The 44,156-nt window shown below is 67.1% G+C and carries 40 protein-coding genes; 20 read left to right on the top strand and 20 right to left on the bottom strand.

Annotation, left to right across the window (positions count from 1 at the left end):
• Positions 1–69: 69 nt before the first annotated feature.
• Genes V3B41_RS08875 through ccmA form a run of 9 tightly spaced genes read right to left on the bottom strand, consistent with a single transcriptional unit; the run spans position 70 to position 6,831 of the window.
• A complete protein-coding gene (locus V3B41_RS08875; RefSeq protein ID WP_197632413.1) occupies positions 70–1,059 on the bottom strand; it encodes a cytochrome C biogenesis protein in 990 nt (329 codons plus the stop codon).
• Positions 1,053–1,502, bottom strand: a complete 450-nt coding sequence (locus V3B41_RS08870) for a cytochrome c-type biogenesis protein (RefSeq protein ID WP_295548660.1) — start codon at positions 1,500–1,502, stop codon at positions 1,053–1,055. The genes V3B41_RS08875 and V3B41_RS08870 overlap by 7 nt, the downstream gene beginning before the upstream one ends.
• A 4-nt stretch (positions 1,503–1,506) precedes the next feature.
• A complete protein-coding gene (locus V3B41_RS08865; protein WP_329860723.1) occupies positions 1,507–2,124 on the bottom strand; it encodes a DsbE family thiol:disulfide interchange protein in 618 nt (205 codons plus the stop codon).
• 8 nt (positions 2,125–2,132) lie between these two features.
• A complete protein-coding gene (locus tag V3B41_RS08860; protein ID WP_329860721.1) occupies positions 2,133–4,052 on the bottom strand; it encodes a heme lyase CcmF/NrfE family subunit in 1,920 nt (639 codons plus the stop codon).
• Entirely contained in the window at positions 4,053–4,514 is a 462-nt protein-coding gene (gene ccmE, locus V3B41_RS08855; protein ID WP_049430568.1) for a cytochrome c maturation protein CcmE, read from the bottom strand.
• Complete coding sequence (gene ccmD / locus V3B41_RS08850; protein ID WP_197620328.1) at positions 4,511–4,699, bottom strand: heme exporter protein CcmD; 189 nt, start codon at positions 4,697–4,699, stop codon at positions 4,511–4,513. The genes ccmE and ccmD overlap by 4 nt, the downstream gene beginning before the upstream one ends.
• Positions 4,696–5,466, bottom strand: coding sequence for a heme ABC transporter permease CcmC (gene ccmC / locus V3B41_RS08845; RefSeq protein WP_329860718.1), 771 nt, complete (start codon positions 5,464–5,466; stop codon positions 4,696–4,698). Before ccmC ends, ccmD begins: the two co-directional genes overlap by 4 nt.
• A 43-nt stretch (positions 5,467–5,509) precedes the next feature.
• On the bottom strand, positions 5,510–6,205 hold the full coding sequence (gene ccmB, locus V3B41_RS08840; protein WP_049430573.1) for a heme exporter protein CcmB: 696 nt from the start codon (positions 6,203–6,205) through the stop codon (positions 5,510–5,512).
• On the bottom strand, positions 6,202–6,831 hold the full coding sequence (ccmA, locus tag V3B41_RS08835) for a heme ABC exporter ATP-binding protein CcmA (protein WP_005413987.1): 630 nt from the start codon (positions 6,829–6,831) through the stop codon (positions 6,202–6,204). Before ccmA ends, ccmB begins: the two co-directional genes overlap by 4 nt.
• A gap of 244 nt (positions 6,832–7,075) precedes the next feature.
• Between ccmA and V3B41_RS08830 the strand changes: the two genes are divergently transcribed.
• The 3 genes from V3B41_RS08830 (at position 7,076) to V3B41_RS08820 (ending at position 9,571) form a co-directional block, all read left to right on the top strand.
• Entirely contained in the window at positions 7,076–8,224 is a 1,149-nt protein-coding gene (locus V3B41_RS08830) for a methionine aminotransferase (protein WP_197620224.1), read from the top strand.
• A 14-nt stretch (positions 8,225–8,238) separates the two neighbouring features.
• Positions 8,239–9,045 carry an amidohydrolase gene (locus V3B41_RS08825; RefSeq protein ID WP_197632417.1) on the top strand — a complete coding sequence of 269 codons (807 nt, stop codon included), beginning with the start codon at positions 8,239–8,241 and terminating at the stop codon, positions 9,043–9,045.
• Positions 9,046–9,136: 91 nt separating this feature from the next.
• Positions 9,137–9,571, top strand: a complete 435-nt coding sequence (locus V3B41_RS08820) for a hypothetical protein (RefSeq protein ID WP_295548648.1) — start codon at positions 9,137–9,139, stop codon at positions 9,569–9,571.
• On the opposite strand, the gene V3B41_RS08815 is transcribed toward V3B41_RS08820, so the two are convergent.
• Positions 9,558–10,688 (bottom strand): MFS transporter, encoded by a 1,131-nt coding sequence (locus V3B41_RS08815; RefSeq protein WP_329860713.1) that lies wholly within the window; start codon positions 10,686–10,688, stop codon positions 9,558–9,560. The two genes, V3B41_RS08820 and V3B41_RS08815, sit on opposite strands and share 14 nt — an antisense overlap.
• 90 nt (positions 10,689–10,778) lie before the next feature.
• On the opposite strand from V3B41_RS08815, the gene V3B41_RS08810 reads away from it, so the two are divergent.
• Positions 10,779–11,552: a helix-turn-helix transcriptional regulator gene (locus V3B41_RS08810; protein WP_329860711.1), complete on the top strand. Its 774-nt coding sequence runs from the start codon at positions 10,779–10,781 to the stop codon at positions 11,550–11,552.
• Between the two features lie 50 nt (positions 11,553–11,602).
• On the opposite strand, the gene V3B41_RS08805 is transcribed toward V3B41_RS08810, so the two are convergent.
• Genes V3B41_RS08805 through V3B41_RS08795 form a run of 3 tightly spaced genes read right to left on the bottom strand, consistent with a single transcriptional unit; the run spans position 11,603 to position 15,027 of the window.
• Positions 11,603–13,240 carry a pseudouridine synthase gene (locus tag V3B41_RS08805; RefSeq protein ID WP_197620228.1) on the bottom strand — a complete coding sequence of 546 codons (1,638 nt, stop codon included), beginning with the start codon at positions 13,238–13,240 and terminating at the stop codon, positions 11,603–11,605.
• The gene (scpB, locus tag V3B41_RS08800; RefSeq protein ID WP_197620229.1) at positions 13,233–14,108 is read right to left on the bottom strand and encodes an SMC-Scp complex subunit ScpB; all 876 of its coding nucleotides are present in this window, start codon (positions 14,106–14,108) and stop codon (positions 13,233–13,235) included. The genes V3B41_RS08805 and scpB overlap by 8 nt, the downstream gene beginning before the upstream one ends.
• Before the next feature lie 13 nt (positions 14,109–14,121).
• Entirely contained in the window at positions 14,122–15,027 is a 906-nt protein-coding gene (locus V3B41_RS08795; RefSeq protein ID WP_049430585.1) for a ScpA family protein, read from the bottom strand.
• Positions 15,028–15,401: 374 nt separating this feature from the next.
• On the opposite strand from V3B41_RS08795, the gene V3B41_RS08790 reads away from it, so the two are divergent.
• From V3B41_RS08790 to V3B41_RS08745, 10 genes are all read left to right on the top strand, one after another.
• A complete protein-coding gene (locus V3B41_RS08790; RefSeq protein ID WP_049430587.1) occupies positions 15,402–15,701 on the top strand; it encodes a YciI family protein in 300 nt (99 codons plus the stop codon).
• 20 nt (positions 15,702–15,721) lie between these two features.
• Entirely contained in the window at positions 15,722–15,973 is a 252-nt protein-coding gene (locus V3B41_RS08785; protein ID WP_197632419.1) for a BolA family protein, read from the top strand.
• 149 nt (positions 15,974–16,122) lie between these two features.
• Positions 16,123–17,160, top strand: coding sequence for a LacI family DNA-binding transcriptional regulator (locus V3B41_RS08780; RefSeq protein WP_012480808.1), 1,038 nt, complete (start codon positions 16,123–16,125; stop codon positions 17,158–17,160).
• A gap of 76 nt (positions 17,161–17,236) precedes the next feature.
• A complete protein-coding gene (locus V3B41_RS08775) occupies positions 17,237–20,293 on the top strand; it encodes a TonB-dependent receptor (RefSeq protein WP_049430593.1) in 3,057 nt (1,018 codons plus the stop codon).
• A 249-nt stretch (positions 20,294–20,542) separates the two neighbouring features.
• Positions 20,543–22,147 carry a glucoamylase family protein gene (locus V3B41_RS08770; protein WP_049430595.1) on the top strand — a complete coding sequence of 535 codons (1,605 nt, stop codon included), beginning with the start codon at positions 20,543–20,545 and terminating at the stop codon, positions 22,145–22,147.
• 4 nt (positions 22,148–22,151) lie between these two features.
• Positions 22,152–23,492, top strand: a complete 1,341-nt coding sequence (locus tag V3B41_RS08765) for a sugar ABC transporter substrate-binding protein (protein WP_049430597.1) — start codon at positions 22,152–22,154, stop codon at positions 23,490–23,492.
• Complete coding sequence (locus V3B41_RS08760) at positions 23,489–24,370, top strand: sugar ABC transporter permease (protein ID WP_005410323.1); 882 nt, start codon at positions 23,489–23,491, stop codon at positions 24,368–24,370. Before V3B41_RS08765 ends, V3B41_RS08760 begins: the two co-directional genes overlap by 4 nt.
• Entirely contained in the window at positions 24,367–25,203 is an 837-nt protein-coding gene (locus tag V3B41_RS08755) for a carbohydrate ABC transporter permease (protein ID WP_049430599.1), read from the top strand. Before V3B41_RS08760 ends, V3B41_RS08755 begins: the two co-directional genes overlap by 4 nt.
• On the top strand, positions 25,200–28,367 hold the full coding sequence (locus tag V3B41_RS08750; RefSeq protein ID WP_329860704.1) for a discoidin domain-containing protein: 3,168 nt from the start codon (positions 25,200–25,202) through the stop codon (positions 28,365–28,367). Before V3B41_RS08755 ends, V3B41_RS08750 begins: the two co-directional genes overlap by 4 nt.
• Positions 28,368–28,369: 2 nt before the next feature.
• Positions 28,370–29,254: an endonuclease/exonuclease/phosphatase family protein gene (locus V3B41_RS08745; RefSeq protein ID WP_049430603.1), complete on the top strand. Its 885-nt coding sequence runs from the start codon at positions 28,370–28,372 to the stop codon at positions 29,252–29,254.
• A gap of 163 nt (positions 29,255–29,417) precedes the next feature.
• Here the strand turns inward: V3B41_RS08745 and V3B41_RS08740 are convergent, their stop codons facing one another.
• Positions 29,418–32,660, bottom strand: a complete 3,243-nt coding sequence (locus V3B41_RS08740) for an Rne/Rng family ribonuclease (RefSeq protein ID WP_197650435.1) — start codon at positions 32,658–32,660, stop codon at positions 29,418–29,420.
• Between the two features lie 407 nt (positions 32,661–33,067).
• Between V3B41_RS08740 and V3B41_RS08735 the strand changes: the two genes are divergently transcribed.
• Positions 33,068–34,042 (top strand): RluA family pseudouridine synthase, encoded by a 975-nt coding sequence (locus V3B41_RS08735; RefSeq protein ID WP_049433696.1) that lies wholly within the window; start codon positions 33,068–33,070, stop codon positions 34,040–34,042.
• 547 nt (positions 34,043–34,589) lie between these two features.
• On the opposite strand, the gene zupT is transcribed toward V3B41_RS08735, so the two are convergent.
• From zupT to V3B41_RS08720, 3 genes are all read right to left on the bottom strand, one after another.
• On the bottom strand, positions 34,590–35,399 hold the full coding sequence (gene zupT, locus V3B41_RS08730; RefSeq protein ID WP_014037815.1) for a zinc transporter ZupT: 810 nt from the start codon (positions 35,397–35,399) through the stop codon (positions 34,590–34,592).
• Positions 35,400–35,497: 98 nt separating this feature from the next.
• Complete coding sequence (locus V3B41_RS08725; RefSeq protein WP_049429105.1) at positions 35,498–35,914, bottom strand: energy transducer TonB; 417 nt, start codon at positions 35,912–35,914, stop codon at positions 35,498–35,500.
• Positions 35,911–36,261 carry a 4a-hydroxytetrahydrobiopterin dehydratase gene (locus V3B41_RS08720; RefSeq protein WP_049429106.1) on the bottom strand — a complete coding sequence of 117 codons (351 nt, stop codon included), beginning with the start codon at positions 36,259–36,261 and terminating at the stop codon, positions 35,911–35,913. The genes V3B41_RS08725 and V3B41_RS08720 overlap by 4 nt, the downstream gene beginning before the upstream one ends.
• A gap of 90 nt (positions 36,262–36,351) precedes the next feature.
• Between V3B41_RS08720 and V3B41_RS08715 the strand changes: the two genes are divergently transcribed.
• Complete coding sequence (locus tag V3B41_RS08715; RefSeq protein ID WP_329860700.1) at positions 36,352–36,951, top strand: NfuA family Fe-S biogenesis protein; 600 nt, start codon at positions 36,352–36,354, stop codon at positions 36,949–36,951.
• Between the two features lie 10 nt (positions 36,952–36,961).
• A complete protein-coding gene (locus tag V3B41_RS08710) occupies positions 36,962–38,725 on the top strand; it encodes a hypothetical protein (protein WP_049429108.1) in 1,764 nt (587 codons plus the stop codon).
• A gap of 184 nt (positions 38,726–38,909) precedes the next feature.
• Here the strand turns inward: V3B41_RS08710 and V3B41_RS08705 are convergent, their stop codons facing one another.
• Entirely contained in the window at positions 38,910–39,323 is a 414-nt protein-coding gene (locus V3B41_RS08705; RefSeq protein ID WP_049429109.1) for a barstar family protein, read from the bottom strand.
• Positions 39,323–39,775 carry a ribonuclease domain-containing protein gene (locus tag V3B41_RS08700; RefSeq protein ID WP_049429119.1) on the bottom strand — a complete coding sequence of 151 codons (453 nt, stop codon included), beginning with the start codon at positions 39,773–39,775 and terminating at the stop codon, positions 39,323–39,325. Before V3B41_RS08700 ends, V3B41_RS08705 begins: the two co-directional genes overlap by 1 nt.
• 220 nt (positions 39,776–39,995) lie before the next feature.
• On the opposite strand from V3B41_RS08700, the gene V3B41_RS08695 reads away from it, so the two are divergent.
• Positions 39,996–40,607 (top strand): superoxide dismutase, encoded by a 612-nt coding sequence (locus V3B41_RS08695; RefSeq protein WP_005410310.1) that lies wholly within the window; start codon positions 39,996–39,998, stop codon positions 40,605–40,607.
• A 272-nt stretch (positions 40,608–40,879) separates the two neighbouring features.
• Here the strand turns inward: V3B41_RS08695 and V3B41_RS08690 are convergent, their stop codons facing one another.
• A complete protein-coding gene (locus V3B41_RS08690) occupies positions 40,880–41,728 on the bottom strand; it encodes an endonuclease/exonuclease/phosphatase family protein (RefSeq protein WP_049429110.1) in 849 nt (282 codons plus the stop codon).
• A 162-nt stretch (positions 41,729–41,890) separates the two neighbouring features.
• Here V3B41_RS08690 and V3B41_RS08685 point away from each other — a divergent pair, with 162 nt between their 5' ends.
• Positions 41,891–43,456, top strand: a complete 1,566-nt coding sequence (locus V3B41_RS08685; protein ID WP_049429111.1) for an oligopeptide:H+ symporter — start codon at positions 41,891–41,893, stop codon at positions 43,454–43,456.
• 7 nt (positions 43,457–43,463) lie between these two features.
• Positions 43,464–44,090: a rhomboid family intramembrane serine protease gene (locus V3B41_RS08680; protein ID WP_010486760.1), complete on the top strand. Its 627-nt coding sequence runs from the start codon at positions 43,464–43,466 to the stop codon at positions 44,088–44,090.
• Positions 44,091–44,156 lie beyond the last annotated feature (66 nt).

The following is a 44,156-nucleotide window of genomic DNA, read 5'->3' as shown; positions in this document are numbered from 1 at the left end:
GGGCGGGCGTCTCTCTCCGGCCCGCGCGCCCCCCGTGGGCGGCGCCGCGTCGGGCCCCCCCGCTACAGGTCAGGGAAACCGCAGCTCAACCACGCCGTCATGCGGCAGGCTCACCTTCACCGGCACGCTCTGCAGGTCGCCCTCGCTGCGGTTGGCGCTACCGGTACGCGAGATGCGTGCCAGCACTTCCACTTCGCGATGTGCCGACAGCGGTGCGGTCGGCATTGGACTGTCACCGTCGCCCAGCCCGACCGTGGCCGGGAAGCCGGCGAGCGGCAGCTTGCGCGCGGCCACCGGCATCGGCGGGCCGCCGACGGCACGGGCCAGCACGAACACCTGGGTGCTGGCTGGCCACTCGTTCGCCTTCATTGCAGGCAGCTGCACGCGCACCTGCAGCAGCGCCTGCGGCGTAGCAGCGGCAGCATCAGGTGCCTGGCCGGCAGCTTCGCGGGCGATTGCGATCTGTGCCTGCAGTGCCTGTGCGGCGCCCGGTTCCAGTCGCGGCAGCAGGCTGCTCCAGACGTCGGCGGCTTCGGCATTCCGGCCCCGCTGGCGCAGGGCGATGCCGAGCAGCCAGCTTGCGCGCTCGGCATCGGGTGCCAGTGTGCGCGCCTGCTGCAACCAGGCCATTGCGGTGTCATCGAATTGTTTGCCGGCGTCGGCCTGCGCACGTGCCTGCGCGGCTTCCACCAGTACGCCCGGATCATCCGGTGCCAATGCTGCGGCCCGCGCGAACGCGCCCGCCGCAGCTGAGGCATTGCCCAGTTCGGCCTGCGAACGACCCAGCAGGGTCCAGCCATCGGCCCGCTGTGGGTCACGCTCCAACGCATCCTGCAGGGCCTGCACGCCATCGCGCAGCGTCGCCACCGAGGGCGCCGGCTGCACCTGTGCGGCGCGCGGATCGCCCACCAGCAGGTAAAGGCAGGCACCGGCCACGCCAAGTGCAATCACGCCCACCGCGAAACCGCGGCGACCGTGGTGGCGCAGCGGCCACAGCACCAGCGCTGCCACCAGCGCAGCGACCAGGCCGGCCAGCATCGGCAGCCAGTGGCTCACCATCCATCTCCTTCATCGGCCTTGCCGGCCGGCGCGGCGCCGACCGTGCGTCCACGACGGCGGACGATCCCCAGCATCACCAGTGCGCCCGCACCCAGTACCAGAAGCGGCCCCCCCCACAACAGCCAGGTGCCTGGTTGCAGCGGTGGCTGGTAGAGAACGAACTCACCATAGCGCGCGACCAGGAACTGCTTGATCTGCGCATCGTCGTGGCCCTGCTGCATCAGCTGCAGCACCTCGCGGCGCAGGTCCTGGGCGATCTGTGCGTTGGAATCGGCCAGCGACTGGTTCTGGCATTGCACGCAGCGCAGCTGCGCGGCCAGGTCATGGAAGCGGCGTTCCTCGGCGCCATCGCGGAACTGCAGCGGCTGCGGATCGTGCAGCGGCTGCTGGGCCGGCACGGCCAGTGGCAGCATCAGGAGCAGCAGCGCCAGCAGCCAGCGCATGGGCTCAAGGCGCCGTGTGCAGGGTGTTGCCGGCATTGCCCTGGGCCTTCTCGATCTTCTCCAGCGCCGGGATCAGCTTCTCGTCGACCACGCGCTGGGTCATCGCGCCGCTGTATTTCCAGCGCACGACGCCACTACCGTCTACCAGGAAGGTTTCCGGTGCAGCGGTCACGCCCCAGTCGATCGCGGTGCGGCCTTCGACATCGCTGAGCACCACCATGAACGGGTTGCCCAGCTGTTCCAGCCAGTGCAGCGCGTCGGTGGGGTCATCCTTCCAGTTGTAGCCGATCACGCGCACGCGCTTGCTCTCGGCGAAGCGGGTCAGCACCGGGTGTTCCTCGCGGCAGGCCGCGCACCAGCTGCCCCATACGTTCAGCAGGTAGGGCGCACCGCGCAGGTCGTCGCTGTGCACGATCATTTCCGGGTCGTGCAGCACCGGCAGCGCGAACGCCGGTGCCGGCTTGTCGATCAGCGCCGAGGGCAGCACGTCGCGCTGCGGATCGCCCGATTTCATCACCCCGTAGATCATCAGCCCGAGCAGGCCGAAGAAGAACAGCACGCCGATCACGATGGCTACCGGCGGCAGCGGGCGGGAGGGGCGCGGGGCGGGGGACTCGGACATGGGAACTCCTACGGACGACGGAAACGGCGGTCGGCGGCGGTGATGAATCCGCCCAGGGCCATCAGCAGCGCACCCAGCCAGATCCAGCGCACGAACGGCTTGATGTGCACCCGTACCGCCCATGCATTGTTGCCCAGCGGCTCGCCCAATGCCACGTAGACATCACCGTCGAAGCGTGCATCGATGCCGGCCTCGGTCATCACCTGGCCGCCACTGGCGTACTGGCGCTTCTCCGGATGCAGCAGGGCCTGCTCGCGGCCGTTGCGGAACACCCGCAGATGGCCGCGATCAGCGATGAAATTAGGGCCTTCGCGGTGGTCCACACCCTCGAAGCGGACTTCGTAGCGACCGACCACCAGCTGCTGGCCCGGCGCCAGCGCCACTTCGCGCTGCACGTTCAAGGCTTCCACCAGCAGTGCGCCGGCCAGGAACACGGCGATGCCGGCGTGGGCGACGATCATACCGAGCATCTCGGCGGTGAAGCGGCCATTGCCGCGCAGGCGCTGCCAGACGAAGCGTGCGGTGCCGAGCGCGACCCAGGCCGCAGCGGCCACGCCGATACCGGCCTTCCAGCCGTTCTGCGGTGCCTGCCACCAAGCCAGAGCGCCCAGCAGCACGGCCAGCCCCAGCCATGGCGCCAGCAGCGCGAATGCACGCGAAGGTTGGTCGCGCTGCCACTTCACCAGCGGGCCGAACGGCAGCAGCAGGATCATCGGGGCCATCAGCAGCAGGAACAGGCTGCCGAAGTAGGGCGGCCCGACCGAAATCTTGCCCAGCGACAGTGCATCGGCCAGCAGTGGATACAGCGTGCCGAGCAGGACCATGGCGCAGGCGCTGGCCAGCAGCAGGTTGTTGGCCAGCAGCAGGGTCTCGCGCGAGGTGGCGGTGAAGCCGCGGCGCGGATCATCCGCGTCCACGCTCAGCTGGCTGGCGCGCAGCGCGTACAGCAGCAGGCTGCCGCCGACCAGCACCGACAGGAACACCAGGATGAACAGGCCGCGCGACGGATCGGCGGCGAACGAATGCACGCTGGTCAGCACGCCGGAGCGCACCAGGAAGGTGCCCAGCAGCGACAGCGCGAAGGCGGCGATCGCCAGCAACAACGTCCAGCTGCCGAAGGTGCCGCGCTTTTCGGTGACGGCCTGCGAATGGATCAGCGCCGCACCGACCAGCCATGGCATGAAGCTGGCGTTCTCCACCGGGTCCCAGAACCACCAGCCACCCCAGCCCAGCTCGTAGTAGGCCCACCAGCTGCCCAACGCAATACCGAGGGTCAGGAAGCCCCAGGCAACGTTGGTCCACGGCCGCGTCCAGCGCAGCCAGCGCGCGTCGACGCGGCCTTCCAGCAGCGCGGCCACCGCGAACGCGAACGGCACCGCAAAGCCCACGTAACCGATGTACAGCATCGGCGGATGGATGATCAGGCCCGGGTCCTGCAGCAGCGGGTTGAGGTCGCGGCCTTCCAGCGGCGCCGGGTTCAGGCGCAGGAACGGGTTGGAGGTGAAGATCAGGAAGGCGAGGAAGCCGACGCTGACGATGCCCATCACCGCCAGTACGCGCGCCTGCACCGGTGCAGGCAGGTGCCGGGAGAACAGCGCCACCGCGCCGGTCCACAGCGCCAGCACCAGTGCCCACATCAGCAGCGAGCCCTCATGCGCGCCCCATACCGCCGAATAGCGGTAGATCATCGGCAGCAGCGAATTGGAATTCTCGGCCACGTAGCGCACCGAAAAGTCCTGCTGCACGAACGCGGCGGTGAGCGCCGCGAACGCACCGGCGAGCAGCAGCAGCTGCGCGAAGGCGGCCGGCCGTGCCACCGCCATCCACGCCGTGTTGTTGCGATGCGCGCCCACCAGCGGCAGGCCGGCCTGCAGCAGCGAGGCCAGCAACGCACACAACAGCAGGATCTGACCCAGTTCGGGCAGCACTCAGCGCACCTCGGGCGCCGTCACCGGCACGTCGTGCTTGCGATGGGCATCGCCCATCTTGTCCGCCACTTCCTTCGGCACGTACTTTTCATCGTGCTTGGCCAGCACTTCGTCGGCGACGAAGACACCGTCCTGCAGGCGGCCACTGGCGACCACGGCGGTGCCTTCGGCAAACATGTCCGGCAGGATCCGCGATGTGGTCACCGCCAGCTGTGCATCGCCGTCGGTCACTTCAAAGCGCGCCTCCAGCGAGCCGACCGGCCGGTTGAAGGAGCCCTTCACCACCATGCCGCCCAAGCGGAAGCGCGACTGTGCATCGACATCGCCGCGCAGTACTTCGGCGGGCGTGTACAGGTAGGCAATGTTGCGTTCCAGCGCCATCGCCACCAGTGCGGTGGCCAGGCCGGAAGCGAGCAGGGCCAGCAGCACCCAGGCCAGGCGGCGACGCTGCACCGGCGTCATCGTTCCAGCTCCGTCGGCAGCGACGCCACTGCGTCCTGCCTGCCGGCGCGGGTCTGCTGCCGTTGTTGGCGGGCCAGTGCCAGCCGGCGTGCCACGCGCAGGCGCAGCCACGAACCGATGGCATCGGCGCCGAGTACCAGCACGAACACGGCGTAGGCGCCGATCACATAGGGCAGGTGGGTCATGGCTGGGCCTCCCCGGCCGCGCGTGCGGCATCGACCCGGCCACCGACCCAGGCCTTGCCGGCCTCGCGGTCGAGGTTGTCGGCGCGTGCCTTGGCCAGCACCGAACCGGCGAACCAGAACTTGGTGCCGATCACCATCCACCACAGCGGCGCGATCATCGCGCTGCTGATCGCCGATTCACCGAATACGTTGATCGACTGGCGCTGATGCAGGCCACCCCACCAGTCCACCGAATAGCGGATCACCGGCAGCAGGCTGACGCCGACGATGGCCAGCAGGCCGGCCGCGCGCGCGGCGCTGCGGCGGTCCTCGATGGCGTGGTACAGGCCGATCACGCCCAGGTACAGGAACAGCAGCACCAGCTCACTGGTCATGCGCGGGTCCCAGTCCCACCAGGTGCCCCAGGTGCCCTTGCCCCAGATGCTGCCGGTCAGCAGGGTGATCAGGGTGAAGCCGGCGCCCATCGGCGCACAGGCCATGGCCAGGATCTCGCAGACCTTGATCCGCCAGATCAGCGCGATGGCCGCATACAACGCCATCAGCGCGAACACGAACAGGCTCATCCAGGCACTGGGCACGTGGATGTAGAGGATGCGGAAGCTGTCCAGCTGCTTGGCCTCCGGCGGCACCACCAGCAGCGCCTGCCACATGCCGACCAGCAGCACCGGCACCGCGGCGAGGTAGAACACCCGCGACCAGCGGTCAGCGAAACGGTCGAACGTGGGCGGTGAACCGAGTTGGTGGAACCAGCGGACAATCGGATTCATGCGTGGCGGCTATCCAGCAGGGGTGGATTGGCTCTCAGCTCGGTCAACTCAGAGAAATACGTATTGCAGCAGCAGTGGCCAGTGGTGCCAGCACCAGTGCGACCAGCAGGCCGGCGCCCAGCATCAGCAGCGCACCGACCGGATCCTGTCCGCGTCCGGCTGCCGCCAGGCTGCCTGCGCCGAACACCAGCACCGGCACGTACAGCGGCAACGACAGCAACGCCACGAGAATACCAGAGCGCCGGATGCCTACGGTCAGTGCTGCGACCACGCCACCGATCAGGCTCAGCAACGGTGTTCCCAGCAGCAACGATGCCAGCAACATCGGCAGCTGGTCATGCGGCAGATGCAGCATTTCCGCCAGCAACGGGCTGACGATGATCAGCGGCAGGGCGGTGGTCGCCCAGTGCAGCAGCACGCGCACCAGCACCAGCCAGGCCAGCGGTACCGGCGCCAGCAGCCATTGCTCCAGCGAGCCATCCTCGGCATCGGAACGGAACAGCGAATCCAGCGACAGCTGCCCGGCCAGCAGCACCGCCAGCCACAGCACCGCGCCAGCGGTGGCGCTCAGCAGTTTCGGTTCGCGGCCCTGGGCCAATGCGAACAGCACCACCACCAGCACCGCGAACAGCAGCGGCTGCAGCGCATCGCCGCGACGGCGCCAGAGCAGGCGCAGGTCGCGCTTGAGCAGCGCACCCGCAGTCTGCCACAGGCCCGGTTCGGTGCCCGGCGCGATCATGCGGCACCGCCGAGGTCGAGCTGGCGGGTACGCACGGGCGGTGCGGCATAGGCGCCGTGGGTGGTGACCAGTGCCGCGCCACCGGCGCGCAGGTGCGCCGAGATCATCCGGTTGACCAGGGTGATGCCCTCCAGGTCGAGGTTGGCATAGGGTTCGTCGAGCAGCCACAGCGGCGCCGGCGACAGCCAGATGCGCGCCAGCGCCAGGCGCCGCTTCTGCCCGGCGGACAGGTGACGCACGAGGGTGTCTTCGTAGCCGGCAAGGCCGACGATGGCCAGCGCGTTGCCCGGCATCTGCCGCGCACGACGGCCGTGCAGGCCACACAGGAAATGCAGGTTCTCCAGCGTATCCAGGTCCGGCTTCAAGGCCGGCAGGTGGCTGAGGTAGGCCACGTAGCGTGCACGCTCGGCATTGCTGGCCGGCTTGCCGTCGATCCGCACCTGACCGGCGCCGGGCCGGGCCAGGCCGGCCAGCACGCGCAGCAGGGTGGTCTTGCCGGCACCATTGCCGCCCTGCACCAGCAGGGCTTCGCCGGCGTCCACATGGAAGTCCAGCGGGCCGAACACCGGCTCGTCATTGCGGGAGAAGCTCAGGCCGCTGGCGGCCAGCAATGCAGGGGTGTTCAAGGGGCAGGGGTCTTCATGCCGGAGTGCGGCGGCAATTGTAGCGGTGAATGCTGTCCCGGTAGCGGGGGGGGGGGGGGCGCGGGGGCGGGGGGGGGGGCGCGGCCCCCCCGCGCCGGGCCCGCCCCGGCGCCCGCAAGACAATTCAAACCCCCCGCCGGGCATGACCCGGCGCTACCGGCTGAACCCACAGTCGCAGCGTGGATTTCGTACACTTCTGGGCCTCGTTCCCCCAGACTCCAGGCCGATGCAACCCAACACCAAGCTGCCCAAGGTCGGTACCACGATCTTCACCGTGATGTCCCAGCTCGCTGCCGAACACGGCGCGGTCAACCTCGGCCAGGGTTTCCCGGACTTTTCCGCGCCGCAGCGCCTGATCGATGAGACCGCCAAGGCGATGGCCGCCGGGTTCAACCAGTACCCGCCGATGACCGGCGTGGCGCCGCTGCGCCAGGCCATCGCGCAGAAGGCACTGGACTGCTACGGCGCGCAGGTCGATGCGGACAGCGAGATCACCGTCACCAGTGGCGGTACCGAGGCCATCTTCAACGCCATCCACGCCGTGGTGCGTGCCGGCGAAGAAGTGATCGTGCTCGACCCGGCCTATGACTGCTATGAACCGGCGATCGACCTTGCCGGTGCCAGGGCCGTGCACGTTTCGCTGGACCCGCAGACATTCGCGGTTGATTGGGACCGCGTGCGTGCAGCGATCACCCCGCGTACCCGCATGCTGATCGTCAACACCCCGCACAACCCGTCCGGTGCGATGCTGTCGGCCCAGGACATGCAGGCGCTGGCCGAACTGCTGCGCGGCACGCAGATCTACCTGATTTCCGATGAAGTGTATGAGCACATCATCTATGACGGCCGTCGCCATGAATCGGCGCTGCGCTACCCGGAACTGCGCGAGCGCGCGTTCGTCATTTCCAGCTTCGGCAAGACCTACCACTGCACCGGCTGGAAGATCGGCTATGCAATCGCGCCGCCGGCGCTGACCGCCGAGTTCCGCAAGGTGCACCAGTACAACACCTTCACCAGCTTCGGCCCGGCGCAGTACGGTTTCGCCGCGATGATCCGCGACGAGCCGGAACACCATCTGGAGCTGGGCGCGTTCTACCAGGCCAAGCGCGACCGTTTCCGCGAGCAGCTGGCCGGCACCCGCCTGAAGCCGCTGCCGGTGCCGGGCGGCTACTTCCAGCTGGTCGACTACTCGGCCATCAGTGACCTGCCGGACCACGAGTTCGTGAAGTGGCTGACCATCGAGAAGGGCGTGACCGCCATCCCGCTGTCGCCGTTCTACGAGAACCCGCCGGCCGGCCAGCGCCTGGTGCGCCTGTGCTTTGCCAAGAACGAAGCGACCATGGACGCGGCGATCGAACGCCTGCGGCTGCTGTGAGCGGAGCAGTGACCATGCAGGACCTGCGCATTTCCCTCGTCCAGGGCGATACCCGTTGGCATGACCCGGCGGGCAACCGCGCCTACTACGGCGCGCTGCTGGCACCGCTGGCGGGCACCACCGATCTGGTGATCCTGCCTGAGACCTTCACCAGTGGCTTCTCCAACGACGCCATCGCCCAGGCCGAAGGCATGGACGGCCCGACCGTGGCCTGGGTGCGCGAACAGGCGAAGGCGCTGGACGCGGCGGTGATCGGCAGCGTGCAGTTGCGTGATGGTGAAGGCGTCTACAACCGCCTGCTGTTTGCCACGCCTGATGGCGGGCTGCAGTACTACGACAAGCGCCACCTGTTCCGCTATGGCGGCGAGCACGAGCGTTATGCCGCTGGCCGTGAGCGCCTGAGCGTGGAATGGAAAGGCTGGCGGATCAATCCGCAGGTCTGCTACGACCTGCGTTTCCCGGTATTCTGCCGCAACCGCTACAACGTCGAGCGTCCCGGGCAATTGGACTTCGACCTGCAGATCTTCGTCGCCAACTGGCCGTCGGCGCGTGCCTACGCGTGGAAGACCCTGTTGCGTGCACGGGCGATCGAGAACCTGTGCTTCGTGGCGGCGGTGAACCGCGTCGGTGTCGACGGCAACCAGCTGCATTACGCCGGCGACAGCGCGGTTCTGGATTTCCTCGGCCAGCCGCAGGTGGAAATCCGTGAGCGTGAACAGGTGGTCACCACCACCATTTCGGCCGAGGCGCTGGCCGCACATCGCGCGCGCTTCCCGGCCATGCTTGACGCCGATGCTTTCCACCTCGACGAGCAGGCCTGAACGCTGCCGCACCAGCGCGCGCGCCTGCATCCAACCTGCACGCGCGCGCTGCTAGATTCGCCACCAGTCCGACCGAACTGGAAGTCCTGCCATGAACAAGTCCTTCGCACTGCTGCTGGCCCTGTCCGCCGCATCGTTGGCGCCGGCCGCACACGCTGCCGGCAACCTCGATTGCGAGCTGCGTTACAACCTGTCCGGTTGGTCGCTGATCTACAAGACCGCATCCGGCAATGGCACGGTCACCTGCAGCAATGGCGCCAGCATGCCGGTGCGCATCGAGATGAAGGGCGGCGGCCTGACGGTCGGCAAGTCGAAGATCACCAATGGCCGCGGCAGCTTCACCGGCGCCGTGAGCGTCAACGAGCTGCTGGGCACTTACGCGTCGGTCGGCGCGCATGCTGGTGCGGTGAAGTCCAGCAATGCGCAGGTGATGACCAAGGGCGATATTTCGCTGGCCCTGTCCGGCACCGGCAAGGGCTGGGATCTGGGCGTGGACGGCGCCGCCTTCACCATCAGCCGGCGCTGAGCCGTGCCGGCCGCTGCAGCCACAGGGCCAGCAGGCCGCACAGGATGAGGGTCGGTGCCGGCAGTTGCAGTGCACCGACCACGGCCATCGCTGCGCCGATCAGCAGGTAGTAGAGCAGGCCGAACAGGGCGCCTGCGCTGCCCAGGCAGTGCGGGTATCCGCGCAGGGCCTGGCCCAGCACATTGGGAATGGCCAGGCCGAAACCGGCCACCACCGGTACCATCGCCGCGACCAGTGCCGGTTGATTGCGCAGCAATGCAGCCAACAGCCCGCCGGCCAGCACCAGTCCCGCGGCGAGCCGGATGCGCGTGGCCGAGGCAATGCCTGCGCGCAGCAGGCGAGCATTGCCCCATGCACCCAGCGCCGAGCCCAGTGCCAGCACCGCGCCGCTGGCACCGAACCAGGCCAGCGGCCAGTGCAGGCGTTCGAACACGAAGGGGCCCAGCGCGTACCAGCTGTACATGGCCACGTTGAACGCCATCACCAGCAGCGCCTGCGACCAGATCCAGCGATCACGCAGCAGTTGCCACAACAGTGGCAGCAGGGGCGTGTGCACGACTTCGGCAGGGCGGCTCTCCTGCAGGCCGGATGTGCATCCGAGCATCAGCAGGATGACCATCAGCAGCAGGCCGGCCTGCACGCCGGCATAGCCATGGCCGTTCACAAGCAGCACACCCAGTGCCAGCCCGATCGCCGGGCTCAAGGCCAGCGCCATGCCGATCCACGAGAACGCCTGCGCCAACGCGGGTCCCTGCAGGTGGTCGCGCAGTACGGTCTGGGTGACGACCGAGGCCGCCGCCGCACCCAGTGCGGCCAGTGCCTGTGCCAGCAGGACCTGGCCGAAAGTGCTGGCCAGCAGGCCGCCGCAGGCCGCCAGGGCGAACACGGCCAGGCCGCAGAGCAGGGCAGGGCGACGGCCGATATGGTCGGCCAGCCGCCCCCATAGCAGGACACCGGCGGCGAAACCGAACAGGTACAGGCTCATGGCCTGGCTGGCGGCGGCAGGGGGCAGTGCGAAGCGCCCGGCGAGGTCGGCCAGGGCAGGGCTGTACAGGGTCTGCGCAAGCTGGGGGAACATCAGCAGCGCGATGGTAAGCAACAACAGGCGACGCGACATGCGGGCGCTCCGCAAACAGGGCCGCGCATTGTGGTGGCGCGTGCAATGGCGCACTCTCTCTATCCTGTCATTAAATGTATGAAATCGGACATGGCCTGGTTGCAACCGGACGCGTATTTCGACGCCGATGCCTGGAGCGCTCCAGTGCTGGGGATCGCGGCCTCATTGGCAGATCACGACTCGGGTTGGCACCAGCATGCACGTGCGCAATTGCTGTACACCCGGCAGGGCTGTACGCGCCTCACCTACGGTGATCGCATCAGCCTGCTACCACCCGCCCGCGCGGCGTGGATTCCGGGCGGGCTGCGCCATCGCGCGCAGATGCGCCAGGCGGTCGACTACCGTTCGTTGTACTTCAACGCCACCCTGTCGGCCCAGCTGCCCCGGCAGCCGGCGATCATCGGCGTGGGGCCGCTGCTGCAGGCCTTGCTGGAACCGATCGCGCAGGCACCGTTCGACCATGACTGGCGGGCACCGCACGCGCACCATCAACTGGCGCTGTGCGTGCTGGAGATCGCTGCTGCACCGGTGGCGCCGATGGACCTGCCTCTGCCGCGTGATCCACGGATCGCACGTTGCCTGCCGCTGGCCGAGCAGTTGCCGCCCGAACTGGGCGAGCTCGCCGCGCGTGCGGGCCTGAGCGTGCGCACGGTCGGCCGGTTGATGCAACGCGATGCCGGCATGGGCTATCAGGCCTGGCGCCAGCAATGGCGACTGATGCGGGCCATGGAGTTGCTGCTGCTCGGCCATCGCGTCGCGCATGTGGCGCAGGACACTGGCTTCTCCGCCGAGAGTCCGTTCATCGCCTTCTTCCGCAGCATGACCGGCACCACACCTGCCGCCTTCCAGCGCCACGCTCTTTAAAGAAAAACCCCGGCCTGCGCCGGGGTTTTTCATTTCATGCGTGCCAGCGATCAGCCGCCGCGCGGGCCGCTGCGGCGCGGGCCGCCCGGACCGCGGTTGCCGCCGGGGCCACCCGGGCCACGGTTGCCACCCGGACCGCCGGGGCCGCGATTGCCGCCCGGGCCACGGTTGTTGCCACCGCCCGGACCGCGACCGCCCGGACGGGCGCCGTGTGCCGGCTTGGGGCTGCCATACGGGTTGAAGCCCGGGGTGGCGTGGTCGGACGGGAAGCTCGGGGCGTTGCCCGGATGGCCGTACGGGTGCTTGTTGCCCTGGCCCTGCGAGCGGTTGCCGCTACCGGCCGGACGGCCCTGGCCGCCTGCGCCGCCACGGCCTTCACCGCCAAAACCGCCACGGCCCTGGCCGCCACCGGCGCCAGCGCCCGGACCCTTCGGCTTGCCGTACGGACGGCCCTGGCCACCCGCGCCCGGACCACGGGCACCCGGGCCACGTGCGCCCGGACCGGCGTTGCGATGGCCGCTCGGGCCGGTGCTCACGCCGTCCGGCACGTACCAGGTGCGGAACGCGGCCGGGTTGCCTTCCGGCAGCGAGCGGTCGTTCTTCGGTGCGCGCTGCTTGAACGGTTTCTGCGACTGCTTGGCCGCCGCTTCACCGCTGACGGTCAGGCCGCCCTTGAAGCCGCCGCCCTTGCCGCCGCGACCACGGCCGCGGTCTTCGCGGACGTTGTCGAAACGACGCAGCTCGCGGCCTTCATCGGCCGTGTTGTGGCCATTGACGTAGGCATTGCCACGGCCACCTTCGCGCACGCGCACGGTGGTCTTGGCGGCGCGGCGCTGGCCGATCACCGGCTGCAGGGTCAGCGCCGACGGCGCGCCTTCTTCCAGCTTCAGCTGCGCACGCAGGGCTTCCACCTGGGTGGTGCCCAGTTCCACCGAATGGCCACGGGCCAGTTCGCGCGGCAGGCTCACCTTGCCGTAGCGGGTGCGCTTCAGGCGGCTGACCTGGCAGCCCTGCGATTCCCACAGGCGGCGCACTTCGCGGTTGCGGCCTTCCTTCACCACGACGCGGAACCAGTCGTGTGAATCGGTACCGCCGATGCGTTCGATCTCGTCGAACTTGGCCGGGCCGTCTTCCAGCGCCACGCCGCGGGCGAGGCGGTCGACGATGGCGTCGGAGACCTTCTCCTCGCCTTCCGGGGCACGCACGCGCACCACGTACTCGCGCTCGACCTCGAACGACGGGTGCATCATGGCGTTGGCCAGTTCACCGTCGGTGGTGGCCAGCAGCAGGCCGGTGGTGTTGATGTCCAGGCGGCCGATCGCGATCCAGCGCGCGCCCTTCAGCGGCGGCAGCGACTCGAACACGGTCGGGCGGCCTTCGGGGTCTTCGCGGGTGGTCACTTCGCCTTCCGGCTTGTTGTAGACCAGCACGCGCGACGGTTCGGCCAGGGCGGTGGCGACGAAGCCGCGGCCATCCAGCTCGATCTTGTCGCCGCTCTTGACCGACATGCCGGTCTGCGCGACTTCACCGTTGACCTTGACCAGGCCTTCGGCGATGCGCTGTTCCAGCGCGCGGCGCGAACCCAGGCCAGCCTGGGCCAGCACCTTGTGCAGGCGCTCTTCCAGCTTGAACTGTTCGGAGGTGGCTTCACGCTTGAGCGAGAGCTTGTTACGGGGGGTGTCACTCATCAGTTTTGCTCCGGCCGACGGTTTCGAGGTCGGCCTCTGGTTCGGAATCGGCTTGGTCAACAGCCACGGTCGTCATCGCGACGGCGTTGTCTTCGCGTTCGTTCAGGGTCACCGCGCGCTCGCCCGGCGCGGAATCGGGGTGCCCATCATCGAGGGGCGAAGGTGCTTGCTCATCGGAAGCCGACGCAGACGCTGCATCGGCGGAATCGGGGGTGTCGCTGCCGGCCAGGCCGGTGTCATCGTTCGCGGCAGCGCCATCGGCGCGAGCCGAAATGTCTGGACCGTCGGCACTGGCGGCGGCCGGTGCATCACGGTCCAGGGCCAGCTGCGGTTCCAGCTCGCCCAGGTCCTTCAGTTCCGACAGCGGCGGCAGCTCGTCCAGGCGCTTCAGGCCGAAGTAGTCCAGGAAGCCCTTGGTGGTGCCGAACAGCGCCGGCTTGCCGGGCACATCGCGGTGACCGACCACGCGGATCCACTCGCGTTCTTCCAGCGCCTGGATGATGTTGCTGCTGACCGCCACGCCGCGCACCTGCTCGATCTCGCCACGGGTGATCGGCTGCCGGTAGGCAATCAGCGCCAGGGTTTCCAGGGTGGCACGGGTGTAGCGGGTCTTGCGTTCGGTCCACAGCCGGCTGATCCAGCCATGCACTTCGCCGGTCACCTGGTAGCGGAAGCCGGAGGCGACCTCGACCAGTTCCACGCCACGGCCTTCGCAGGCTTCGCGCAGGCGCTCAAGCGCACGTTCGATGCTGCCCGGCGGTGCCGGCTCTTCTTCCGGGAACAGGTCTTTCAGCTGGGCCAGGGTGAGCGGCTGGCTGGAGGCCAGCAGGGCGCCCTCGACAATGCGGTTGATCAGCGTTTGGTCCATCGGCAGTCAGCGCTCACTCGTTCTCGTTGGCGGCGTCGTTGTCGTCGAACTCGCTGCTGAACTGCAGCGGGGCATTGGTGTTGCCGGCGGCCAGGGACTTCACGTAGATCGGCGCCAGCGGTTCTTCCTGGACGATGTCCAGTAGCTGTTCCTTGGCCAGTTCCAGCACCGCCAGGAACGTGACCAGCACGCCCAGCTTGCCTTCTTCAGCAGTGAACAGCCCTTCAAAACGATAGAACTTGCCGTCTTCCAGACGACCCAGTACGTCGCCCATGCGCTGGCGCACACTCAGCGCCTCGCGCTTGATGGCGTGGCCGCTGAACAGCTCGGCGCGCTTGAGCACGTCGTGCAGGGCCAGCAGCATTTCCTTCAGGTCGACCGGTGGCGGCAGCTTCACCGCAGCGCGGTCGGGCATGAAGGCATGGGCCACGCTGGTGTCGCGGTCCTGGCGGGGCAGGGCGTCGATGTCCTCGGCAGCCTGCTTGAAGCGTTCGTACTCCTGCAGCCGGCGCACCAGCTCGGCGCGCGGATCGGCCTCATCGCCGTCTTCGCTGACCGGGCGCGGCAGCAGCATGCGTGACTTCACTTCGGCCAGGATCGCGGCCATCACCAGGTACTCGGCGGCCAGCTCGAAGCGCAGCTCGCGCATCACGGTGATGTATTCCACGTACTGCCGGGTGATCTCGGCCACGGGAATGTCCAGTACGTCCAGGTTCTGGCGGCGGATCAGGTACAGCAGCAGGTCCAGCGGGCCTTCGAAGGCATCCAGGATGACTTCCAGCGCATCCGGGGGAATGTACAGGTCCTGCGGAATCTGCAGGACCGGTTGCCCATGCACCACGGCCAGCGGCATTTCCTGCTGCTGGGGGGCGGGCGGCCGGGTTGGCGGGTTCGCGTCGAGCGCGAGTTCGGAAGTCATCTAATGGACATCAGGATTGCAACGGACCAGTCGCGGCACCGGGTTCGCCGGGCCAGGGCCACGGAGCCCCAGGGCACCAGACACGCCGGGATCGGCGCGATTCCACACATATCAAACAGCAGGACGCGCCGCAGGAAACGGCAGCGACGGAACTACGGGGAGGTCGTCTACGTGGCCCGGCCAGGTGGGCCGGTTTGAAGCAGCGGGACGGTCGTCGGGGGCTGCGTTGGCCGCAAAAACCGACGGGCTGCTGCATCCAGCCACGTGCAATGGAGCCTAGGGTAAGCCTTTGTCGCGCCAGTGTCCAGCCGGGCCGGGGCGGGGGCCGCATTGGCTAGAATCTGCGCACCCGACAACGCAAGCGAGGAAATGCCGTGTGGTATGTGATTGAAGGCTATGACGGCCAGGATGTGCTGGCGCAGCGGCTGCAGGCGCGGCCGGAACACCTGGCGCGCCTGCACGCGCTGCGCGACGAAGGCCGCCTGCTGCTGGCCGGGCCGTGCCCGGCAGTGGACAGCGAGGACCCGGGCCCGGCCGGTTTCAGTGGTTCTGTGGTGATCGCGCAGTTCGAGTCGGTCGTGCAGGCCCAGGCCTGGGCCGATGCCGACCCTTACGTCGCCGCGGGCGTCTACACCCATGTACAGGTGCGTCCGTTCCGCAAGGTCCTGCCGTGAACGCGGAGCGGATCGAGCGGATGCGTGACGCACTGCAACAGGCGCTGGCCCCCAGCGTGCTGGAAATCGAAGACGACAGCCATCGGCATGCCGGCCACGCGGGTGCGAGGGATGGCCGCGGTCACTTCAACCTGCATATCGTCAGCGAACGCTTCGCGGGACTGGGTCCGCTGGCCCGGCATCGCGCTGTCTATGCCGCGCTGGGGGTGATGATGGAGACCGACATCCACGCGCTGTCCATTCGCGCATTGACCCCGTCAGAACAGGGCTGAGCCCTTGTCCCACGCTGTCCTGGCGGGTCCCTCTGCGGGCCTGCCACAGACAGATTTCCATGTCCATTTCAGGACATTCGCCTAACGGACTGTTTACAAGCCCAGATGGAAACGCTTACATTCCGCGCCAATGCTGGTAGGTCCAAGCCGTGGAGGGCGGCTTCGTGAACAAGGCAGCTATCACAATCAAAGACGTCGCACGCGAAGCCCGGGTCTCCGTGGCCACGGTTTCCCGCGCGCTCAACGGGCATGAAAATGTCGCCGAACCGGTCCGCCAGCTTGTGCTGGAGGTGGCCGCACGGCTGCGTTACACCCCGCACGCCGCCGCCCGCAGCCTGAGCAGCCGCCGCACCAATACGGTGGGCGTGGTGCTGCCTGACCTGTACGGCGAATTCTTCTCCGAGCTGATGCGCGGCATCGACAACGTCGCCCGCAACCGCCGCCAGCACCTGCTGGTGTCCAGCTACCACGGTGACCAGGAACAGCAGGGCGCGGCCCTGCGTGCCATGCGCGGCCGCGTCGACGGCCTGCTGGTGCTTTCGCCCTATGCCGAGAGCCCCGGCTTCCTGACCGACAACCTGCCGCAGTCGTTGCCGACGGTGCTGATCAACACCTATCTGCCCGGGCAGGACCACCCGGTGCTGAGCATCGATGACCATGCCGGTGCGATGGCGATGACCCGCCATCTGCTCGATGCCGGTCACCGCCGCATCGCTTTCATTTCTGGCCCGGACCTCAACTTCGACGCGCGCGAGCGCCTGCGCGGCTTCCGTGACGCGCTGGCGGCTTTCGGCAGTGACGCCGAAGGCATCGAGCTGCCCGGTGATTTCGACGAAGCTTCCGGCCATCGCGCCGGTCAGGAGTTGCTGGCAGCCGGAGCGCTGCCCGATGCCGTGTTTGCCGCCAACGACATGATGGCCCTGGGGTGCCTGTATGCCTTCACGCAGGCAGGGGTCCATGTGCCGTCCGATGTCGCCCTGGCGGGTTTCGATGACATTCCACTGGCGCGTTTCGTCCACCCGTCGCTGACCACCATGCAGGTCAGCATCGCCGAGCTCGGCGATCGGGCCATGACGCGCCTGATGCAGTTGATGGACGGCACCTCCACGGATGGGACAGGGGACAAGCAGACCCTGGTTCCCCGCTTGATAGTTCGCGATTCCACCACTCCGCCATCGGGCCGTTGAAGCCAGAGGCGTTCCTTCTTTTTTGATTGATCGCAGGGACCGCGCGAGCGGTCACCGCCACCCGGAGATTGAGTTGATGATGCATACCACCTTCCGCACGCCGGCGCGCCGGCTGCTGAGCACCGCACTGGTCAGCTGCCTGATGCTGGCCGCTGCTCCGAACGTCATGGCGCAGTCGGCCAACGCCAGCCTGCGCGGCCAGGTTGCCGGCGCCCAGGCTGGCTCTGAAGTCACCGCCACCAACGTGGCCACTGGTACCGTCCGTCGCGGCACCGTCCGTGCCGATGGCAGCTACTCGCTGATGGGCCTGGACCCGGGCACCTACGACGTGGTCGCCAACGGCCAGTCGCAGAAGGTCACCGTCACCGTGGCTTCGACCGCCACCCTGAACTTTGCCGGTGCCGCCAGCAGCACGCCGGGTTCGACCGCGGCGACCAACCTGGACACTGTCAACGTCGTCGCGCCGACCCTGCTGCAGGAAGTGCGCACGTCCGAAGTCGGCAAGACCGTCAGCCTGCAGCAGATCCAGACCACCCCGCAGGTCTCGCGCAACTTCCTGGAGTTCGCTGACGCGGTGCCGGGCATGATCTTCACCCGCGACGCCAAGGGCAACACCTCGCTGCGCGGCGGTGCCACCAACTCCGACGGCACCAACGTCTACATCGACGGTGTGGGCCAGAAGAGCTACGTCAAGGGCGGCGGCGTGGCCGGCCAGTCCGGCAGTGCCGGTAACCCGTTCCCGCAGCTGGCCATCGGCGAGTACAAGGTCATCACCGGCAACTACAAGGCCGAGTACGGCCAGGTGTCCAGTGCAGCGGTCACGGCCGCGACCAAGTCGGGTACCAACGAGTTCAAGGGTGAAACCTTCTACCGTTATACCAACGACAGCATGCGCGCGATGACCCCGGCCGAGCGTCAGCCGGGCAAGGGCAAGGAGGATTCTGCCGAGAAGGAATACGGCTTCGCCCTGGGCGGCCCGATCGTCAAGGACAAGGCCCACTTCTTCGTGACCTATGAAGCCAAGCGCTTCGATCTGCCGGTGACCATCGCACCGCATGGTGCGGTGACCAACAAGGCCAACCGCGTCCCGGCTGATGCCCAGGCCGGCCTGGGCCCGGCCAGCCAGCCGTTCCAGCAGGACCTGATCTTCGCCAAGGTCGACTTCGAGCCGACCGACAACGATCGCCTGGAACTGACCTTCCAGGACCGCGATGAAACCCAGCAGCAGTTCTCGGACCAGACCGCGCCGATGCACGGCAAGGAAACCAAGAACACCGACCGTCGTTACGCGCTGCGCTGGAACCACAGCGGTGAGCGTTACTACAACGAGCTGATGGTGACCCACGAGGATTCGTTCAACAATCCCAAGCCGCTGAGCATGGGCAACGGTTTCAACTACACCGCGCCGGACGGCAAGAGCGAGGAGCGCGCCATCGTCTCGATCGGTGGTTCCTCGGCGATGTCGTCGCAGGTAAAGGGCCAGAAGGGCTGGTCGATCGAAGACAACCTGACCCTGGACGGTATCGAGTGGGCTGGCGACCACACCATCAAGATGGGCGCCAAGTACAAGCAGATCGACCTGTACGCCTCCGATGCGGCGCAGATCAATCCGCAGTTCTATTACACCATCGACAACCCGGCCTTCCCTGACAGCATCCCGTACAAGGCGCAGTTCGTGAAGCCGGTCACCGGCGTGTCCGGCGTGTCGGGTGAAGTGCGTTCGAAGGTCAAGCAGATCGGCCTGTTCATCCAGGACGATTGGCAGGTCAACGACCACCTGCAGCTGAACCTCGGCCTGCGTTGGGACTACGAGAAGAACCCGTCCTATCTGGACTTCGTGACCCCGCCGGAAGTGGTCAATGCGCTGTTCGCGCAGGATCCGCGTGCCGCCGCTGGCCAGAGCTACGCCGACACGCTGGCGCTGAGCGGCCTGAACATCAACGATTACATCAGCAACGGCCACAACCGCAAGGCATTCAAGAATGCCTGGCAGCCGCGCCTGGGTTTCTCGTATGACATCAATGCCGACGAGCAGCACGTGATCCACGGTGGTGCCGGCCGTTCCTACGACCGTGACCTGTTCGACTACCTGCAGCTGGAAACCACCAAGCTGGCCCTGCCGCAGCCGACCATCTACTTCCGCAACCCAGCCACCGGCCAGTGCTTCCAGGGCAACGCCGCCTGCTATGACTGGAATCCGAACCTGCTCAACGGTATCGGCAACCTGCAGAGTCTGGTCGGTTCGACCAGCAACGCCGGCCTGGAAGTCGACCTGCTGAACAACAATCTCAAGGTGCCCTACGCTGACCAGTTCAGCCTGGGCATGAGCAACCAGATCGGTGACTGGCTGACCGACGCCACCATCGCGCGCACGCTGACCTACGATGGCTTTGCCTTCACCCTGGGTAACCGCTACCCGACCGGCAACTTCTTCGATGACCCGCGCCTGTGCGGTGGCACCGAGGCCGGCCTGAGCCAGGCGTGGAGCTGCAACGTGCCGGGCTTCGGCAGCCTGATCATCGGCCAGCAGGGCATCAAGACCCGTGCGACCCAGATCCTGTTGTCGGCGCAGAAGCCGTTCACCCAGGAAAGCGGCTGGGGCACCTCCATCGCCTATACCTGGACCACCGCCCGCCACAACCGTGACATCAACGAGCACTACGCGTTCGACCGTGGCGTGATCGGTGACTACCCGACCATCCGCTCCAACGGCGCGCCGCGTCACCGCCTGGTGGTGACCGGTTCGTATGCGGGCTTCTGGGGCATCACCTTCGGTGGCAAGATCACCCTGGCCACCCCGACCGCGATCAACGACTGGTACGGCGTGCCGCAGGCCAATGGCTTCGACCTGCCGACCCCGATGGCGGCGGTTCCGGGTGGCAACGGCAAGTTCCTGCTGGGTGGCAAGATCTTCGGTTATCGCTCGGTCGACCTGCAGGCGACGAAGACGTTCAAGATGCCGGGCGATACCGAGCTGTATGCGCGTATCGACATCATCAACGTGTTCAACTTCGACAATTTCTCGAACTACAACTACTACAAGAATGGCAAGTTGACCGCGAGCTACAACGAGACCGGCGACATCGTCGGTACGCCGCGCCAGGTCAAGGCCGAAGTGGGCTTCCGCTTCTAAGCCCGGATGTAGATGCACGACCCAGATGCCGCCGGTTCGCCGGCGGCATCGATCGCGTGAAAACGGCAATGGCCGGCTCCGTGCCGGTCCATTGCCCACGCCGCTGCCGGCCAGGGGGCAGCGGCGTGGGCAATGATCGCGGTGTCAGGCCACGATGTTCGTGGTTTTTTAAGAACGCACCTTGTAAACGATTTCAGATCATTGGACGTTATGCTTTCCCATCGATCAGACCACCGGAGGAACCGCGCCATGCAGGCACGCCATCTGTTGTCCGCCGCAGCGTTGAGCCTGGCCGTGGCCGCCTGCCAGCCGGCCCAGCAGGAGCCTGCCAAGCCGCGCCCACCGGTGATCCTGATCGAGGCCGACGCACCACCGCGGCCGATGAAACCTGAGCTGCCGCCGCTGTTCGATGACATCGAGCGCCGCACCTTCCAGTTCTTCTGGGACACCACCAACGAGATCAACGGGCTGACCCCGGACCGCTATCCGTCGCGGCCGTTCGCCAGCATCGCCTCGGTTGGGTTCGCACTGACTGCCTATCCGATCGGCATCGAGAACGGCTGGGTCAGCCGCAACCAGGCGATCGACCGCACCCTGACCACGCTGAAGTTCTTCCGCGACGTGCCGATGGGCCCGCAGCGTACCGGCAAGGCCGGCTACAAGGGTTTCTACTACCACTTCCTGGACATGCAGGAAGGTCGTCGCTACGACAGCTGGGTCGAACTGTCCTCGGTGGATACGGCGCTGCTGATGATGGGCGTGCTGTTCGCGCAGTCGTACTACGACGGAGACGATCCGCGCGAGAAGGAGATCCGCCAGATCGCAGACACCCTGTACAAGAAGGTCGACTGGCCCTGGCTGCAGCAGCGTGCGCCGCTGATCTCGATGGGCTGGTTCCCCGAGAGTGGCTTCATCGACCATGACTGGATGGGCTACAACGAGGCGATGATGGTCTACATCCTCGCCCTGGGGTCGCCGACGCACCCGGTCAGCCCGGACGCGTGGACGGTCTGGACGCGTACCTATGACAACGACTGGGGTGTCTACCAGGGCCAGGAATACCTGTCCTTCGGCCCGCTGTTCGGCCACCAGTACAGCCACGTCTGGATCGACTTCCGCGACATCCAGGACGCGTACATGCGCGAGCGCGGCAGCACCTACTTCCTCAACAGCCGCTCGGCCGCGCTGGCCCAGCGCGAATACGCCATCGCCAACCCGATGCAGTGGAAGGATTACGGCGAGAACGTGTGGGGCCTGACCGCCAGCGATGGCCCGCAGAACACCACGCAGGAGTATCGTGGCGAGCAGCGCCAGTTCCGCCATTACTCTTCGCGCGGCGCCGGCCTGCGCGAGAACTTCGATGACGGCACCATCGCGCCGACTGCCGCGATCGCGTCGGTGGTGTTCGCGCCGGAACAGGTGATCCCGGCCACGCTGGAGATGCACAAGCGATACGGCGACTACATCTATTCCAGCTACGGCTTCCTGGATTCGTTCAACCCCAGCTTCAACTACGACATCCCGATCAAGACCGGCCGCGTGGTGCCTGATCGCGGCTGGGTCGCCAGCGACTACATCGCCATCGACCAGGGCCCGATCCTGACCATGATCGCCAACTACCGCAACGACTTCGTCTGGGAAGTGATGAAGAAGAACCCGTACATCCGCAAGGGGTTGGAGCGGGCCGGATTCAGTGGTGGCTGGCTGGCGCCGGAGGGGTCGTTCCAGCCGCTGGAACTGCAGAAAGACGAAAAGGCCGCGGCGGCACGCGCGGTGGGTATCGCCGAATCACGCGCGGCTGCCGCGCAGGAACAGAAGAACAATGCCAACCGCACCACAGGCCAGGGCAAGTAACCCGATGCCGAACTGGATCGACCGCCTGCGCCGCTGGACGCTGCCCGCCCTGGCCGCATTGGCCGTGGCCGGCTGCGCCCGTACCGAACCGGGCACCACTACCGTGCGCTTCTGGGCGATGGGCCGCGAAGCCGAGGTGGTCAGCGAGCTGATCCATGAGTTCGAAGCCGAAAACCCCGGCATCAAGGTGGACGTGCAGAACATCCCGTGGACCGCCGCGCACGAGAAGCTGCTGACCGCGTTCGCCGCCGATGGCCTGCCGGATGTCTGCCAGCTCGGCAACACCTGGGTGCCGGAGTTTGCCGAGCTCGATGCGCTGACCCCGTTGCAGCCGTTCGTCGATCATTCGGCCGTGGTCGATGAGAAGGATTATTTCCAGGGCATCTGGGATACCAACGTGATCCACGGCGAGCTGGTCGGTGTGCCGTGGTATGTCGACACCCGCCTGATCTACTACCGCAAGGACCTGCTGGCCAAGGCCGGCTACGACCACCCACCGCGCACGTGGCAGGAATGGGACGAGCAGATGGCGGCGATCAAGCGCATGCAGGGCCCGAACCGCTATGCGGTGCTGATGCCGATCAACGAATTCGAGCAGCAGCTGTCGCTGGCGCTGCAGCAGCCCGACCCGCTGCTGCGCGACGACGACACCCGCGGCAACTTCGCCAGCCCGGGCTTCCGCCGCACGCTGGCCTTCTACGCCAACATGTTCGAGCAGGGCTGGGCGCCGAAGATGTCCGAGACGCAGATCTCCAACGTCTGGGACGAGTTCTTCCGTGGCTTCAACGTGTTCTACATTTCCGGCCCCTGGAACATCCGCGAGTTCAAGAAGCTGCAGCCCAAGGAACTGGAAGGGCAGTGGGGCACGGCCGCGCTGCCGGGACCGGACGGCCCAGGGGCCGGCATCGCCGGAGGCACCAGCCTGGTGATCTTCCGCAAGTCGCAGCAGAAGGAAGCGTCGTGGAAGCTGATCGAGTTCCTTTCGCGCCCGCAGATCCAGGCACGTTTCCATTCGATCATCGGCGACCTGCCGCCACGTCGCAGCACCTGGAGCGCGCCGTCGCTGGCCAACGATCCACTGGCCGCAGCGTTCCGTGACCAGCTGGAGCGGGTCAAGCCGACGCCGAAGGTGCTCGAATGGGAGCGCATCGTGCAGGAAATGCGCATCGTCACCGAGAAGGTGGTGCGTGGTGGTCTGCCGCAGGACAAGGCCGTCGAAGAACTCGACCAGCGCGTGGACAAGGTGCTGGCCAAGCGCCGCTGGATGCATGAACAACAACGCCTGCAGCAGCGCGTATCGTCGCCGCGATCCAGCAGTGCCGTCGCCGCCGGGAGCGCGCAATGAAACGTACTTCGCTTGCCGGCTGGATCTTCGCCGGCCCCTCGCTGATCGTGCTGGGCGTGTTCTTCGGCCTGCCGGTGGCCTCGGCGCTGGCGCTGAGCGTGACCGACTTCGACCTGTATGCACTGGCCGACAGCAGCAACCTGCGCTTTGTCGGGCTGGGCAACTACATCGACCTGCTGCAGACGCCGATGTTCTGGAAGTCGCTGTGGAATACCACCTACTTCGTGTTGATCGGCGTACCGTTGTCGATCGGCGTGTCGCTGGGCGCAGCGATGCTGCTCAATGCGCCGGCCGCACGCTTCAAGGCACTGTTCCGCACCGCACTGTTCGCGCCGGTGGTGACCACGCTGGTGGCGGTGGCGGTGATCTGGCGCTACCTGTTCCATACCAGCTACGGTCTGGTGAACTACGGGCTGGGCCATCTGGGCATCAGCCCGATCGACTGGCTGGGTGATCCCAACTGGGCGATGCCGACCATCATGCTGTTCGCGGTATGGAAGAACTTCGGCTACAACATGGTGATCTTCCTGGCCGGCCTGCAGGCGATCCCGCATGACCTGTACGAGGCCGCGCGCATCGATGGCGCCTCGCGCTGGAAGCAGTTCCTGCACATCACCCTGCCGATGCTCGGCCCGGTGCTGCTGGTGGTCGGGGTGATCACCGTGTCCGGCTACTTCCAGCTGTTCGCCGAACCGTACGTGATGACCCGCGGCGACCCACTGCAGAGCACCGTCAGCGTGCTGTATTTCATGTTCGAGGAAGGCTTCAAGTGGTGGAACCTGGGACGCGCCTCGGCTGTGGCGTTCCTGCTGTTCCTGATCATCCTGGCGGTGACCACCGTAATGCTGCGTTTCGGCCGCAAGAGGCAGTTGGTATGAGTCGTGAAATCGGCCAGTCGCGCTGGTACCCGTGGATGATCAATGGCGCGTTGCTGGTGCTGGCCCTGGTCAGCCTGGCGCCGCTGCTGTGGATGGTGTCGGTCTCGTTCATGCCGCAGGGCGAGGCCAGCCATTTCCCGCCGCCGCTGCTGCCTTCCAGCGTCACCACGCACAACTACCATGAGCTGTTCGCGCGCACCGGCATGGGCGGCAACTTCGCCAACAGCCTGCTGGTGTCGCTCGGCATCACGGTCGGTTCGCTGCTGCTCAATACCATGGCCGGCTATGCCTTCGCCAAGCTCAACTTCGTCGGCCGCGAGCGCCTGTTCCAGGTGCTGATGGCGGCGCTGGTGATTCCGGCGCAGGTGGCCATGCTGCCGCTGTTCCTGCTGATGAAGCAGCTGGGGCTGGTCAACAGCTTCGGTGGCGTGATCGTGCCGGCGCTGGCCAGCGTGTTCGGCATCTTCCTGGTGCGCCAGTACGCGCGTTCGATTCCGGACGAACTGCTGGAGGCGGCGCGCATCGACGGGGCAGGGGAGCTGCGTATCTTCTTCCAGATCGTGCTGCCGATGCTCAAGCCGGTGCTGGTGACCCTGGCGATCTTCACCTTCATGGGCGCATGGAACGATTTCATGTGGCCGCTGATCGTGTTGACCGACCAGGAGCACTACACTTTGCCGGTGGCGCTGGCCACCCTCTCGCGCGAGCACATCATGGACGTGGAAATGATGATGGCTGGCGCGGTGGTCACCGTGGTCCCGGTGCTGGCGCTGTTCCTGGTGCTGCAGCGGTACTACATCCAAGGTCTGTTGCTGGGGAGCGTCAAGGGATGAAGCGAGCGATCGCCGTTGGACTGGGCCTGTTGTGGACCTCCCTGGCGATCGCCGCACCCCCGGCGCTGCCGGCACCGAAGGTGCTGGACGACTTCGACGACATCGCGGCCTGGAAGTTGGTGCTGTCCGACCAGGTCAGCGGTTCGCTGCGTCCGGTCAGCGGCGCCGGCGGTGGCCGCGCGCTGTGCCTGGACTACGATTTCCACGATGTCTCCGGCTACGTCGGCATCCGTCGTGCGCTGAACATCGAGTACCCGGTCAATTACCGCTTCGGCTTCCAGCTGCGCGGTGATTCGCCGGGCAACGACCTGCAGTTCAAGCTGATCGACGCCAGCGGCGACAACGTCTGGTGGGTCAACCGTCCCGGCTACAGCTTCCCCAGGGCATGGACGCCGGTCGAGTACCGGCGTCGGCAGATTGACAAGGCGTGGGGGCCGTCGCCCGGGAAGGACATGGCGAGCAGCGCCGCCGTCGAATTCACCATCTACAGCAAGGTCGGCGGCCGCGGCACGGTGTGCTTCGACAAGCTGACCCTGCAGGGCCTGCCGCCGCAGGATGATTCGGCGCTGGTGCCGTCGGTGATCGCCGATACCGCCACCGCGCTGCAGGACCGCATGATCGATGGCAAGAGCGATACGTTCTGGATCAGCGGTGGCGTCAAGCAGCAGACCATCAGCCTGGACCTGCACAAGAGCCGCGAGATCGGCGGTGCGGTGATCGACTGGCTGCCGAATCTGGAAGCGCGCCGCTACACCGTGCGTACCTCGGAAGATGGCCGCGACTGGCGCACTGTGCGCGAGGTGACCAGCGGCGCCGGTGGCCGTGACTGGCTGGCGCTGCCGGATACCGATGCACGCTACGTGCGCTTCGATCTGCAGGATGGCCCGAACTGGCGTTACGGCATCCGTGACATCGCACTGAAGCCGCTGGCGTTCGCCGCCACGCCCAATGCCTTCCTGTCCTCGGTGGCCGCCGATCTGCCGCGTGGCTCGCTGCCGCGTGCCTATGTGGGCGAACAGCCGTACTGGACCCTGCTCGGCCTTGATGGCGGCCAGGAACAGGCGCTGATCAGCGAAGATGGCGCGCTGGAGCCGGCCAAGGGCAGCTTCAGCATCGAGCCGTTCATCCGCCTCGATGGCAAGCTGCTGGACTGGTCAAAGGTCGCGATCACCCAGTCGCTGCAGGATCACTACCTGCCGATCGCCAATGTCGACTGGGTGCATGAAAAGGCCGGCCTGGCGGTGACCGGTTTCGTGCAGGGCACACCGGAGCGTGCGCAGCTGATCGGCCGCTACCGGCTGAGCAATCCGGACAAGGTCGCACACGAATACACCCTGGCACTGGCGATCCGGCCGTGGCAGGTCAATCCGCCCACGCAGTTCCTCAATACCGTCGGTGGCTTCAGCCGCATCGATGCACTGGATGTCGGCGAGCAGCTGGTGCGGGTCAACGGCGAGCCGCGCATCTACCCGCTGCAGGTTCCGGATGCGCGCTTTGCCAGCACGTTCGATGGCAAGCTCGATGCGATGCATCTGGCGGACGGCAAGTACCCGGCAGCCACCGCAGTGAAGGACAGCACCGGCATGGCGTCGGGCGCGTTGATCTACACGATCAAGCTCGAGCCCGGCCAGAGCCGCGAGGTGGCGGTGGTACTGCCGCAGACCGGTGGCTGGGCGCCGAAGGCGCTGGACGTGGCCAAGGCGCAGGCGCAGGTGGCCGAGCAGTGGCGGCAGAAGCTGGGCGTGGTCTCGCTGCAGGTGCCCGCTGCGGGCCAGCCGCTGGTCGACACCCTGCGCACGGCAGTCGCGCACATGCTGATCTCGCGCGTCGGGCCGCGCCTGCAGCCGGGCACGCGTTCCTATGCCCGCAGCTGGATCCGCGATGGCGCGATGATTTCCGAGGGCCTGCTGCGCATGGGGCGCAGCGATGCGGTGCGTGACTACATCAACTGGTATGCGCCGTACCAGTTCGAGAACGGCAAGGTGCCGTGCTGCGTCGACGCGCGCGGCAGCGACCCGGTGCCGGAGAACGACAGCCACGGTGAGCTGATCTACAGCATCGCCGAGTACGGGCGCTATACCGGCGACAGCACCTTCACCGAGCTGATGTGGCCGCACGTGCAGGGCGCTTACACCTACATGGAGCAGCTGCGCGCCAGCGAGCGCACCGAAGAGAACCGCGCGCGCAACCCGGCCTTCTACGGGATGATGCCGGCCTCGATCAGCCACGAAGGCTATTCGGCCAAGCCGATGCATTCGTACTGGGACAACTTCTGGGCGCTGCGCGGCTACAAGGACGCGGCGCTGCTTGCGACCCAGCTGGGCAAGGTCGAGGCGATGCAGATCGCTGAATCGCGTGACCAGTTCCGTGATGACCTGCAGGCATCGCTGCTGTCGGCGATGCAGCAGCACACCATCGACTACCTGCCGGGCTCGGCCGAACTGGGCGATTTCGATGCGACCTCGACCACCATCGCGCTGGCGCCGGGCGGCGAGCAGGGCCGACTGCCGCAGCAGGCGCTGGAGGCGACCTTCGAGCGCTACTGGAAGGAGTTCGTGGCCCGTCGCGATGGCAAGCGGGAGTGGAAGGACTACACCCCGTACGAGTGGCGCAACGTGGCCGCTTTCGTGCGCCTGGGCTGGCGTGACCGCGCCTGGCAGGCCACCGAATTCTTCTTCAAGGACCGTGCGCCGCAGGCCTGGAACCAGTGGGCCGAAGTGGTCTCGCGCACCCCGCGCAAGCCGTTGTTCGTCGGCGACCTGCCGCACGCGTGGGTGGCCTCGGATTTCGTGCGTTCGGCGCTGGACATGTTCGCTTACAACCGCGACATGGACGATGCGCTGGTGCTGGCCGCTGGCGTGCCGACCGCGTGGCTGCAGGGCGAGGGCATCGCCGTTCAGGGCCTGCGCACCCCGCAGGGCCAGCTCAACTACCGCCTGCAGCGCAGCGACAAGCAGCTGGTGCTGGAGGTGCAGCCGGGCCTTCTGCCACCGGTCGGTGGCGTGGTGTTGCCGTGGCCGTACGCCGGCGATCCGGGCGAGGCGACCATCAACGGTGAAGCGGCCGAATGGGTCAACAAGGAACTGCACGTGCACCAGCTGCCGGCGCGGGTCGAGATCGATGTACCGGGCGCGGTGCGCCGCGCCGAGCGCAAGGGGCAGTAACGATGAAGCAGCAAGGGGCAGGGGTGCGCACGACCGTGCGTGCCCTGGGGCTGGCAATTGCATTGGCATTGCCGGGTGCGCTGATGGCGGCCGAGCCGGCCACCGCGACAGCGGCTGACGTTGCCTCCGCGCCAGGCATGAGCATGGTCACCTTCAACCTGCATCATGACCGCGAAGACTGGCCGAGCCGGCGCCGCACGATCCTGGCCGAGCTCAAGCGCCTGCAGCCGGATGCGGTTGCCCTGCAGGAGGTGATCCAGCGCCGCAACGTGCGCAACCAGGCGCAGTGGCTGGCAAGCCAGCTCGGCTACAAGTACGTGTTCGTGTCCACCGATCCGGTGGGCGCGCCCAAGCGCTATGGCAATGCACTGCTGACCCGGCGACCGATCCTTGCCCACGGCGATCATCTGCTGCAGCCGTTGGACGACTACCGCACGGTTGCTCACCTGCGCATCGACGTCGACGGCACGCCAGTGAACGTCTACGCCACGCATCTCAACGAGCGCAGTGACGAGAGCGGGCAACGCATCCGCCGCAGCCAGGTCGAGGACCTGCTGCGCTTCATCGCTGCGACGTCGGCTGGTGCTCCGGTGGTGATCGCCGGCGACTTCAATGCACTGGTGGATGCCGGCGACCTGAGCGAGCTGCGCAGCCACTACGGCGACAGCTACGGCAGCGTGCACGTGAACACCGACCTTGCCGGGGTCAGTACGCTCAATCGCCACTACTACCAGGCGCCCTCCCGGATCGACCACATCTTCTTCCAGCAGGACGAGATGGTTGCGCGCGAGGCGAAGATCCTGTTCGACCAGCCCGACGACAGCGGTCGCTGGGCCTCGGACCATTACGGCGTGTGGACCCGCCTGCAGTTCGCGCCGAAACCCTGAGCAAACCTGCTTCGGTAGGTGCCAACCTTGATTGGCACGGACGTATCCGCGTGCGTTGAATCAACGCCGCCGACCAAGGTCGGCAACCACCACGGCACGGCACAAACAGAAACGGCGGGGATCATCGATCCCCGCCGTTTCGTTTCAGGCGATCAAAGATTGATCAGTTCGCCGGCGGCGTGCGCTTGGCGGCCTCTTCATCTTCTTCGTCGGCCTTGGCTTCGGCCGCCTGGGCGGCAGCGTCGGTGTGGCCGTCGGCGACCGGGTCGATCGACGGCGTCACCACCGCTTCGGCGACCGGGGCGGCGGCTTCGACCGGCGCGGCTTCCACCGCCACCGGCGCGACCGGCTGTTCGGCGACCACGACGGGCTCGGCGACCGGCTTGGCTTCAACCACCGGAGCAGCCTCAACGATCTCCGGCTTGGCTTCTACCACCGGAGCGGTTTCGGTAACGGCCGGCTTGGCTTCAGCCACCGGTACAACCTCGACTGCCGCCGGCTTGGCCTCGATCACCGGAGCGACTTCCGCAGCCGGGGCTGCTTCAACCGCGACCGGCTTTGCTTCGACCGCCGGAGCAGCAGCGGCCACCGGCTGCGCCGGGGTTGCTGCGTCGATGGCATCGAGCATGCTGGTCTGCACCGGCGAGGACACTGGCTCTGCCTTGGCTGCGGTTTCGACCGGCGCCGGCACTTCGGCGGTGATCGGTGCGGCAGCCTCGACCACGGCGCTGCTCACCACCGCGACCGGCGCGGCGACAACAGCGGCGGCAGCGCGGGCCGGCTTCTCGGCTTCGACAGCGACCGGTTCGGCTTCGTCATCGAAATCGAACTCCGGCTGCGAACGGGTCGGCTGTGCGGCGGCGGCCGGCGCAGTGCCGGCAGGGTTGTCGATGTTCGGCTCAGCGCCATCGGCGTCATCACCGTCATCACCATCGTCCTGGTCATCACTCAGGGAATCGCTGCCGGCGGCGTTCTCGGCGCCACCGCGACGACGACGACGGCCACCACGACGGCCACGGCGACGGCGGGTCGCGCCTTCGCCTGCCTGCTCGCCATTGGGGTCGGTTGCAGCCTCTTCACCGGCAACCGCAATCACCTCGGCCTCGCTGGCAGCGTTGGCAGCGGTCTCGACCGGTGCTGCGGCGTCCACCGGAGCGGCGGCCAGCGGCACAACCGGCGCAACCGGGGCAGTGGCTTCCTGCGCGGTCACCACATTGGCGGCGACGGCGGTGGCGGCCACGGCTGCTGCCGCGGTCACGGCTTCGGCCGGTGCATCGGCGGCGTTGCGCTGCGGCTTCTCGGCCGGCTTGTCACCGTCCTGCTGCTGCGGACGCGGCTGCTTGGGCTGCTTCAGCTTCGGCTGCTGCTGGTTCTGGCCCTGCTGCTCGTTGCGCGACTTGTTCTGCTGCTGCGGCTGCTGCTGGCCATCCTTCTGCTTGCCCTGCTGCGGCTGCTGCTGGGCATTGCCGTTGTTGCCGTTGCGGCCGTCCTTGTTGCGCTGCTCAGCACGGTCCTTGCGGTTGCCGCCATCCTTCTGCTGCTGCGCGTTGCCGTTTCCACCGTTGCCACGGTTTTCGTCGCGACGGTCCTTGCGGTCCTTGTTGCGATCCTTGTTGCGGTCCTTGCGGCCGCCGTCCTGCTGCTGGCGGGCGGCGGGAGCCGCGGCTGCCGGTGCCGGGGCCGGTTCGCCACCGAACACGCGCTTGAGCCAACCGATCACGCCACCGCTCGGTGCCGCTGCCACCGGCGCTGCGGCGACCGGGGCAGGCGCCGCCTTGGCCGGTTCTGCTTCCTCGCGCACCGGGGCCGGGGAGGTGTGCTTGACCTGGGTCACGGCCGGCGGCGGGATATTCAGCTGGCCCTTGGTCAGGGCGTGCACCGGCAGCTTGCGCGGGGTGCCGCGCTGGTAGCTGGGCTTGCTGCTTTCTTCACCCAGCTCGTTCTCGCGCAGGCGGGTGACGGTGTAGTGCGGGGTGTGCAGCTGCTCGTCGGCGACGATCACGATCGGCGCTTCGTGGCGCTGTTCGATCTCGCGCAGGGCGCTGCGCTTCTCGTTCAGCAGGTAATTGGCGATCTCCACCGGGGCCTGCACCAGCACCTGCCCGGTGTTCTCCTTCATTGCATGCTCTTCGGCAACGCGGATGATCGACAGCGACAGCGACTCGACGCTGCGCATGCGGCCGTGGCCGTCACAACGCGGGCAGACGATCTGGCTGGACTCGCCCAGGCTCGGGCGCAGGCGCTGGCGGCTCATTTCCAGCAGGCCGAAGCGCGAGATGCGGCCGACCTGGACCCGCGCGCGGTCGTACTTCAGCGCGTTGGCCAGGCGGTTCTCGACCTCACGCTGGTGCTTGTTGGAGGCCATGTCGATGAAGTCGATCACCACCAGGCCGCCCAGGTCACGCAGGCGCAGCTGGCGGGCCACTTCCTCGGCCGCTTCCAGGTTGGTCTGGAAGGCGGTGTCCTCGATGTCGCTGCCCTTGGTGGCGCGCGAGGAGTTCACGTCGACGGCGGTCAGCGCTTCGGTCTGGTCGACCACGATCGAGCCGCCCGACGGCAGGCGCACGTTGCGCTCGTAGGCGCCTTCGATCTGCGATTCGATCTGGAAGCGGTTGAACAGCGGGATGTCGTCCTTGTAGTGCTTGAGCTTGCGCAGGGTCTGCGGCATCACCTGCTGCATGAACTCGCGGGCGTGCTCGTACATCTCCTCGGTGTCCACCAGGATCTCGCCGATGTCGGCACGCAGGTAGTCACGCAGGGCGCGCACGATCAGGCGCGATTCCTGGTAGATCAGGAACGGGGCCGGCTTGCTCAGCGCGGCCTCGGCGATGGCGCGCCAGACGTTGAGCAGGTAGTCCAGATCCCACTGCAGCTCTTCCGCATCGCGGCCGACGCCGGCGGTACGGATGATCACGCCCATGTCATCAGGGATATTGAGCTTGTCCAGGGCGTCCTTCAGGGCGGCACGGTCTTCGCCTTCGATGCGACGGGACACGCCGCCAGCGCTGGGCGAGTTCGGCATCAGCACCATGTAGCGGCCGGCCAGCGAGATGAACGTGGTCAGGGCAGCGCCCTTGTTGCCACGCTCTTCCTTGTCGACTTGGACGACGATCTCCTGGCCTTCCTTCAGCAGCTCGCGGATGCCGGCCTTGTTGTGGTCGACGCCGGCCTGGAAGTAGTCGCGGGAGATTTCCTTCAGCGGCAGGAAGCCATGGCGGCCACCACCGTATTCGACGAAGGCCGCTTCCAGCGAGGGCTCGATACGGAAGATCCGGCCCTTGTAGATGTTGGACTTCTTCTGTTCCTTCGACGGCTGTTCGATGTCGATGTCATACAACGACTGGCCATCCACGATGGCAACACGCAGCTCTTCAGCCTGCGTGGCGTTGATCAGCATTCGCTTCATTGTTGCGTTCCTCGCAAGCGGCTACCGCGCGGAACGCCATGGGGTTTCGCCTCTGGACACGGTTCGCCGCCCATTCGCGCAAGCGCGGGGAGGGCGGCTTGGGTTTCCAGCGCTACGACACCACGGCAGGCCGCGGGAGCGCTTCACTCTTATGGGTTTTGGGGTGTTACAGGCCGCAGGCAGCTGTCAGCCAGGCTGGAGCGCCACGCGGGACATGTTCAGCACGGTTGCGTGTCAGGCATCCGGCGATGGCCGGGAAGGCCGGTGAGCCGCTAACATGGCCGCCCCGCGGGCGGTGGTCGCGCACTGTGCCGGATTCGTCGGAAGCTGGGCTTCTGGCCCTGAGTAACTTCCAACGAAATCAATCCCTTATCTCGCCCCCCGAGTGTAACAGAATAAACAGCCTGATGACCGCCCAAGACCCGACCAAACCCGCTGGCGACAAGCCTTCCGTGCGCATGATCACCGTTCCCGCCGACCGCGCCGGCCAGCGCCTGGACAACTTCCTGCTTGGCCAGCTGAAGGGCGCCCCGCGCAGCCTGGTCTACAAGCTGGTGCGCAGCGGCCAGGTACGGGTGAATGGCGGCCGTGCCAAGGCCGAACGCAAGCTGGAGGCGGGTGACGAGGTGCGTGTGCCGCCGGTCCGTCTCAGTGAAGAGGGAGACAAGGCCGGTCCTCCGGAGGCGTTCATGCGCCGCCTGGAGCAGGCCATCGTCTTCGAGGACGCCCGCCTGCTGGCCCTGAACAAGCCCACCGGGGTGGCCAGCCACGGTGGCAGCGGCATCAGCTTCGGCGCCATCGAGACCCTGCGCGCGCTGCGCCCGGGGCAGACCCTGGAACTGGTCCACCGGCTGGACCGCGACACCTCGGGCCTGCTGATCGTGGCCAAGAAGCGCTCGGCGCTGAGCGAACTTCAGGCCCTGCTGCGTGAAGACCACGGTGCCGGCATCCGCAAGCGCTACCTGACCCTGCTGGCCGGGCGCATGCCCGACGGCGTGATGACGGTCGATGCGCCGCTGCATGTCGGCCTGCGCCAGGGTGGCGAGCGCCATGTGCAGGTCAACGCGATCGGCAAGGAATCGATCAGCCACTTCCGGGTGCTGGAGCGCCGCGGCGGCCATTCCTACTGCGAAGTGCGCATCGAGACCGGCCGGACCCACCAGATCCGCGTGCATGCCCAGCACCTGGGGCATCCCGTGGCCGGTGACGACAAGTACGGCGATCCTGCTGTCAACAAGCGGCTTCGTGAGCAGATCGGGCTGAAGCGACTGTTCCTGCACGCGGCCTCGCTGGAGTTCGCACTGGACGACGGCAAGAGCCCGTATGTGCTGAACGCACCGCTGGCGGATGAGCTGGTCGAGGCGCTGGACCGCCTGCGCTGACGGCGGTTCGGCGGCGCCGGGTGCTTGGTCGGCGCCGTCGCTTCCCTGCGATGAGTGGGCTTGTCACTTTCTTTGCTCGTGCAAAGAAAGTAACCAAAGAAACACGCCGCCATCCGCGAGCCGGCGCTGCGCGCCGGTACCCTGCGCTCCTCGGTCCGCCGAGGGGCGGCGCGGAACTCGCTGCACTCAGACACCCGCGCCTCTTCGCCCTCGCCGGACCTGCGGTGCTCGGCTCGCTACAAGGCGGACCTGACAGCCGCAGCGTAGACCCATACCCGCACGCAGCCCTTGTAGAGTCGAGCCACGCTCGACTCACGCGCGCAGCGCGGGCTTCGCTTTTTCATTCTTTCATCGCGCGGCTGGCACGCCTATAGCCTGTCAGAGGCCGGGCGAGGTGGGTTTGCGGGGGTGTAAGCGCCATGGATGGCGCGCCCAAGCCCCCAAGGATGGGTTTACGGCGTCCCCCGCAAACCCACCTCGCTCGGCCCAACCCCGGAATCTCGCTCCGCCAGCCGCGAGGGGGCTCAGCCCGTTGGCCGGGAACCCCTCACCACTTGAACAGCACCAGGCTGATCGCCAGCGTGCCCATGCCGGCCACCAGCCCGTACACGGTTTCGTGGCCCTTGGCGTAGCGCTTGGCCGCAGGCAGCAGTTCGTCCAGCGCCAGGAACACCATCACGCCGGCGATCAGTCCGAACACCCAGCCAAACGTGGCGTGCGACAGCGATCCTGACAGCAGCCAGTAGCCCAGCGCCGCGCCCACCGGCTCGGCCAGGCCGGACAGCAGGCTGGCACTGAACGCATAGAACTTGTTCTGGGTGGCGAAGTACACCGGCACCGCGATTGCGATGCCCTCGGGAATATTGTGGATGGCGATGGCGAAGGCCAGCGGCATGCCCACCGACGGGCTTTCCAGCGTAGCGAAGAAGGTCGCCAACCCTTCCGGGAAATTGTGCGCGGTGATCGCGATCGAGGTCAGCAGCGCGACGCGCTTCAGGTACTCGCGGCTGTTCTCGCGGAATGCGGGATCCTGCTTGTCCAGGCTGTCATGCGGGTTGGGAATGAAGTGGTCGATCAGCACGATGACGATCACGCCCAGCAGGAAGGCCAGGGTGCCGTAGGTGAAGCCGGTGCGCTCGCCATAGGCCAGTGCGAACGAGGCAATGGACTTGTTGAGGATTTCCGACAGCGAGACGTAGACCATCGCGCCGCCAGCGAAGGCCAGGCCGAAGGCCAGCAGGCGCGGGTTGGGGCGGCGCGAGAACAGCACCAACAGGCTGCCGATCGCGGTGGCAAGGCCGGCCGCGAGGGTGACCGCCAGCGCGATCCAGATGTTTTCGGGGGGAATCTGCAGCATCTACCGACGCGGTCCTGGTCAACAGACAACCGCCCCGGTCAGGGCCGGGGCGGCGAGGGCGAGGCGGGCGTCGGCGGGCCTCGTCGGGGTACGGGCGATCAGCCGCCGCGACGCAGGCGTTCTTCGATGGCGAAGCACTGGTCCGGCTTCGGCTGCGGCGGGTTGAAGCTGACCGGCACCTGGATGGTGGCCGGCACCGGCTGGCCGTTGCGGGTGGCGGCATTGAACTGCCAGCCCTGAACGGCGGTCTTGGCCAGTTCATCCAGCTGCGGGTTGCCGGCGCCGGTGAGCAGCGCAACCTCGCTCGGCTTGCCGTCGGTGCCGATGGTCACCTTGAAGGTGCTGGTGCCGCCCACGCCCATGCAGGCCAGTTCAAGCGGGTACTGCGGCGGCGGCGTCTTCACCGCTGCGACTTCGGTCGGCGCGGGCGGTGGTGGTGCCGGCGGCTCGGACGCGCCACAGCCGGCCAGGCCGGTCGCAGCGATCAGGGACAGGCTCAGCAAACGTACGTTCATGGCAGTTGCTCCGTCAGGGCCGAAGTCTTTGCAGCGCAGATGAAGTCGTTCTCGCTCAGGCCGCCCACGTCGTGGGTGGAAAAGCGCACGACCGCTCGGTCGTAATGCACGCCCAGGTCCGGATGGTGGTCCTCGTGGTGGGCAATCCAGGCCAGCGCGTTCACGAAGGCCATGGTGGCGTAGTAATCCTTGAAGCGGAAGGTGCGCGTCAGGGCCTGCCCGCCCTCGCTCAGCTCCCAGCCGGGAATCTGCGGCAGCAGTTCGGCCAGGCGGGCCTCGCCCAGCTTGTGGTCGCTGCCCTTGCGCGGCACGCAACGGGCCTGGGCCAGCGGAATCAGGTCGGCCATGGGAATCTCCACCTCGTGTTGACTGAACAATGCGCCGGACGGTGTATAAACCGTATGAGCGGCTGACGCTTACTTGGCTAGAATAGCCTGATGATCCAGATCTCCGACACTGCCCAGACCCATTTCCGCAAGCTGATCGAACGCGAGGGGGTGCCCGGCATGGGCGTGCGCCTCAGCGCGGTCGATCCCGGTACTCCGCGCGCTGACGCCCGGCTGGAGTTCGCCGAGCCGGCCGACCTGCTTGGCGACGAGTGGGCGGTGGACTGCGATGGCTTCACTCTCTACGTCGACGCGAGCAGTGTCGGCTGGCTCGACGGTGCCGAGATCGATATCGTCACCGGCAGCGCCGGTACCCAGCAGCTGACCATCAAGGCGCCGCGCATCAAGGGTGAAGCACCCGGCGATGCCGCCTCGCTGGTCGAGCGCGTGCACTGGGTTGTGGAGAATGAAATCAATCCGCAGCTGGCCTCGCATGGCGGCAAGGTGGCCGTGCAGGAAGTCTCGGCCGAAGGCGTGGTGCTGCTTCGCTTCGGTGGTGGCTGCCAGGGCTGCGGCATGGCCGACGTGACCCTCAAGCAGGGCATTGAAAAGACCCTGATGGGCCGCGTGCCGGGCGTGACCGCCGTCCGCGACGCGACCGACCACGACAGTGGCCACGCGCCGTATATCCCTCGCGGCAACGCCGCCTGATCGCTGACGCGTGCCTCTGACCCGGGCCGAGCAATTCATCGACCTGCTGCTGGCCCGCCAGCAGCCCAGGGCCGTCCTCGAGAAGACCACGCGCCTGCCGTATGGCTGGGCGCTGTGGCTGCGCTCGCTCGGTCCGTTGCCGCGGCCGCTGCACGCCAGCGAGTTGATCGCGGTGCTGTTGCCGCGCCCGCTGCCGGGGCCTCCGGGGCAGCTGCCCCGGTTGTCGCCGTGGCAGGCGGTGCGTCGTCTGTTCTGGCAGGACTGGGATGCCGCGCCGCGCGACCAGCGCTGGATGCGCTGGATCTCGGCATTGGCCAGTGCGCTGCTGCATCTGCTGTTCTTCATGCTGCTGCTATGGGTAGCAGTGATCCGCACCACGGCACCGGAAGAAGAAGGCGCCGAAGGCCAGCGCGTGCAGGTGGAGTTCGTCGGTCGCGCCACCCAGGAAGGCGGCGGCGATCAGCCAGGTGCCGAAGCGGCGGCGGCTGCACCGCCGGGGCAGGTTGCAGCTGGCCAGGACGCAGGGGCCGCAACGGCGCCTGAGCCGCGCCCGGCGTCCGCGTCGGCAGCGGCGTCTGCATTCGCTCCGGCGGTGACGGCTAGCGTGCCACCGCCACCCGCCGAATCCGAGCCGGCGCCCGTCGCGGCACCGCCACCGTCACCGGTGCAGGCCACTGAAGTAGCCGAGGCCAGTACGGATTTCGTGGTGCCACCGGTCAGCGTGCCGCGCACGGAGGTCAGCATCGTGCCGCGCGACACCACGCCGACGGTGCGCGAGCGCAGCGTGCAGCCGGTGCAGGCGCCACCCACCCCGGCTCCGGTACGCACGCCTGAAGTCGCGGTGCGTGCGCCGTCGTTGCGTGACATCCAGGTACAGGAGCGCGAAGTCAGTACGGTCGATGCACCGGCGGTATCGCAACCGCTGCGCACGGCCGATGTGCAGGTCCGTGTGCCGCAGCGCGACGTGCAGGTGCGCGAGCGCGAAGTGCAGGCCGTGGTCGATCCGCAGGTGCGGATGGCTGCTGTGGCCGGGCGCGAGCCGACCGTGCGTGCGCCTGCCGGCCGTGACGTGCAGGTACGCGAGCGAGAAGTTGCGTCGGCACCCGCGGCGGCGCCCTCAACGTCCAGCGGCAGCGCGCCAGCGGCAACGGCGGCGCCTGCGGCCGGCACTGCAAGCCAGGCCAGCAGCAGCACGCCACGGTCGTCCGCCTCCAGCACGACACCGGCCCAGGCCGGCGCGCGTCCGGCTCCCAACCCGGGCAACTGGGCCACGCCTGCCAAGGGCGACGACTGGGGCGCGTCGAGCCGCAACCACGACGGCGCCAGCAGGGGTGCAAGCCAGGCCAGTGTGGCCGGCAAGGGCAATGGCCTGTTCAATGCCGATGGCAGCGTGCGCGTGCCGGGGCAGCAGGGTGACGGTCACGCCGAGCGTGGCGCCCCCGGCGGCGCCAATGATGGCTGGAGCAAGGAGCGCATCGCGCAGTCCGGCACCTGGTTGAAGCGGCCACCGTACGATTACACGCCGACCTCGTTCGACAAGTACTGGGTGCCGCAGGAATCACTGCTGGCCGAATGGGTGCGCAAGGGCATCAAGTCGATGGAGATTCCGTTGCCGGGCACCGGTACGAAGATCTCCTGTGTAATCTCGATCCTGCAGGCGGGTGGAGGCTGTGGCCTTACCAATCCGAACATGCAGGACCAGCCGGCCGTGGCACGGCCGCCGCCGGACATTCCCTTCAAGAAAGAGCTGCAGGAAGACAACGGCAGCCGCTAGCGGCTGCCGTTGTCCACGCATGTTCCCTATCCCCGCGCCGTTGGCGCGCCCCCTTGAACAACAAGGGGGCTTTTCGCTGGACCCACCGCGGGATGTGGCGGTCGTGCTGGCGTGCTTTGGTGGGTGCCAACCTTGGTTGGCGCAGAAGCGCCGACCAAGGTCGGCCTCTACCAGGGCGTTGCGCTTACGCGCTCTGCGACAGGAACACCCAGAACGGCACATCGCGGCCGACCCAGTCACGGCTGGCCTCATCCATCACATCCAGCAGGGTGTCGAAGTCCTTCTGGGTGGCGGCACGCAGTGCATCCACGTCGGCCAGGAACAGCGCGTAGCCGTTGGCCGGCAGCCATTGCAGGTCGCGCAGGTTGTCCGACAGCGCATCCCAGTTGCCGCCGAAGCCCGCCGGGAAATCCAGCTGCGCCGCCAGCCGTGCCAGCAGGGTGCGCTTGTCGGCCACGCCTTCCAGATCGATGCGGATCACCTTCAGGCCGGCGTCGCGCATCGCGGCGGCCAATGCGCTGATGTCGTCGCTGTCGATGGCGTAGACGCCAGCGTTGTTGATGTCATGCAGGCCGAGGCCGAAATCGTCATGGCTCATCACTGCGCTCCCTGGGCCGGTACGGTGAAGCTGCGGAATGATTCGTAGTGGTCGTCGGTGTAGTACCACGCCTCCGCCGGATCACCGCCGGTGACGATGCGGCGCGTGCCACGGGTGCGTGCGCCGGGGGTGTCCACGGTGTATTCGCGGTAGTAACCGCGCGGGCGCTGCGGCAGCTGTTGTTCGCGGTTGCCGAAGGTACTGCCGTCCTGGCGGTGCGGGAACGGCCCGCCGCGCTGGATCAGGGCGATGGTCTGCCGGGCTTCGGCGGGCAGGAAGGCGGGCAGGCCACTGTCATTGCCTGCGCCGGCAGCGGCCGGCGCACGCGCGGCGGGTGTGCCCTGCAGTTCCGGTGCGAACTGTGGCGCCGGAGGGCGCTGCATGAAATGGTTGACGACCAGGCCGAGCAGCAGCAGGGCGATGGCGGTGATCAGCAGCCGGGGGTTGCGCATGGGCAGGGGCGGGCAGGGGTGGTGGCAGGCACTGTAGCGCTCCTGCGCTGCACGGTGCATGAGGAGCGCGGTGCGTCACCGGTGCGTAACAATTGCCGTCGTGCTCACTGGCAGGACGCAATTTCCTTTACATCCCCCTTGGTAATCTGGCGGTCTGTCCCCATCATTCACCGCGCAACGCCCGACACCGTCGGGTGCCCTCGCAATCAGGAGATGCATCATGGCCTACACCCTGCCCAAGCTGTCCTACGCCTACGACGCGCTGGAACCGCATATCGATGCGGCGACGATGGAAATCCATCACACCAAGCATCACCAGACCTACATCAACAACGTCAACGCGGCGCTGGAAGGCACCGAGTACGCTGACCTGCCGGTCGAAGAACTGGTGAAGAAGCTCAAGTCGCTGCCGGAGAACCTGCAGGGCCCGGTGCGCAACAATGGTGGCGGCCATGCCAACCACTCGCTGTTCTGGACCGTGATGGCGCCGAACGCGGGCGGCAACCCGGTGGGTGACGTGGCCAAGGCCATCGACAAGGACCTGGGCGGTTTCGACAAGTTCAAGGACGCCTTCACCAAGGCCGCGCTGACCCGTTTCGGCAGTGGCTGGGCATGGCTGAGCGTGACCCCGGACAAGAAGGTCGTGGTCGAGAGCACCGGCAACCAGGACAGCCCGCTGATGGAGGGCAACACGCCGATCCTGGGCCTGGACGTGTGGGAACACGCGTACTACCTGAAGTACCAGAACCGCCGTCCGGAATACATCGGCGCGTTCTTCAACGTCATCGACTGGAACGAAGTCGAGCGCCGTTACCAGGAAGCGATCGCCTGATTGCCGTAATGGGATGAAGCGAAGAGGCCGGGGGAAACCCCGGCCTTTTTTGTTTCCCGGATTCTGGACGTCGGGTAGGACCTGGTGGGTGCCGACCTTGGTCGGCACGGAGGCACCTGCGCGCGCGGGCGGGCGGGTCCCGCCCAGGGCCGGGCGTGTGGCCGGGGGGGGGGCCCGCGCGGGGGGGGCCGGGAGGCACCTGCGCGCGCGGCAGGGATGTGCCGACCAAGGTCGGCACCCACCGTCGGCACCCACCGGGGCCGGAGGCGGGGTTACTCGGTCGTGGCCGTATCACCCTGCAGGCGCAGGGTGGCCATCACGCCCAGGCGCAGGCCGGGCAGATCGCCGTCGGCGGGCAGCAGGATCGGCTGCTGGCGGATGCCGCCGAAGTGCTTGACCTGGAACAGCACGTCCAGGCCGTGACCACTGGCGCCGCCGCCGCTGGCCGCCGGGGGCTCGGGGCGACCGCCAGGATTGCGCCGGGCCGGCTGGAAGCCGGGGGTGCTGCGTACCAGTTCCACCGTGGTCGCGGAGAAATCACCGGCGATCAGGCTGGGCATGCCCTCGGCGGTGGCGCCGATCCAGGTCATCAGGTCGCTGGTCTGGTGCTGGCGCGCGGTGGTCTCGTCCGGGTCCGGGCGCAGCCGCGCCACATAGATGTTGACCAGCGCCTCGCCCAGCTTCAGCCGCATCATGCCGGCCGCACTGAAGGTGCCGGGTGGGTGCAGCAGGGTCACGCCATCCTCGCTGACCGGCAGCCGGGTCAGCATGGCGTTGCCATGCCGCAGCGGCTGGCTGGGCGGGTCGGCGGTAACGAAGTCGCAGCTGTAGCGCAGCCGGCTGGCCAGCCAGCAGGCCGGATTGCGGCCCTGCTGCTGCAGCACCTGCTGCACCGAGATCACGTCAGGCCGCAGCTCGGTGAGCAGCTTTGCCACCTGTTCGCGACGCAGCTTCCACTGCGCGTCATCGCGACTGGGCAGTTCCAGTGCGGCCACGGTCAGCTGGCGCGGCTCGGCGTCACCGTTTGCGCTGGCCGGCACCTGCGTCCGAGCCTGGGCCGGCAACGCCAGCACCATTGCGAGGCAGCTGAGCAGGAGACGGGCGTGGGCGAGGGGGCGCATAACGATAAGTTTACGCTTTTGTCGTGGAGGTGCCGTGACTTCCGGCAGGGCCCAAGCTGCCTGCCATGGATTGGCACCGTTGTCATGCAGCCCTGCAGCGTGCTTCGCAAGCCCCGGTTCCGGTAACCTTGCGCCTTTCGCTTTGCAGGATTGCCTTACAGGATGAGCCACGACGCAGTTGCCCCCATCGCCGGCCAGGGAAAGATGCCGCGCCAGATCCCGTACATCATCGGCAATGAGGCCTGCGAGCGGTTCAGTTTCTACGGGATGCGCAACATCCTGGTGCAGTTCCTGATCACCTCGCTGCTGCTGCAGGAAATCACTGCGGAAGGGCGTGCCGGTGAAGCCAAGGACATCATGCACAGCTTCATGATCGGCGTGTATTTCTTCCCGCTGCTCGGTGGCTGGCTGGCCGACAGGTTCTTTGGCAAGTACCACACCATCCTGTGGTTCAGCCTGGTCTACTGCGCCGGCCACCTGTGCCTGGCGCTGTTCGAGAACAGCCGCGAGGGCTTCTTCCTCGGCCTGGGCCTGATCGCGCTGGGCGCCGGTGGCATCAAGCCGCTGGTGGCCTCGTTCATGGGTGACCAGTTCGACCAGAGCAACAAGCACCTGGCCAAGATCGTGTTCGACGCGTTCTACTGGATCATCAACTTCGGCTCGCTGTTCGCCTCGCTGCTGATTCCGCTGGTGCTGAAGAACTGGGGCCCGCAGTGGGCGTTCGGTATCCCGGGCATCCTGATGTTCGTTGCCACCTTCGTGTTCTGGCTCGGCCGCAAGCGCTACGTGCTGGTGCCGCTGCCGCCGAAGGATCCGCATTCGTTCGCCAACGTGGTGCGCACCGCGCTGACCGCGCGCGTGGCGGGCCAGGGGCGTCCGGGCCTGGTGATCGCGGTGCTCGGCCTGGTGCTGGCAGTGGCTTCGTTCGGCCTGGTGGGCTCGCTGGGCATCGTGATCTGCCTGTGCCTGGCGCTGGTATCGATCCTGGCCGGTATCGGTGGTGGCACCTGGCTGCAGCTGGATCGCGCCCGTGGCCTGCATCCGGCCGAAGCGGTTGAAGGCGTGCGCTCGGTGCTGCGCGTTCTGGTGATCTTCGCCCTGACCACGCCGTTCTTCTCGCTGTTCGACCAGAAGGCCTCGACCTGGGTCCTGCAGGGCCAGCAGATGCAGATGCCCAGCTGGTTCACCGCCTCGCAGATGCAGGCGCTGAACCCGCTGCTGGTGATGATCCTGATCCCGTTCAACAACCTCGTCCTGTACCCGGCCCTGCGCCGCTTCGGCTTCGAGCCAACCGCGCTGCGCCGGATGACCGCCGGTATCGCCTTCAGTGGCCTGGCCTGGATCGTGGTCGGCGGTATCCAGGTGGTGATGGACGGGGGCAACGCCATGTCGATCTTCTGGCAGGTGCTGCCGTACGCGCTGCTGACCTTCGGTGAGGTGCTGGTCTCGGCCACCGGCCTGGAATTCGCCTACAGCCAGGCGCCGCAGGCGATGAAGGGCGTGGTGATGAGCTTCTGGAACCTGACCACCACCATCGGCAACCTGTGGGTGCTGCTGTCCAATGCCGCCGTGCGCAATGACACGGTGACCCACAAGATCGCCAGTACCGGCCTGAGCGAGGCGGCATTCCTGATGTTCTTCTTCGCCGGTTTCGCCTTCGTCGCGGCGTTGGCCTTCGGTTGGTACGCGAAACGCTATCGTATGGTCGACAACTACCGTAGCGCCTGAGCCTGACATGACCCCCGTCAATCTGCTGTTGATCGCCATCACCGCCATCCTGTCGTGGATGGCGTTCAACAACCGCAAGCTGGCCGACCGCCTGATCCTGTGGCCGCCGGCCATCGACCGTCACCGCCAGTACGACCGGCTGGTGACCTATGGCTTCATCCACGCGGACTGGTCGCACCTGATCTTCAACATGATCACCCTGTTCTTCTTCGGGGGATTCATCGAGAGTGTGATGGTGCAGCTCACCGGCAGCTACCTCACCTACCCGGCGTTCTACATCGGAGCGCTGCTGGTCTCGATCCTGCCCAGCTACCTGAAGAACCAGAAGAACCCGAACTACCTCAGCCTCGGCGCGTCCGGAGCGGTGTCGGCGGTGCTGTTCGCCTTCATCCTGATCAAGCCGTGGTCGATCATCCTGGTGTTCTTCATCCCGGCACCGGCGATTGTCTATGCCGCGTTCTACGTGGGCTACAGCATCTGGATGGACAAGCGCGGTGGTGATCGCATCAACCACAGCGCGCACCTGGCCGGTGCAGCGTTCGGCGTGATCTTCATGCTGGCCATGCAGCCGAGCATCTTCACCCACTTCCTGCGCGAACTCTCCAACCCGACCTTCCGCCTCGGCGGCGGTTGAGGGGCCGGGGGGGGGAGCGCGGGGGTCCGCCCCCCGGCGCGGGCCGCCCGGCCGGGGCGGGGCGGG

This window comes from Stenotrophomonas sp. SMYL89, assembly GCF_036319985.1.
GTDB classification, from domain to species: Bacteria; Pseudomonadota; Gammaproteobacteria; order Xanthomonadales; family Xanthomonadaceae; genus Stenotrophomonas; species Stenotrophomonas maltophilia_Q.
Note: the sequence above shows the minus strand (reverse complement) of the source record. Positions and strands in the feature narration are given on the sequence as shown.

What these genes read in the sequence shown, in the direction of transcription:
- V3B41_RS08705 (WP_049429109.1), bottom strand. Translation starts at nt 39,323, where the DNA reads ATGAGCCATGACGATTTCGGCCTCGGCCTGCATGACATCAACAACGCT.
- V3B41_RS08740 (WP_197650435.1), bottom strand. Translation starts at nt 32,660, where the DNA reads ATGAAGCGAATGCTGATCAACGCCACGCAGGCTGAAGAGCTGCGTGTT.
- V3B41_RS08725 (WP_049429105.1), bottom strand. Translation starts at nt 35,914, where the DNA reads ATGAACGTACGTTTGCTGAGCCTGTCCCTGATCGCTGCGACCGGCCTG.
- V3B41_RS08785 (WP_197632419.1), top strand. Translation starts at nt 15,722, where the DNA reads ATGCGTGACGCACTGCAACAGGCGCTGGCCCCCAGCGTGCTGGAAATC.
- V3B41_RS08810 (WP_329860711.1), top strand. Translation starts at nt 10,779, where the DNA reads ATGGCCTGGTTGCAACCGGACGCGTATTTCGACGCCGATGCCTGGAGC.
- ccmB (WP_049430573.1), bottom strand. Translation starts at nt 6,205, where the DNA reads ATGATCGCGCCGGGCACCGAACCGGGCCTGTGGCAGACTGCGGGTGCG.
- V3B41_RS08765 (WP_049430597.1), top strand. Translation starts at nt 22,152, where the DNA reads ATGCCGAACTGGATCGACCGCCTGCGCCGCTGGACGCTGCCCGCCCTG.
- V3B41_RS08680 (WP_010486760.1), top strand. Translation starts at nt 43,464, where the DNA reads ATGACCCCCGTCAATCTGCTGTTGATCGCCATCACCGCCATCCTGTCG.
- V3B41_RS08820 (WP_295548648.1), top strand. Translation starts at nt 9,137, where the DNA reads ATGAACAAGTCCTTCGCACTGCTGCTGGCCCTGTCCGCCGCATCGTTG.
- V3B41_RS08750 (WP_329860704.1), top strand. Translation starts at nt 25,200, where the DNA reads ATGAAGCGAGCGATCGCCGTTGGACTGGGCCTGTTGTGGACCTCCCTG.
- V3B41_RS08715 (WP_329860700.1), top strand. Translation starts at nt 36,352, where the DNA reads ATGATCCAGATCTCCGACACTGCCCAGACCCATTTCCGCAAGCTGATC.
- V3B41_RS08760 (WP_005410323.1), top strand. Translation starts at nt 23,489, where the DNA reads ATGAAACGTACTTCGCTTGCCGGCTGGATCTTCGCCGGCCCCTCGCTG.
- V3B41_RS08805 (WP_197620228.1), bottom strand. Translation starts at nt 13,240, where the DNA reads ATGAGTGACACCCCCCGTAACAAGCTCTCGCTCAAGCGTGAAGCCACC.
- zupT (WP_014037815.1), bottom strand. Translation starts at nt 35,399, where the DNA reads ATGCTGCAGATTCCCCCCGAAAACATCTGGATCGCGCTGGCGGTCACC.
- V3B41_RS08685 (WP_049429111.1), top strand. Translation starts at nt 41,891, where the DNA reads ATGAGCCACGACGCAGTTGCCCCCATCGCCGGCCAGGGAAAGATGCCG.
- V3B41_RS08735 (WP_049433696.1), top strand. Translation starts at nt 33,068, where the DNA reads ATGACCGCCCAAGACCCGACCAAACCCGCTGGCGACAAGCCTTCCGTG.
- V3B41_RS08700 (WP_049429119.1), bottom strand. Translation starts at nt 39,775, where the DNA reads ATGCGCAACCCCCGGCTGCTGATCACCGCCATCGCCCTGCTGCTGCTC.
- ccmC (WP_329860718.1), bottom strand. Translation starts at nt 5,466, where the DNA reads ATGAATCCGATTGTCCGCTGGTTCCACCAACTCGGTTCACCGCCCACG.
- V3B41_RS08720 (WP_049429106.1), bottom strand. Translation starts at nt 36,261, where the DNA reads ATGGCCGACCTGATTCCGCTGGCCCAGGCCCGTTGCGTGCCGCGCAAG.
- V3B41_RS08770 (WP_049430595.1), top strand. Translation starts at nt 20,543, where the DNA reads ATGCAGGCACGCCATCTGTTGTCCGCCGCAGCGTTGAGCCTGGCCGTG.
- V3B41_RS08830 (WP_197620224.1), top strand. Translation starts at nt 7,076, where the DNA reads ATGCAACCCAACACCAAGCTGCCCAAGGTCGGTACCACGATCTTCACC.
- V3B41_RS08695 (WP_005410310.1), top strand. Translation starts at nt 39,996, where the DNA reads ATGGCCTACACCCTGCCCAAGCTGTCCTACGCCTACGACGCGCTGGAA.
- V3B41_RS08870 (WP_295548660.1), bottom strand. Translation starts at nt 1,502, where the DNA reads ATGCGCTGGCTGCTGGCGCTGCTGCTCCTGATGCTGCCACTGGCCGTG.
- V3B41_RS08875 (WP_197632413.1), bottom strand. Translation starts at nt 1,059, where the DNA reads ATGGTGAGCCACTGGCTGCCGATGCTGGCCGGCCTGGTCGCTGCGCTG.
- V3B41_RS08825 (WP_197632417.1), top strand. Translation starts at nt 8,239, where the DNA reads ATGCAGGACCTGCGCATTTCCCTCGTCCAGGGCGATACCCGTTGGCAT.
- V3B41_RS08795 (WP_049430585.1), bottom strand. Translation starts at nt 15,027, where the DNA reads ATGACTTCCGAACTCGCGCTCGACGCGAACCCGCCAACCCGGCCGCCC.
- V3B41_RS08775 (WP_049430593.1), top strand. Translation starts at nt 17,237, where the DNA reads ATGATGCATACCACCTTCCGCACGCCGGCGCGCCGGCTGCTGAGCACC.
- V3B41_RS08745 (WP_049430603.1), top strand. Translation starts at nt 28,370, where the DNA reads ATGAAGCAGCAAGGGGCAGGGGTGCGCACGACCGTGCGTGCCCTGGGG.
- V3B41_RS08865 (WP_329860723.1), bottom strand. Translation starts at nt 2,124, where the DNA reads ATGTCCGAGTCCCCCGCCCCGCGCCCCTCCCGCCCGCTGCCGCCGGTA.
- scpB (WP_197620229.1), bottom strand. Translation starts at nt 14,108, where the DNA reads ATGGACCAAACGCTGATCAACCGCATTGTCGAGGGCGCCCTGCTGGCC.
- V3B41_RS08755 (WP_049430599.1), top strand. Translation starts at nt 24,367, where the DNA reads ATGAGTCGTGAAATCGGCCAGTCGCGCTGGTACCCGTGGATGATCAAT.
- V3B41_RS08815 (WP_329860713.1), bottom strand. Translation starts at nt 10,688, where the DNA reads ATGTCGCGTCGCCTGTTGTTGCTTACCATCGCGCTGCTGATGTTCCCC.
- ccmE (WP_049430568.1), bottom strand. Translation starts at nt 4,514, where the DNA reads ATGACGCCGGTGCAGCGTCGCCGCCTGGCCTGGGTGCTGCTGGCCCTG.
- V3B41_RS08690 (WP_049429110.1), bottom strand. Translation starts at nt 41,728, where the DNA reads ATGCGCCCCCTCGCCCACGCCCGTCTCCTGCTCAGCTGCCTCGCAATG.
- ccmD (WP_197620328.1), bottom strand. Translation starts at nt 4,699, where the DNA reads ATGACCCACCTGCCCTATGTGATCGGCGCCTACGCCGTGTTCGTGCTG.